This window comes from Shimia sp., from assembly GCF_049116215.1.
Taxonomy (GTDB): Bacteria; Pseudomonadota; Alphaproteobacteria; order Rhodobacterales; family Rhodobacteraceae; genus Shimia.
Genome location: NZ_JAGDZB010000003.1, coordinates 1 through 57,036, shown reverse-complemented (window position 1 = coordinate 57,036; position 57,036 = coordinate 1). Strand labels below are relative to the sequence as shown.

The window sequence follows — 57,036 nt, the reverse complement described above, 5'->3', positions numbered from 1 at the left end:
CGAAACGCTCACCAACTTCGCCGCCACCGGCGCGACCTTGGCGATCCACCTGTCGATTGGCAATTTAGACCAAGTCATTGCCGACCTCACGCCAGCCTATGGCCTAACCTGCCCTGTTGCCGTGGTCTACCGCGCCAGCTGGCCGGACCAACAGGTGATCCGCACGAGCCTCGCCAGCTTGAAAGACGATGTGACCGAAAACATCACTCGCACTGCTTTGATCCTTGTGGGTCCCGCTCTGGCAGGAGAAGGCTTTGACGAAAGCTGCCTCTACGCCAGCGAATATGACCGCCGCTACCGCCCACAGACCGCCGACAGCCCGTGGTCGAGCTGGCAGCATGGCGACGACTAAAGAGAGATGACTGACATGACCATGCCTCCCGGAATTCTGATCTCCGCCCCGTCCTCTGGCACCGGCAAAACCACGGTTATGCTCGGTTTGCTGCGGGCGTTAGCCGAAGACGGGCTGCAAGTGCAGCCGTTTAAATCTGGCCCAGATTACATCGACCCAGCGTTCCACCACGCCGCCGCGCGCCGCCCGGCTTTCAACCTCGACACATGGGCCATGCCACCAGCGCTGGCTGGGGGCATCTCCGAGCAAGCCCAAGGTGCCGACATAGTTGTCGCCGAAGGCAGCATGGGCCTGTTTGACGGCGTCGCCACGCGTGGTGAAAACGGCTTTGGCAGCTCGGCGGAAACCGCACTGATGATGGGCTGGCCTGTGGTCTTGGTGATTGACGTGGGCGGCCAAGCGCAATCTGCGGCCGCCACGGCCCTTGGGTTCAAGACCTACAATCCGGACCTGCCCTTTGCCGGTGTGATCCTCAACCGCTGCGCCTCTCCGCGCCATGAACGTCTCGCACGGCTTGGCATGGACAAGGCTGGTGTGAACGTGCTTGGCGTGCTGCCGCGTCGCGGGGACCTGACCCTGCCAGAGCGCCACCTCGGGCTAATCCAGGCTGTGGAGCATCCCGATCTGGAAGAGGCCATCACAGGCTACGCAACCTTCCTGCGCGAACATGTCGATCTTGAAGCGATCAAATCCGCCGCCCGTGCCGGTGGCGCCAAAACCGGCACGCTGCCCAAGCCGCCTGCACAGCGCATTGCCTTGGCGCGTGACGCTGCTTTCAGCTTCACCTACCCGCATCTTTTGACCGGCTGGCGCAACGCAGGTGCTGAAATCCTGCCATTCTCCCCGCTTGCGGATGAAGCCCCTGATCCAAGCGCCGATCTGGTCTGGTTGCCCGGTGGCTACCCGGAGCTGCACGCAGGCAAACTCGCCGCCAATCAGACCTACTTGGCGGGCCTGCGCAATCACGCAGAAATCAAACCAGTGCACGGCGAATGCGGCGGCTACATGGCCCTGGGCACCGCACTGATCGATAAAGACGGCACCCGCCACAAGATGGCAGGCCTGCTGGGCCTTGTGACCTCTTACGAAAAACGCAAGTTCCACCTCGGTTACCGCCAAGCCACCCTCAACGCTCCGATGCTAGGCTTTGACACCGGCGCGCGCCTGCGGGGGCATGAGTTTCACTACACCACCATTCTGGAAGAACCGGATGAACCGCTCGCACAAGTGGGCGACGCGGACGGCAACCCGGTGCCGGAAACCGGCTCCATCAAAGGCCATGTCACCGGCACCTTCTTCCACCTGATTGCAGAGGCCACAAAATGAGTGGATTTGTCAGCTTCGTCAGCTCCGGCCCCGGAGACCCAGAGCTTTTGACGCTCAAGGCAGTTGACCGCCTCGGCAAAGCCGAAGCCGTGTTATTTGACGACCTGTCCTCCGGCCCCATTCTGGAGCACGCCAACAAGGACGCTGATCTGGTGGGAGTGGGCAAACGCGCCGGACGCCCGTCGCCAAAGCAGGACCACGTCAGCCAGCTATTGGTGGACTATGCGAGGACTGGCGCCCATGTGGTCCGTTTGAAGTCGGGCGACAGCGGCATTTTTGGCCGTCTGGAGGAAGAAATCACCGCCCTCAAAGAGAACGGCATCGACTTTGAAATCATCCCAGGTGTGACCTCGGCAAGCGCGGCCGCCGCCGCAGCCGGCATTCCGCTCACCCGCCGCCTTGTGGCGCGGCGTGTACAGTTTGTAACCGGCCATGACGTCGCGGGCGCCCTGCCCGGCGACCTGCACCTGCAATCGCTAACCGACCCCGGTGCGACCACAGTTTTGTTCATGCCAAAACGGACCTTCCCGGAACTGGCCGAAAAGCTTTTCGCATCGGGCCTGCGCCGCGACTGCCCTGCTCTCTTGGCTGAAAACGTGTCCCACCCGGATCAAACCCTGACTCGCACCACCATGGAAGCCTTGGCGGAACAGCTCCGCAAGGAGATCACCAAAGCCCCCGGCATCATCCTCTTTGGCGAACTGGCGGAAAGCGCATGATCCAACTGTCTTTGGTCGGCATTGGCTCCGGCAACCCCGATCACCTGACGTTGCAAGCGATCAAGACGCTGGAAGGCGCCGACGTGATCCTGTTGCCGCGCAAAGGGGACGAGAAAACGGAGCTGGCTGACCTGCGTCGGATGATTGCCAGCGAGCTGCTCAGCACATCACCAAAGATTGTTGAGTTTGACTACCCCGTGCGCGACGCCAACACGCCGAAATACCTCGACGGCGTGAACACATGGCACGACGCCCTGGCGGCGATATGGCAAGACCTCATCGCTGCCCATGTACCGCAAGATGGCAAGGTCGCCCTAATGGTCTGGGGTGACCCGTCGCTTTACGACAGCACGCTCCGCATCGCAGACCGCCTGATCGCACGCGGTACCGACCTGAACGTTCAAGTCATCCCCGGCATCACATCTCTGCAAATGCTGACGGCGGCACACGCCATCCCGCTTAACACATTGGGCGGCGCGGTTCAGATCACGACAGGCCGTAAACTACGCGAAGACGGCTGGCCCGTCGATACACTCACATTGGCGGTGATGCTGGACGGCGAATGCTCGTTCCAAAGCCTCGACCCAAGTGGCATCCACATCTGGTGGGGCGGCTATGTCGGCATGGATCAACAGATCCTGATCGAAGGTCCAGTTGCCGAGGCTTCCGCCCAAATCGTAAAGGCCCGCGCGGATGCACGGGCCTCTAACGGGTGGATTATGGATATCTACCTGCTGCGCAAATCGACTTAGATTGTCGCCTCAAACAGCGCGGTCAAGTTGGCTTCGGTCAACTCTACCGGGTTGCCACCGCAAGACGGGTCGATCAACGCGCCTTGCACCAGCTCAGGGATCGCACCCGCGGTCACGCCCAGCTCAGAGAGCTTGCGCGGAATGCCCATGCTGTCGTTGAAACCCTGCACAAAGGCGCAGAAACCGTCAAACCCGCCTTCGATGCCGAGATAGCCCGCCGCACGGTCAAACCGCTCGGCAATCACCGGCGCGTTCAGCTCCAGAACAGCTGGCATGCAAACCGCGTTAGTGGTGCCGTGGTGGGTGTTGAACATCGCGCCAACCGGGTGGCTCATTGCGTGGATCGCTCCCAAGCCCTTTTGGAAAGCGGTCGCCCCCATCATCGCGGCGCTCATCATCTCCGCGCGGGCTTCGATGTCCCGTCCGTCAGCATAAGCACGCGGCAGGTTCTCCACCACCAGTTTCATACCTTCCAGCGCGATGCCCTGGCTCATCGGGTGGTAGTGCGGGCTCGAGTAAGCCTCCACACAATGCGCAAAAGCGTCCAGACCGGTGCCTGCGGTGATGAACTGTGGCATGCCTACAGTCAGCTCCGGGTCACAAATCACCACGGAAGGCAACACCTTCGGGTGGAAGATGATCTTCTTCTCGTGGGTGACGCTGTTGGTGATCACGCTGGCGCGGCCCACTTCAGAGCCGGTGCCTGCGGTTGTTGGCACAGCCACAATCGGCACAATCGCGTCAGCATCCGCGCGGGTCCACCAATCGCCGATGTCTTCAAAATCCCAAATCGGTCGTGTTTGGCCAGCCATAAAGGCCACCATTTTACCCAGATCCAGACCAGAGCCACCGCCAAAAGCAATCACGCCATCATGGCCGCCTGCGTTATACGCATCCACGCCAGCGGTCAGGTTGATCTCGTTGGGGTTTGGGTCGACCTCTGCAAACAGACCGCGGCCTAGCCCTGCGGCTTCTATCAGGTCCAGCGTAGCCACCGTGATGGGTAGATTGGCCAAGCCCTTGTCCGTCACCAGCAGTGGTTTTTTCATGCCAGCCTGGGCACAGGCTTCTGCCAATTCCCCAATGCGGCCAGCCCCAAATCGGATCGCGGTCGGATACGACCAGTTTCCAGTGAGTGTCATTGTTCTTCCTCAAAAAGTGGATGCCGGGACATTCTGTCTCCGGCATCCGGCTTACCCATTCTCAAACACAATTGTTGAGAACAGATCCCATGATTACACAGTCACCTTTTTCAGGTGATAGCTCTTTGGTCGCGTAAGGTTTTGATACCCAATCACAGACAACCCACCACCGCGCCCGGTGTTTTTGCACCCGGTCCAGCACAGGCTGGGGTCCAGGTAGTCGGCCCGGTTCATAAACACCGTGCCTGTCTCAATCTCATTGCCCACGCGCTCTGCACGCGCCAAATCTTTGGTCCACAGCGACGCGGTCAGACCAAACTCGCTGTCATTCATCAGCGCAATCGCCTCTTCATCAGAGGACACCTTCATGATGCCGACAACCGGACCAAAGCTCTCATCCTGCATCACCCGCATGTCGTGGGTCACATCGGTCAGGATTTGTGGCGTCAGATAGGCCCCGCCGTCATCCTCAGCAAAGGTCTCAATCTGCGCGGTTGCACCGGCTTCCAGCGCCTCAGAAATCTGCGCCCGCACCTCACTGGCAAAACGCACATTCGCCATTGGGCCAATGGTGGTGGCTTCGTCCATCGGATTGCCGAGCTTGTAGCCCTTCACAATCTCCACTGCCTTGGCGACAAACTCCTCATAGAGGCTCTCGTGCACATAGATACGCTCGATGCCACAGCAGCACTGGCCGGAGTTGAACATCGCGCCGTCGATCAGTGTGTCGACCGCCGCATCCACATCTGCGTCTTCCATGACATAGCCTGGGTCTTTGCCGCCCAGCTCAGTGCCCACACCGGTAAAGGTGCCCGCCGCTGCGCGTTCCATCGCCTGACCACCACCAACGGAGCCAGTGAAGTTCACAAAATCAAACGCGTTGCCGGCAATCAACTCGTTGGTCACATCATGGCTCAGGAACACGTTCTGGAACACGTCTTCCGGCACACCAGCGGAGTGGAACGCCTGCGCCATGCGCTCGCCCACGACCAGTGTTTGGGTCGCGTGTTTCAGCACCACGGTGTTGCCCGCGATAAGTGCTGGCGCAACTGTGTTGATGGCGGTCATGTAGGGATAATTCCAAGGCGCGACAACAAACACCACACCATGTGGCAGACGTTTGATATAGCGTTTGAAGGTCAAATCTTCGCCCACCTGAATGTCCGCAAGGCTCTCTTCGGCTATTTTTGCCATATGGCTGGCACGCTCGTTAAAGCCACCGAACTCACCGCCATAACGCACCGGACGGCCCATCATTTTGGCGATCTCAGGCACGATTTCATCGTTCATCGCACCCACAGCCGCCACACCGGCCATCACCAGTTCAACCCGCTCCGGCAACGGCCGCGCCGCCCAGGCTTTCTGCGCGTCCTTTGCGCGTTTCACCGCAGCGAAAGCCTCATCCGTGCTCAGCACAGGGCGTTCTGCAAAGACCGATCCGTCGATCGGAGAAATACACGTCAACATGCCGCTCATGGCAACACTCCATCCAGAGGGGGCACCTGCCCCGCTTTTCTTAGTTCACTAGTCTGCCGGTGGTGCGAGAGGAGCCCCCTCACGCCGGTCTTAGGCCCGCTCAAATCCGCGGGCAATTTCCCAATCGGTCACAACCGCCTCAAAGGCTTCCTGCTCCCATTCTGCCATACGCACATAGTGATCAATCACATCGTCGCCCATGGCGTCGCGCAGCATCTTGGATCCACGTAGGGCTTCCGTGGCGCCTTTCAACGTGGTCGGAATCTCTTCGTTGCTGTTCTCATAAGCGTCGCCGGTCAGTGGCGCACCTGGATCACATTTTTCCTCAATGCCCTTGATGCCCGCCGCCAACATCGCCGCAATTGCCAGATAGGGGTTCATATCTGCGCCCGGCACACGACACTCCACGCGCACCGCTTTGCTGCCATCACCACACAGACGGAACGCCGCGGTGCGGTTGTCCACCGACCACACCTTGGCGGTGGGCGCAAAGCTGCCTTTCTGAAAACGTTTGTAGCTGTTCACATAAGGCGCAAGGAAAACGGTAATGTCGTCGGCATATTTCAGCAAGCCGCCCAAATAGTGCCGCGCCAGTTCAGACATGCCCAGTTCGGCATCCGGGTCGTAAAACGCTGGCACACCGTCTTTGGTCCAGAGCGACTGGTGCACGTGGCTGGCAGAGCCGACTTTGTCATGGTGCCACTTGGGTAGGAAGGACACCGCGTGTCCCTGCTGCCAGCCAATTTCCTTGGCGGCGTGTTTGGACACTGTGTGGTTTTCCGCCGCGTCCATCGCGCTGCCGTAGCGGATGTTGAGCTCTTCCTGGCCGGTCTCGGCTTCCCCTTTGGAGCCTTCCACCGGAATGCCCGATGCATAAAGCGTATTGCGCAGGGTGCGCATCACACCTTCTTCTTTGGTGGTCTGCAGAATGTGGTAATCTTCGTTGTAGGCGCTGATCGGTGTCAGGTCCCGGTATCCATTTTTGCCAAGCTCTTCAAAGCTCTGCTCAAAAATAAAGAATTCAAGTTCGGTTGCCGATACAGCCTCAAAGCCCATCTCCGCCAAACGCGCGATTTGCTTTTTCAACATGCCGCGCGGGGAGTGCGCAATGTCGTGGTGACCGTGATGATCCATCACATCACAAATCACAAGTGCCGTGCCTTCCAGCCAGGCCGCTTTGCGCAGCGTGGTGAGGTCCGGCTTCATCAGATAGTCGCCATAACCTGCAGACCAGCTGGTAGAGGCGTAGCCCTCAACCGTGTGCATCTCCAGGTCAGTCGCCAGAAGATAGTTACAGCAGTGGGTCTCTTCCCAGGCGCTGTCGACAAAATGCTGCGCCACAAAGCGCTTGCCCATCAAGCGGCCCTGCATGTCCACAATACAGGCCAGAACGGTGTCGATCTCGCCGCTGGCGCTCAGCGCGCCCAACTCTTCTAGGGTCAAATTGCCAGACATCTGCTGCACTTTCTCTTGGTGTCACCGAAGCCCCAGCAATCAAACCGGGGCTTCGAATTTCGCTTTTTGGAGATCTAAGCCTTAGCGGTACGGACGGCCAGCCGCCTGCATGTCCGCGTTGTACTTTTTGAAGATCTCAACAACTTTGGCTTTGGTTGGGCTCTCTGCCGCAATCTCATCCCAGAATTTCACAGCCGCAGTTTCCACAGTCGCCCATTCATCATCAGGGATTGTGGTCAGCTGCATTTTGTCTCCGTTGACGCGCAGGTTGGCTTCGCCACCCCAATACCACCACTGACGGTAGTAGTGCGACTGGTCACAGCAGACGCGGAACAGGGTCTGCAGATCTTCTGGCAGCTCGTTCCAACGGCCCTGGTTGGCGAAGAAGCTGCCTGCCCATGCGCCAGAGATGTTGTTGGTCAGGAAGTAGTTGGTCACGTCGGCCCAACCCACGGTGTAGTCCTCGGTGATACCGGACCATGCGATGCCGTCGAGTTCGCCGGTCTGTACCGCAACTTCGATGTCTTCCCATGGCAGGGTCACTGGCACCACGCCAAACTGGCTCAGGAAGCGGCCCGCGGTTGGGAAGGTAAAGACGCGCTTGCCTTTGAGGTCGGCGAGCGAGTTGATTGGGTCTTTGGTCGCAAAGTGGCAAGGATCCCATGCACCGGCGCTGATGTGCTTCACACCAACTTTGGAGTACTCTTCGTCCCAGATCTCGTTCAGGCCGTACTGGTTGAACAGCACAGGAACGTCGAGGCTGTAGCGCGACCCAAATGGGAAGTAGCCGCCAAACACTGTGACTTCGGTTGGGGACGCCATGGAGTCATCATCAGACTGTACCGCGTCAATGGTGCCTTTCTGCATAGCACGGAACAGCTCACCGGTTGGGACCAGCTGATCGGCGTAGAACAGTTCAATCTGCATGCGGTCGCCCGCAATTTTGTTGAACATTTCAATCGCGGGATCAATCACATGCGCGGCCAGCGATGGACCGGCATAGGTCTGCATGCGCCACTTGATGGTGCTGGAAGCCAGCGCCGGGGTCGCCAGTGGTGCGGCCATTGCCCCAACACCAGCGGTCTGAAGAAACTTACGTCTAGTTGTCATCTCTTACTCTCCTTGTTGCGTTTCGGCCCCGTTCGCGGCGCTCTTTAGTGTTTTTATTTTCCGTAAACATAGTTTGGCAGCCACAGTGCGATCTGCGGGAAGATCATGACCAACGTCAGGGCCAAGACCATCACAGCCACAAAGGGCACGATGCTGCGGTATATGTCGCGTAGGGTGACTTCTTTGGGCGCCATGGCCCGCATAAGAAACAGGTTATAGCCAAAGGGCGGCGTCATATAGGCGATCTGCGTGGTGATGGTGTAGAGCACGCCATACCAGATCAGATCAAAGCCAAGCGCTTGTACCAGTGGCACGTAAAGAGGTGCCACGATTACCAACATCGCCGTGTCATCCAGGAAGGTGCCCATGATGATGAAGCTCAGCTGCATCAGGATCAGGATCATCCAAGGCTCAAGGCCCAGTTGCTCAGTGAACAGGTTGTCGATGGCTTTCACCGCGCCCAGCCCGTCAAACACCGCGCCAAAACCCAGTGCCGCGAGAATGATCCACATGAACATGCAGGAAATCCCCAACGTGCTGCGTACCGAGTTCTCGAACACTTCCCGGGTCATACGGCCTTTCAGCACGGCGGCCACAAAGGCTGTGATGGCCCCAATTGCCGAGCTTTCCACCAGAGAAGTCCAGCCATTCACAAACGGGATCATCATGGTTGCGAAGATCACCAGTGGCAGCAGGCCTGCCCGCAGAAGTTTCATCTTTTCCGCGCGGCTGATGTTGCGCTCTTCCGCTGGCAAAACCGGACCAAGCTCTGGCTGGATGCGACAACGGATCACCACATAGAGGATAAACATCGCTGCCATCATCAGGCCCGGGAAAACACCAGCCAACCACAGCTGACCCACCGGTTGGCGTGCAATCATCGCATAGAGCACCAGAACCACAGAGGGCGGCACCAGAATACCCAAGCTTGATCCGGCCTGAATAACCCCGGTGACCATGCGTTTGTCATATCCGCGTTTGAGCAGCTCCGGCAGCGCGATGGTGGCACCAATCGCCATCCCGGCGACACTCAAACCATTCATCGCGGAAACAAGAACCATCAACAGAATGGTCCCGATCGCAAGCCCACCTCGGACCGGCCCCATCCAGACATGGAACATCTTGTAGAGGTCATCAGCGATCTTAGACTCGCTGAGCACGTAGCCCATGAAAATGAACATCGGCAGCGTCAGCAAAGGATACCATTTCATCAGCTTCATTGCCGCGGAGAAGCCAATATCCGAGCCACCAGTGCCCCACAGCAGCACCGCCGCCAGAACCCCAACAAAGCCAATTGCGCCAAAGACACGCTGCCCGGTCATGAGCATCAGCATCATGGTCGAGAACATCAGAATGGCGATCATTTCGTAAGACATTAGTAGTCCACTCCGCGGATGCGCGCGATATCTTTGAGAAGCTCAGAAATCGCCTGCAAGAGCATAAGAATAAAGCCAAAAACCATGATGAGTTTGATCGGCCAAAGAACGGGGCGCCAGGCCGTAGGGCTGCGCTCGATATATCCAATGATCTCGCTCGCGGCCTCTTTGCCGCCGGTGATGTAGGCCATCACAAGATCTTTGTAGAAGGTGTAGGGTTCCACGCCAAAATACCCCAGCGAATACGCGCTCGAGCCCACGGCTCCATGGATCAGGATCACCAGATAGAACCCAAGAAAAAATACGGTCATCGCGTCAACAATGGCGCGCTGGCGCAAGGTCCACTCGCCGTAGAACAGATCCATGCGCACGTTGGAGCCCATTTGCACCGAATACGGCCCGCCAAGCACGTAATACGCCACCATGGCAAACTGCGCCATTTCCAACGTCCACATCGACGGCTCCAAGAACGTTTTGGAGAAAGACGACCACAGCAGGATGCCCATCATGACAAAGATGCCATACATGACAAACCGGCCAACTTTGCGGTTAAACCAGTCCACCCCGTGTATGTAATAGCGAATGAGCTTTGGCATCACACAATCTCCCCGGCTTCGCGCAGCTCTGCCATGCCCTGCGCAATCGCAGCCGCCAGTGCCTCGGTGACACCAGCCGCCGTGGCGTCATCCGCCAGCAGGTCGTTGCGCACTTCCAGCATGACATTGGGTAGCTTGTTGGGCAGCGCATAAGCCTTCAAAGAATGGGTCACCCCATGCTCCGGCCCATATGGATCATTGCGTAGCGTGTTGAATGGACCATCGGACATGGCATCCAACATTTTGTCCGCCAGCCGCGTATCCCGATCATGCAGTATGCCAATTTCCACCGCGCGCTGTTTGCCGTGATACACTGGTGTAAAGGAATGGACGGTCACAATCGCCTTTGGATGCACCACCTCAACCACCTGCTCCACCGCCTCTTTGAACGGCTGGTAGATCTGAGTCACACGCGCGTGACGATCCTCTTCCGACAAATCCACATTGCCTGGAATATCGAAAATTTCGCTTTTTGCCGGCACGGCATCCGGTGCTTCAGGAGGGCGATTACAATCATACAGCAGCCGCGACACGCCGCCGGCAACCAGCGAACAATCAAACCGCTTTGCCAATTCACGGGTCAGCGTCAACGCGCCAGGATCCCAAGCCACATGGCTTTGGCGCACGTCTTCGCTCAGGCCGAGATCACCAAACGTATCTGGAAAATGGCGAGAGGCATGTTCACACACGAACAGAATGTCACAGGGCGCAATATCGCCCTCGATCATCACTGCCTCTGAATCATCTAGAGTCATGTTGTTCCCGTCGTGCCATTTCACATTTGTGAACAAACTTCTTCAGAGTCACCCGTCCTGTCAATAATTATTCTGAAAATTTTTCTTCTCAGATGATTACTTTGAAACTATGCTTACATTTGTAGCAGTTAGTAAGTGAGCCCTCCGTGAAAGACACCGCACAGGAAACCATAAACAAAATTTATGACAGTTTGACCCGGGCTGAGCGTCAGCTCGCTGGGGTGATTTTGGAGAATTATCCCATGTCTGGCATGGGCTCGATCACCCGACTCGCGGAGAAAGCGTCGGTTTCGACGCCAACCGTGGCCCGCATGGTGCAAAAGCTGGGATATACAGGCTTCCCTGAGTTTCAGGAGGCACTCCGTCAAGAGGTGGAGGCTCGGTTCTCCAATCCAATTGCCAAGCATGAAAGCTGGGCCCAAAGCGCGCCGGAAGCGCATATTCTCAACCGCTTTACCGATGCGGTGATGAGCAATATCCGCCAAACCCTGGCCAACATCGACCCCGCACAATTTGACGCCCTAACCGGCCTTTTGGCGGATGAAAACCGTGCGCTTTACATCACTGGCGGACGTATCACCCACGCTTTGAGCGAATACTTGCACCTGCATATGCAAGTCATCCGCGCCCGCGTGCGTCACATCCGCTCCACGTCCAATGCCTGGCCGCACGACCTGCTGGATATCTCCGAAGGCGACGTGGTTCTGATCTACGATATTCGGCGCTACGAGAACTCCACGTTACGCCTGGCTGAAATCGCCAAGGCACGCGGCGCCAAGATCGCCTTGATCACCGATCAATGGCAAAGCCCGATCAGCCAATACGCGGATGTCTCCCTCAAATGCCGGATTGAAGCGCCCTCTGCCTGGGACTCTACCGTGTCGATGATGCTCTTGTCAGAAACTCTGATCGCCGCGGTTCAGGAAGCCCGCTGGGACCAGACCGAAGATCGTATGCACGCGCTGGAAGACATGTTTGACCAGACCAAAATCTTCCGGAAATTTGTCTAACCACACCTTGCGGGAAGCCAAAATCACCTCCTCTCCCCTAGATTGAACCGAGCCAAATCGTGCCGAATTCCTGCCGCATTCCCAATGCGATGGCCGGCCGCGCCCTTAAAAACCTAGGTTAACAAATTCCTAATTTTTCCCCCTCGGTCACCATTCGCGCCCCTTTCTGACCGTAATTGCCCAACATACTAACCTCTAAAGGACCGATCAGAAGTGTCGGCTTTAGTGAGTGACAGAGTTGGGTAGGTACAAAGCACAGACACAGCGCCAGAAAGGGCTGGGACTATGAAGATATTGGCCATTGATGACGACGAACACATCTGCGAACTGCTGTCCGAAGCAGTGGCAGCCAAAACCAATCATAGCATTGTCACAGCTACCTCTGGCCCAGAGGCCATTCGCGCCATCGCCAAAGCCAAAGTCCCCTTCGACTGCTTCCTGCTGGACGTACAAATGCCAATCATGGATGGCATCACACTGGCCAAGAAAATCCGCAAGACCCGGCCATACACACGCACGCCAATCCTGATGCTGACGGCGATGTCGCAGAAGAAATATATCGACGCCGCCTTTGAAGCGGGTGCCACAGACTACGTCACCAAGCCTTTTGACTTTTTGGAACTGTTCACCCGAATTTCCATCGCCGAGCGTCAGGTTGCCGAACAACTGCAACTCACCGCCAGCGTGTCGGAAATGGCCGCGCTCAAAAAAGATCTGATTTTCAACACCGCTCACAGCTTGAGCGAGCCCATTGAGATCACCGGTGTAACCCAACTGGTTGGCTGCATGGCGTTTGAAAAGCACGTTCTGGACATGCCCCGCAGACAGCGGATGCGCACCCAGGCGTTCGCGGCCAAAGTCACCACAGCCGGAAGCGCTTACGCGTCATTGTCCGCCGTGGCTTTCCGGCAACTTCTAACAGACATTGGCAGCGAACTTCTCTCCGTCTTGGCCAACAACGACGCGCAGGTCACCTACAAAGGCAACGGCCTGTTTGTTGGCACACTGCCCCGCAGCGCCGGCTACTCCAGCGCCCGTTTAGAGGCGGAGTTAAACAGCCGTTTGGCCTATGTCCCATCCACACAAATCGACGGCTTGCAAAACGACATGTGCTTTGGCGAGGCAATCAAACTGCGCACGCTCACCCGCGGTGGCGCGCTGGATGCGCTCCAGAAGGCCGCTGAAAGCATCGAAAGCCGGGCGCCAAACGCCTCCGCAGCAGACCTGCGCAAAACTGTGCGCCTGCATCCCGCCAGCGGGTTTCAAACTGAGATGGAGCGACGGGCTTACGAAACCCTGCTGCACGACGCTTTAAGCGATGACGGCCAGCACCCCAAAGTCGCGGCGGCTTTTGGCTAACCGCGACTGGTTTTCTTAGTGGTGGGTGTGTGACAAATCCATGCGCGCCACCTGAACAGGCGCCCCATCGACCAGCATCACCGGTCCGGCTGGCTCTGCCACCAGTCCAAGACGCCGGATCCACCGCGGCCAAATCGCGGGCACGAGACCCAGAACCTGTTTGGCCCGCATCTCTCGGGCTGTCTCGATCAGCTTTTCCATCAGCTGCGTTTGCACCTCCGTGCGTTCCTCAGCTGGCACATCCCGCGCCACAAAAACACGGCTCGCATCCAGGATATAAGGATCAATTGGTGCTTCGTCATACAGCAGGTTGGTTGGAATAGACTCCAGCATGCCTTTCTGGGCATCTCGAATCATGTAGGAGTACATGCCGCAGCGCGCTGTGGTTGGCGTCAACCGCACCCCCGCCAGCACACGCTCACCCTCATGTACCGCGATCCAGCTCGATGCCGGTGTGTCGTATTGGTCGTATTCCATACCCGCCACTTCGGGCAGGTCCCAGTTGTTCTGGATGATGAAAGACTGCTTTCGCGCTCTCAATAGGTTGACCATCAATTCGCCATGCTTGTGCATGTTCTCGAATGACAGAGTAGTCGTCAGCATTTCCCCAATTTCTCCGGATACTCATTGCCCCAGGTACCAAATGAACTCACTCACACTGCGGCGCGGCCCTTCTGGCACGCACCAAATACAAACCCAAACACTCATAACCTACCAAAACACAAAGGAACTTCCGGCCACCCGTTCGCCAGGCCAGCCCCTTTGTACCGTACACATCAACCGGAAAACCCTTACTCGGATCTCAAGCTTCGCCTTCAGACACAACCTAACCGCGTAGCGCGTCTGTGACCCGACTTACCCTTCACGTCAATTGAGACACAATTTTTAGCCAACTTCTACAGAAAAAGTTCAACTTTAAAACTTTGTAGATTGTTTCTGCTCCCAGAACACAGTTTTCGCAAATTTAGATGAATGTTATGCAAAAAATTCACCCTTTATCAACCAATTAAGGAGAAACCTTTATTAACGGCGGAACCTGTTAACCAATGGCTTCGTAAAATTTCCCCGCCGCAAACACCAAAATGCCACCTTATGACGACAGGCTTTCACGGAACTGTCACGCGTCACGGGTAAAGGACCACAGGGATAGAGATGCAGCCATACTTCCTAAATTTTCACGTTAAAGGTGAAATCGCCCACACGTTGCTTTTGTCCGAGCCAGAGCCGCGTTTGTTGGTTGATATCTCTGCGACCGCTGCAACCGAAGCTGAGGCTCCCGGGTTTCGCTATCCGAAACGCGTGTGTTTCACTGTGACCGATCAGGCACTCATTGACCGTTTTCGCGACACCGTCGCCCCTGGCGATGTGATCGAGGCCACAGGCACGTTTGATCAATCCGGATACGTGCCACACAATCGCGGGCACATCGACACCACATTTGAACTGCTGGATTTTGTCCGCACTGAGACCGTTGGCAAGCTCGAGCACGACGGACGTGTCTTCCAGCCCGATACAAATGCCCGCCCGAGCTAGGAAAATCCCTTTCCTGCCGGACCCGGACCATTTTTGAGCCACATTCTGCTGCTTTTTTTGATGGCAACTTCGCCAGGCTGCCACTTGGCGGCCAAACCGATCACTACCGGATGTCGCAGAATGCACATTGAAGACTCGAACCACTCACGGTTAGACACGCCGATACTGCGCCGTATCGCGCGCCGTCTCCGTGTGATGTTTCCCCGCCGCCAACCACCGGTGGAACACTCCCGCCGTCTCAAACAACAGATGCATGACTTCGCCAGCGGAGGTGCAGCTTTGTTTTGGCAACGCCAGGGCATCTACGCTGGTGCCGGTTTCCTATGCGGTTTTTACTATTCCTGGCCGCTCGCAGCCCTCTGCTACCTGCTGATCCAGGTTGGCGACATTTTTGACGGCATTGTCTGTCACAAAGTGATCCATCGCACCGATCATTCGCTGCGGCACAGCCATCGGCTGTTGAAGCTGTTGTTTATCTCAAACGCCATTTCAGCTATTTCGATTGCCACGTTCACGCTTTTGCTCGCGCGACTGGAAGGTCCGGGCGAACACTTCACGTCGCTCTTTTTCTTATTTGCGGCAGGTTTATTTGCGGCCGTAAACAATCATCAACTCAAACAAGTTCTGGCGCTCCGCCTGATCACTTATGGCGCGTTGTTTATCTTTATCCCCGCCTCTGACATCCTGACGGAAGGCGCGCATTTCACATCCAAACTCTGGCTGCACTTCGCCACCTCGCTGTTTGTACTCTATTTTGTCCTAGAGTGTTCCACGATCTTCCTGCGCATGTATCAGCGCACTTTGGATCAGATGGACGAGCTGCGGTCAGAACGGGACAAAGCGCGCGAAAGCTACGAAATCAAATCTCAGTTTGTCTCTGTTGTGAGCCACGAATTGCGCACACCGCTGACCTCGATTACCGGTTCACTGACGCTCTTGCGGGAAACCAACCTTTCCAAGGATCCAGAGAAGGCTGACCGGATGCTCGACATCGCGCATAAGAACAGCAAGCGCCTGAGCAAACTGATCAACGACCTGCTCGACATTCAGAAGATGGAAGCCCGCAAGATGGTGTATCATTTTGCGCCCGTGGATCTTGGAGAACTGCTCAACGACGCGGCACAATCCATCACGCCCTACGCCGACCAATATGAAATTGTTGTGCGCACCGCCCCGCCCCAATTCCCGCTGACCATCCGCGCGGATCATGAGCGCATGATGCAAGTGTTGGACAACTTATTGTCCAACGCAGTGAAATTCTCCCATGAGGGCGGTTATGTCGAACTCAGCGCCCGTTTGGTTGACGGCTGTGCCGTGCTGGAAGTCCGCGACTATGGCGTTGGTATCCCTGAAGGTGAGCGCCCGCAAATTTTCGGCAAGTTCACTCAGGTCGACAACTCCGATTGCCGCAACTTTGAAGGCTCGGGCTTGGGTCTGTCCATCGCGCGTCAGATCGTCGAAGACCACGGGGCCTCCATCGACTTTGACAGCACACTGGGCGAAGGCACCCGGTTTTACGCCGTCTTTCCCCTGTGCGACACCGAAGACAACATCAGCATCGAACTGCCACAAATGTGAGCCCCAGAAGGAGCACCACCATGTTTCCAGACGATCATCAGGATAAATTTGAACGCCTGCGCCGCCATTTCATGTCCGGCCTGCCACAGCGGGAGGCAGAAATTGAAGAACACACCGCAACGCTTCTGGAGCATGGTGCCGACCAGCCTGCGCTAGACGGTCTTCACTTGGCTGCACACAAACTGGCTGGCATCTGCGCCACCTACGGCTTACACCGCTTGGGCCAGTTGGCAGAAAAAGCAGAGGCCTTGCTGGAACGCAGCCAGCAGAACACGCCGTGTGATGCGGAGATGGAAACCATCCTTGTGGCCACCGACTTGCTCACCGAGGAGCTTGGCTGTGTGATCGAAACCGCATAGGCACGCTCACGCGGAATTGAACACAATCGCTCGCAATTGATCCGGCAAGGCAACCGGGTCAAACGGTTTTTGGATTGCCCCCACTGCGCGCTCGGTGATGTCGGAATGGTGTTTGGACGTCACGTCTTTGGAGGTCATGAAGATCACCGGCACATCGGCCAGTTCATCCTGCCGACGCAACTTGGTCAGCGTCTCCAACCCACTCAATCCCGGCATCATCACGTCAAGTAAAAGCAGGTCCGGCGCAAACTTCGCGGCCTTTTTGATCGCCTCGGTGCCATTGGAACATTGCAGAACCTCGAAGCCACCAAACTCGGCCAAGGCCAGATAGGTGATCTCGCGAATGTCCGCATCATCTTCCACATGCAGAATTTTTCGGATTTCCGTCATTTCCGTTGCCCTTCAATCCCTTACGTCGGGACCGTATCGGCACAAATGGCGAAAGGGAAGACCGCGCGCATTGTTCCCGCATCAACCGATCAGCCTGTGACGTCGCGTGTCAAATGCACCTGCCTCTCTTGAGCCCAGCGCCACAAGGCCTACACTTACGGCAAACAAGCTCAGGAGCTCTTATGTCAGACCACCCTCTTTTGTCAGAACGCATCGACAACGCGCTGGTGCTGACCCTCAACGATCCCGCGCGGCTCAACCCAATCCGCGTGGCCACCCGTGAAGCGATTTCCAAAGCACTGGAGCAGGCCGAAGAGGACACCTCTATTCGCGCCATCATTCTCACCGGCGCAGGCGGCAACTTCTCTTCCGGCGGTGACATTGCCGCGATGGACGCCCCGGCCCGGCTCAAGCGCATCAACTTTGAACACGTCAAACACATGGTGAACCAGATCACAGGCGGCTCCGTCCCGGTGATTGCTGCCGTCGAAGGTTGGGCTGCAGGGGCTGGCCTCGCAGTCGCGATGATGTGTGACACGGTGATTGCAGGCAACTCCGCCCGCTTCATGGCCGCCTTCCCCAAGATCGGCCTGATGCCCGATTATGGCCTGCTGGCCTCCTTGCCCGCCCGCGTGGGTCAAGCTCGCGCCCGCCAGATCATGCTCTATGCCAAACCTGTCAGTGCAGTGCGGGCTGAAAGCATCGGCATGGTGGACGAATTGGTTGAAGATGGAAAAGCGCTCGAAACCGCGCTGGAGCTTGCCAAACACGTCGAAACCCTGGGACCAGAGGCCTTACGCGCCATCAAGGCGTTTGACAGTGGCCGCATGGATCGTGCGATCGACTATGAGCGCGACCTGCAACCTCTGCTACTGGGCAGCGACAACGCCAAAGAAGGCCGCGCCGCATTCTTTGAGAAACGCCCGCCGAACTTCAAACCCAGCTAAGCAAAAGGCCCGCCAACTCGGCGGGCCTTTTGCATTCAGGCAAAATCAATGTGGTGATAGAGCGGCAATTCGCGAATACGCTGCCCCGTCGCCGCAAAGATCGCATTGGCCAAGGCGGGCGCTGCTGGCGGCACCGGCGGCTCGCCAATCCCGCGCACTTGGTCGCCGTTTTCCAAGCCACGCACCATGATCTCCGGACACTGTTTTAGGCGCATGCCCTCAGCGTCCCAATAGTTGGCTTGCTCCGCCATGCCATCGGAATAGGTGATCTCGCTGTTCATCGCGTGGCCCAGCGCAAAGATCACGCCACCCTGCACAAGGTTTTCAAAGTTCACCGGGTCAATCACTGTACCCACGTCGGCCGCGACCCAAACCTTGTCGATGGTGATGCCGTCTTCGGTGTTGGTGACCTCAATCACCTCTGCCGTTGGCACGCCAAAGCTCTCCACAAAGGCGACACCGCGCCCTTTGTTTGGCCCCAACGGGCTGCTCCAGTTGGACATCTCGCCAACCGTTTCAAGCACCTTGCGACTGACATCATGCTGCATCAGACGAATACGTTCTTCCAACGGATCAGCCCCCGCCTCATGGATCAGCTCGTCCAGCAGGCTGTCAAAGAAGAACCCACCGGCAGAGGCCCCCACAGACCGCCAGCTCGACACCGGCGCCAATTCCGGCACACGGTAAGCCCGCATACGGAAGTTCTCCAATCCATAAGGGTTGTTCCAGGCCCCCGCCGCAATCTGCATGTCCGGTCCGGGCACATTCAGGCCTGCACGGCCCATTTGTGAGCCAACCACCGACGGCATCGCCACCTGCAAATCCATCGCGGACACTTTGCCATCTTTCACCGCACCGCTGCCGCGCGCCATGCCAATATGGCGTGGGAAGTCATGCGCAAAGTCTTCTTCCCGACTGTATGTCAGCTTCACCGGAGTGCCGCGCATCTGGTTGGCAATTTCCGCCGCCAGTTCCACGTGTTTGAATTCCAACCGATGGCCAAAGCTGCCACCCATAAAGTGGTTTACCAGCTCGATCTGCTCTGATGTGTGGCCGGTGACCTTTGCCACCTGATCCTGCAACATGCGCGGGATCTGATGCCCGGTCCAAACCGTGACCTTGTCATCCTCAACTAGCACCGTTGCGTTCAGCGGCTCCAGCGGCGCATGCGCCACATAGGGCACACGGTACGCGGCCTCCACTGCCTTGCCCCCAGCCAGGGCGGCGGTCACATCCCCTTCGTTGCGCCACTCTTTATCGAGTTGCTCTTCAGTAAAAGACGCTTCGATCGCGGCCCAATGGCCATCTTGTTCTGCCGGATAGGGTGCGGCGCCCCAGTCAAAGTCGATCGCCTGCACCGCCTGAATCGCGCGCCAGGTGTTGTCAGCCACCACCGCAACACCGCCGGTGACCTCAACAACCTTTTGCACCCCACGCATGCTTTCGGCGGCGCTGGCGTCATAACCGTTCAGCGCCCCGCCTTGACGTGGATTACACATCACCGCCGCATGCACCATGCCGTCGATGTCCACGTCGATGCCATAGTCCAAGGTGCCGGTGGATTTCGCCACCATGTCCAGCCGCTGCATCGGCTTGCCAATCAAACGCCACTCCGACGGTTTGCGCAGCGTGATCTCGGTGACAGGATCAACCTTTGCCGCTTCTCCAGCCAGCGCTGTATAAGCCAGCTCCGTACCATCCGGCAGCTGCACAGCCCCATTTGCAGTCTTCAACTGCGCCACCGGCACGCCGCTCACATTGGACGCTGCCAGTTTCAACGTTTCCCGCGCCACAGCGCCAGCTTCACGCAGCTTTTCATAGCTGTCCGGCATCGCGGTCGAGCCGCCAGTGATCTGCATGCCCAGCAGCTTGATCATGCCGCCCATAAAGCTGCGGGTGGCTTCCGCCGTAAAGCTCTCATCGGTCGCCATAAACGGCGCGCCATCGCCAGCCAATGCGCGGTTCCAATATGCCTTGTCCGGCTTACCAAAATCGATCTCAAACTGACCAAACTCCACGTCCAACTCTTCCGCAATCAAGGCTGCCTGCGCATGCGCCACGCCTTGGCCTTTGTCACCATGCGGCGTAATCAGAGTGATCTTCTCGCCATCAATCACCACCCACGGGTTAAACGTGGACGCCCCATCGGCAAGTCCTTCTTTGAGAGGGTTCTCATAGGGCGTGCGCACTTTGTAGACCCCAAACGCGACGCCACCCGCAACGGCAACGGCCCCAAACAGGAACGTGCGACGCGCAATTTTTCCAACCTTGCCCATGACTTACGCCTCCTGCATCTTGGCCGCGGCCGTCTTCACCGCCGCACGAATACGTGGGTACGTCCCGCATCGACACAGGTTGCCGCTCATCGCTTCGTCAATCTCTGCGTCCGACGGCATCTTGATCTCCGACAACAGCGACGCCGCCTGCATGATCTGCCCCGACTGGCAGTACCCACACTGCGCCACCTGATGCTCCACCCAAGCCTCTTGCACCGCGTGCAATGCCTCCGGCTGCCCCAGGCCCTCAATGGTTGTCACCGGTCCATCCACATCGGCCACAGGTGTTTGACACGACCGAACCGCCACCCCGTCAATATGCACCGTGCAGGCACCGCAGGCCGCAACCCCGCAGCCGTATTTCACCCCTTTGATGCCCAATTCATCCCGAAGCACCCACAGCAGCGGCATGTCCTCTTCGACATCCACCTCATGGGATTTTCCATCCACGATCAGTTGCATAAGCTGCCTCCCGTTCTTTGGCGCCATTTGCGTTGTTGAAGATAGAATAGCCCCCGTTGCGAATGATCCACTCGCAGATCGTGCCATTTCACCTGCACAATGCGACAAAAAAAATGTTTCACTGCTGTTTAGACCGGTATGAAACCCGCCTTTGATCCACAAAACGCACACGCCGATTCGAAATCAAACCCACTTTTGCTGCACTTGCACACCCAACTACAGCCAATGGGTACACCCACCACAACCGTTAGCGTTACCGGCAGCGGAACCGATAGCGACACCGCATAGGTTTAACGCTAACATACCGTTTTTTCTCGGGATTTTACCTTTCTAAAACACCTCTCTCGCTCTATAGCCAAGACCATATTTCCACCGTTCAGAGCAGGACAGGAGCTCTTCATGACTGTTACCGTCGGCATTAACGGATTTGGCCGCATTGGCCGTTCGACCCTCATGCACATCGCCGAAGAAGCACGCGAAGACGTCCGCGTTGTGAAAATCAACGCCACCGGCCCGCTGGACACCGCAGCGCACCTGATCCGCTATGACTCTGTACATGGCCGCTTCCGCAACGAAGTGATCGCCGGCAACGGCACCATGGATGTGGGCCAAGGCCCAATGCGCATGTACTCCACCTACGACATGGACGAGCTGGATTGGGACGGCGTGGACGTTGTTCTGGAATGTACAGGCAATTTCAATGACGGTGAAAAAGCCCAAAAGCACCTGGAGCGCGGCGCCAAGAAAGTGCTGATCTCCGCTCCGGCAAAGAACGTGCAGAAGACCATCGTGTTTGGCGTGAACGACACGCAGCTCGAAGCCAACGACAACATGATCTCCAACGGCTCCTGCACCACCAACTGCCTCGCGCCGGTGGCCAAGGTCCTGAACAACGCCTTCGGCATCGAAGAAGGCATCATGACCACGATCCACGCCTACACTGGCGATCAGCCAACCCTGGACCGCCGTCACAAAGACCTGTACCGCGCCCGCGCAGCTGCGATGTCGATGATCCCAACCTCCACCGGTGCCGCCAAAGCGCTGGGTGAGGTTTTGCCGGAACTCAAAGGCAAGCTCGATGGCTCCGCAATCCGCGTCCCAACCCCAAATGTCTCCGCTGTGGACCTGACCTTCACCGCCTCAAAGGATGTGACGTTGGAAGACGTGAACGCTGTGATGGCCGAAGCGGCTGCGGGCGAGATGAAAGGCGTGCTGGGCTACAACGACCTGCCGCTGGTTTCTGTGGACTTCAACCACACCACCGAAAGCGCCACCTTTGCCGCGGACCAGACCAAAGTTCTGGGCAAGCGTCTGGTCCGTGTGCTGGCATGGTATGACAACGAGTGGGGCTTCTCCGCACGTATGGCGGATGTTGCCGCCCTGATGGGCCGCGTCTAAGCCCTTATCAATACAACAACTTGCGCCCTCGGATGGGGTCGGGCATATCTGGTCCGACCACGACACATCCGGGGGCGCAGTGCGTCATGACCAATCAAATTGCCATTTTTCTGTTTCTGTTCCTTGTGGCGTTGATCGGGATCGACGTGGTGTTCAACGACAGCGCGACCTTCTTACTGTTTGCCAAGAAGTTTTTCGAGTTGATCGAATGGCTGGCATTCTGGCGGTGAGGTCAGACGGGGGGCTTTACCCCCGTCCTGACGGACTCCCCCAGGATATTTTCGGCAAGAAGAAAACCGGGTTAGCTCTTAAGGCGGTAGCCGGTTTTGAACATGACGTAAGCCACGGACATCAGCGCCAGCGTCACCGCGCCAACCACCGCCAAGCCGACCACTGGCGCCCCATCTGACACGCCAATCATGCCGTAGCGGGTGCCATCAATCAGATAAAAGATTGGATTTACACGAGTGAAGCTCTGCAAGCTCTCAGGCAAAGCCTCCACCGAATAAAACGTGCCCGACAGGAACGCCAACGGCGTGACGATGAAGTTGGTGATCGCCGCCATCTGGTCAAATTTATTGGCAAAAATGCCAGCAATGATCCCCACCGCGCCCATCATCGCACCGCCGAGCAACACAAAGGTCAGCGCCCAAAGTGGGTGCGCCACCCCCTGCCCCAAAACCAATGCCAAGGCGATGGTGATGGCCACTGCCACACATAGCCCACGCGTGACCGCCCCTGCCAAATACCCCAGCACCAGCTCCATGGGAGACAGTGGCGGCATCAACGTATCGACAATATTGCCCTGCACTTTGGTGATCACAAGCGACGACGATGTATTGGCAAAAGCGTTCTGGATCACCGTCATCATCATAATGCCCGGGATCAGAAACGTGAGGAACGGCACGCCCATCACCGCGCCACGGCTGGGTCCAATGGCAATCGAAAAGATCAGCAAAAACAAACCGGCTGTGACCAGAGGCGCCAACAAGGTCTGGGTCCACACCGCCAGAAATCGCAGGATCTCGCGTTTGGCCAATGTGCCAAGCCCCAGCCAATTCGCCCGACCAAAGCGCCGCACGCCCATTTCTGTTGCCTGATCCTGTGCCATCACTGCCGTTTTCCCCAAGTCGCTGTGGTATTCCCTCCCCAGTCTGACAATTGCCACGCACCGGAGTGATTCTTCGCCTTGTAACTCGGGCTGGGGTGATTAGAATAGGTGCCTGACCAAGAAATGCAGAGGCGGCCTTTGTTGAGGCCGCTTTTTAGCTGAGGAAGTGACGGATGTCCTGGACCGACGAGCGCGTAGAGCTGTTGAAAAAAATGTGGGGCGAAGGCCAATCGGCCAGCCAGATTGCCAAGGAACTGGGCGGGGTGACCCGCAATGCGGTGATTGGCAAGGTGCACCGTCTGGGCCTGTCCAATCGGGCCACCGGTGGCGCCAAGGCAGACGCCAAGCCAAAAGCAGACGCAAAGCCGAAGGCCGCAGCAAAACCCAAAGCACCGCCCAAGGCCAAGGCCGCGCCCAAAGCTGAGCCCAAGCCAGAACCCAAAACCGAGCCTGCCGTCGCGCCACGCCCGGCGCAATCGCTGCGCAAGCAGATCATTCCAGCCGGTCAGCCGCTGCCGCCACAACCGTCTGCCAATGAGATCAGCCCGGAAGCTCTGGCCAAGGTCAACGAAGTCGAAAAGACTGCCAAGAAACTGTCCCTGATGGAACTGACCGAGCGCACGTGTAAGTGGCCGGTTGGGGACCCTGCGACTGACGAATTTTGGTTCTGCGGCCTGCCTGTGCAAGCGGGCAAACCCTATTGCGAAGCGCATGTGGGCGTGGCGTTCCAGCCGATGAGTGCCCGTCGCGACCGCAAGCGGTAAGCAAAAAAAACGCGTATAACACTTTGAAAGCCTCGCCCTGTGCGGGGCTTTTTGCTTGAATGGCGAGCAGAGCTTTGTACCTACTGCTGCATAGAGAAACAGGGGCGCAACACAATGTCGGCAACGCTTTATGGCGATATCACCTGGCGCGAAGTCCTCGCGATCCTGCTGATTTCACTGACCCATGTGGGCACCACCCCGTTTATCAAGCGCTTTCCACGGACATCACGATGGCTGTTGGACTTCAGCTCCGGCATAGGTCTGGCCTATGCGTTCCTCTATCTACTGCCAAAAATTGCGGTCATGACCCAATTGGTTGGTGCGCAGTATCCGAACTACGGCGTTCTCTTCAAACATCAGCTCTACGTTTATCTGATGGTCGGCTTCCTGCTCTACTACCTTGTCGATTTTAGGCAGGACTACAACCGCCCTGCGCGTACGGCGCTCACGCTCAACGCACTGTCGTTTGCCACCTATAATATGCTGATCGGCATCACGATCACCCACTTTCAAACAAATATCACTGCGGCCTACGGCGTCGCAGTTTTTGTCTTCTCCGTGCACCTCTTTGGCGTAAACAGCTTTTTACATCGCGAGTACCCGGGCGCCTTCTCCTGCTGGATGGCGCCGCTATTTATGGTGGCAATGTATGTCGGCTGCATCCTCGGAAACCACATCGAAAAGGGCCACCACTACCAGTCCATCGCCACCGCTGTGGTGGGCGGTATCATCATTATTCTTTCCATTCGTTTGAAACTGCCCCCACGCGAACGCGTGAACGTCCGCGCTTTTCTGATTGGCGTTGCCTGCGCTGTTGCAGCTGTTGCGGGGTACGCCATCATCTAGGCGGACTGTGCCACTTCAGAGACAGCCGGCTGCGGCGCAAACTGCGCTTGCAACTCCGAGGCCCGCGCAAAAAACGCTTCCCGCACCTCCGCCGCATAAGGGTTGGCCACCTCAATCGCGTGCAACACCGTGGGCGGATCATCCTGCACCATGCCCACCGCCTCGCGCAGCAGGTCAAAACTCGCCGTGGTCATGCGCTCCGGCAGTGGTCCCAAGTCGGTTAGCACTTTGCCAATCAGATGAGTCAGCCCCTGCACCATTGCCAGCTCCCGATCATGTTCTTCTGCGGTAGTAACAATCACCTCCAGCCCACGTGCCTTCAGGAAAGCCGCGACCTTGCGCCATCGGTCCCCGCGCTCCGGGCACAGAGCAATTTTGCGCCCCGCCACACCGTCTTTGGCGCTTTGTGGCCCAAACAGTGGATGCGTGCCCAGGATCTCCACGTGCGGAGGCAACAATTCACGCATGTCGCGCATTGGCGCGACCTTCACCGATCCCACATCCAACACCAGCGTGCCCGGTCGCAAATGCGGCGCCAAGACCCGGCACACATGTGCCATCCTCGCCACCGGCACGGCCAATATCACGATGTCACACTGCGCGACCTCAGCGAGCCCCTCCATCGGCACCCGCCGCCCGTCTGGCAGGCTGGCGCGCGTGTAACTGGGATCGCAAATGCGGATTGGGCACCCGGCCCAAAGCTCCTGTGCAATCAAGCGGCCAAAGCCGCCAAAGCCCACCAAACCAATGGTTCTCTGTTCTTGTGTGCGTTTTGTCTGTCCCATTGCGGACCTCGTATGTGAGGCCACGTTTGCCGGGACTATGTGTCTTGGAAGGTTCTTGTGTCTTCATCCCCGTCAAACGCAGCGGATGAAGATGCCAAAGACCCCGCCACTATGTGGTCAGGGTATAATACGTGCCAAAAAAGATGCTGTTCTTGGTCATGGGGCAAGTGATGGCACGGGCTGCGCTATGCCGTCAACCCGCTTCCTCCACCAGCGGCTCCACTACGTCCAACCAACGCACATAGAGCGCGCACAGCAACGAGGCCACCACCACAGCCACCATCATTGCCATCATCAGAACCGCACCATTTTGTGGCGTTAACACCGCCCCGGTCAAACTGGTCAGGCCGGCTCCCATTGCGACACTCATCGCCCCAGACAAACCAGACGCGCTGCCGGCAAGCCTAGGCCGCACCGACATGGCGCCGCTGTTTGTCGACGGCAGCGTTAGCCCGTTGCCCATACCTACAAAGATCACTGCCCCCACATAGGTCACAGGATGCACAAAACCCGTCAGAACAATCACAAAGCCAACACCTAGCCCTACAAGCCCAACAACACGCCCGCCAATCATCAACTGCCAAAGCGGCAGGCGTTTTGCCAAACGGCCGGATAAATACGACCCAAAGGAAAACCCAACCGCAATGGCGCCAACTGTCATGCCAACAGTGGTTGGACGCAGCCCAAATACCGACACCCCAATCAACACAATCCCGGTGATGTAGATGTAAAACGCCCCCACCGAGAGGCTGCTGCACAGGGCGTAGCCCCAAAACCGACGCGACTTCAGCAACTCAGGATAGGTGGCAAACTGTTCCCCCATGGTGGCGGCCCGGTTGATGTTGGTCTCCCCCAGGTCCCGCCAGGTCAGCCACAGCAAACCGGCACCAATCAACGCATAAACCGCGAAGTTCGACCGCCAGCCAAACGCTTCGTGCAGAAACCCACCAATGGTCGGGCCCGTCATGGGGGCAATGGCCATCACCATCGAGATATACCCCAACATGCTGGCGGCTTCCTTTGGCCCATGCATGTCGCGCACAACGGCTCGGCTCAACGCAATGCCAACCACACCCGCTGCCTGCAGCATCCGCCCGGAGAGAAAGCCCGCAATGTCCTGCGCCCAAAAGCACCAAATGGAACCGATTGTGAAAACGACCATCCCAGCCAACATCACAGGCCGTCGGCCATAGCGGTCCGACAAGGGCCCGATAATGACTTGCAGCACGACTGTCACGGCCAAAAACGCGCCCATCGACAGGTTGGCCACCGCATAGTCCACACCAAATTCATCGGCGATGGCCGCCAGTGACGGTAAAAACATATTCAGGGACAAAACCGACATCGCGGTCAGCAAAATCAGTGTGTTCAGATGTGGTGCAGCGCGCTGCTCAGCGTCGCTCAATTGCCGCCCAGCAGGTTCTGCAGTCCACGCAGCGCCTCTTTCTCAAGCTTGTCCTTGATCGCATCTTCAGTTGATTGACCCTCTTGTTTTTCCAGCCCCAGTTCTTTTTCAAGCTTCTGCTTGGCCTCATCTTCCACCGCTTTGATTTCCGTATCAAAGCTGCGCTTGATCGCAGCTTCCAGATCCGGAACCACACTTGGGTTGCTCCAACTTCCGGTGATCTTGACCGGCACAATCAAACTCGGCCCATCCGGCCCGCGCAACTGTGGCGAAAACACATAATCAATGGTGCGCAGACCCAGGCCAACAGTGCCTTTGCCGGTTGCGGCTAACCGCGACAGGCTCATCAAAAGATCATTGTTGGTCAGCACACCATCGGCAATGTCCCAACTCGCCACCATACTGTTGAACACCGTTGTGCCACCGGTCACGTCGCCGCGCAGCAGCTTGTCCAGATCAATACCTTCAATGGTGCCGCGCCCTATCTCGACGCTGCCATCGCCGCTCATATTGTTCATCAACGCATCCAGAGACTCGCCCGAACTCAGAAACCGGCTCTCAAAATCCGCCTTGCCGGTGAATTTATCCAAATCCGCTGTTGCCGCCAAAAACGGATGCAGCGCAATCTGCGCCACTTTCAAATCCCCGCGCATAGAGAACCCGCTGCGATTGTTGGCGACAAAGGTTCCCGTCACAGCCCCTTCATAAGCCGCCATTTCCTGGAGTGTCGCCACCGCACGCGCGCGGTCAATCTCCACGGTCGCGCGGGTCTTGCCAAAGGTGATGCCATTTAAATCCATCGCCTCAGCCGCAAAACTTATGGTGCCATCCACCAGACCCAGCGCGCTGGCATCAATCGGCGCTTTCGACCAGCCCACTGGAGCTGTACTGTCACTTGCGGCACTTTCGCCACCATCCTTGGCCGCAAACCGCAACGTCTGTGTCGCCACCTGCGCCGCCACTTTGGGCCGCACGCTGTTGAGGTTTACATCCGCCTGAACGGACAGCGCATTGCCCAGCGCCGCCACCTGCCCGCCGCGCACAGACACCACGCCGTCGCGCGTCAAGGTCACGTCCCCCTGCACAGCCAATGGACCCTCCAGGCCACCGGTACCCAGCGCCGCCAAAAACGCAGTCGCATCAGATGCCGATACATCCAGCTTGCCGCTCGCCTCCGGCGCGATCCCGGCACGTCCGACAAAACGCGCTGTGCCGCCTCCGGCCTTCATGGCCAGTTCGACCGCTGAAACGCTGCCGCTGATCATGTCCAGCGGCGCAGCAATCGTTGCATCCACTTTTATTGGCGCCCCAAACGGGCTGGCCTCAATCTGGATATCAGCCGCCTTGTCGCGTCCGGGCCACGCCATCTCCAACGACACGCCAGACAGCTCCTGCCGCGCCCCGCCATGCTCGATGTAACGTACCTGCGCATCGGTAATCACCAAGCGTTCCAGTGCAAAACTCTCAAAACCCGTGGCCGCGTCAGGTGCAGAAGGCGGCGCTGCCTGACCACTGGACGGCGCGCTTGTAGTCTGCCCACCAACCACAGCCGCGCCCCCACTCAAATCCCAGTTCACCCGGCCATCTGCGGTTTTCTCCAGCAATACATCCGGCGCCACCAGCTCGACATTCTTCACCCGAATGTCCCCGCCAATTGCCGCCATCACGTCAACGCCAATCACCGCCTTCTCCGCCGTGAACATCGGCCCGCGTTCCGACCACGCCGCATTGCCAAAGCTGACCTTCTCCGTGGTCACCCCCAGCACCGGATACCAGCTGATGCCGACTTTGCCTTCAAACGTCAGATCCCGCCCGGTCATCGCCTTGACCTGATCCGCCGCCAGCTTGGCAATTTTCTCCCCCGGCAACGCCACAATCAGCACCACCGCACCAATTGCCAAAATCAAAACCGCTGCCACCAATCCCCGGATTATCTTCATCGGAGACCTCCTTTTACTGCTCAACCGGAGCCTAAGCGCCCAAGAACACACGCGCAATGCATCAAACCGCCCTATCCCTTTGCCAAATCATCCGCGCTGGCCTATATGCGCCCCATGTCCAGCAATCCGCCAGAACTCCGCCCCGACCTCGCCCGCACCACCCTCACAGGCGATGCGCGCCCCGGCCAGCCAACCATCGGCATGGTCTCCCTTGGCTGCCCCAAAGCCTTGGTCGACAGCGAGCGCATCCTCACCCGTCTGCGGGCCGAAGGCTATGGCATCTCGCCGGACTACTCCGGTGCGGATGCTGTGATTGTGAACACCTGTGGCTTTCTGGATTCCGCCAAGGCCGAAAGCCTTCAGGCCATTGGCGAGGCCATTCAGGAAAACGGCAAAGTGATTGTGACCGGCTGCCTTGGCGCGGAGCCCGAGTACATCACCGGCGCGCATCCCAAAGTGCTCGCCGTGACCGGCCCCCATCAATACGAGCAAGTGCTGGATGCGGTGCACGGCGCCGTGCCGCCCAGCCCTGATCCCTTCATTGATCTGCTGCCCGCCAAGAACGTGTCGCTCACCCCACGCCACTACAGTTACTTAAAGATTTCAGAAGGTTGCAACCACAAGTGTAAGTTCTGCATCATCCCGGACATGCGCGGCAAGCTGGCTTCCCGTCCGGTACATGCGATCCTACTCGAAGCGGAAAAACTGGTCGAGAGCGGTGTGCGCGAACTTTTGGTGATCTCACAAGACACCTCCGCCTATGGGCTGGACCGCAAATACAGCACCCACCCGTGGAAAGACCGCGAGGTGCGCAGCCACATCACCGATCTGGCACGGGAACTTGGCCAATTCGACGCCTGGGTGCGCCTGCACTACGTCTACCCCTATCCACATGTGCGTGATCTGATCCCGCTGATGGCGGACGGGCTGATCCTGCCTTACCTGGACATCCCGTTCCAACACAGCCACCCGGACACGCTCAAACGCATGGCCCGCCCGGCGCACACCTCCAAAACCCTGACCGAGATCGCCGCCTGGCGTGACATCTGCCCGGACATCACTCTGCGCTCCACTTTCATCGTCGGCTACCCCGGCGAAACCGAAGCCGAGTTCCAGCACCTGCTGGACTGGATGGACGAAGCCCAGCTCGACCGGGTTGGCTGCTTCCAGTACGAAAACGTCGACGGCGCCCGCTCCAACGATCTGCCAGACCACGTCCCCGCCGAAGTCAAACAAGAGCGCTGGGAGCGGTTTATGGAAAAGGCGCAGGCCATTTCCGAGGCCAAACTCGCCGCCAAAGTGGGTCAGACCATGGACGTCATTGTCGACGACATTGATGAGGACGGCATCGCCACCTGCCGCACCAAAGCCGACGCGCCAGAGATTGACGGCAATTTGTTTATTGACGAAGGCACGGATGGGCTGAGCGTGGGCGACATCGTGTCAGTTGAGGTGGATGAGGCTGGGGAGTATGACCTGTGGGGATGTCTCAGCCCTAGGTGAAGTTCACTCCTTTTGGCGAGGCCAAAAATGGAACTCAATACGGGGTGTCGATTTGAAGGACCCAAGATGGGCACAACAGAGCGATTGGCTAGTTGGCGCTGTAATTGGCGCGGGAGCTGTGCTGTTGGTTGTCGTTTCGCTCGATTTTTCTGTCCGCAATGACGTAACAGACAACTGGGCAATTTTACTTGCCGCCACCGCAACAATAATTGCAGGCGTGGGCGGCGGAGTTCTCGCGTGGAAAAGTGCACAGCGACAAGTCGAAAATCAAAACCGACTGGCGGAACAAGATAACCAAAGGTCGCTTCTTGCTGCTCGCGCGGCTTTACCACCGGTACTGGCAAGCCTAAACTCAAAAGCAAAAATTGGTTTCGCGAATGCAGCTGATTTTGAGACGCAGAAGTCATGGGAAATAGAGCTTAAAAAAGAGAGTGTCGAGAATTCTTCCATTAGCAGAAGCGAAATAGCGGTCTTGCAGGACTGCATTAAATTTGCTGATCCAATCTCCGCCCGCTGGCTTTCACTAATTGTGGCGCATTTTCAGATCCGGTCATCTCGTTTAGAACGCAACTTGGCCCAGATCGGGCTAATAAGAATGGAATGGCAGGTTGCCGACGACGCTATGAATTGGCGGGTACTAAGCGCCATGATTGACCACATGTTCGAGTTTTCCAGGACGGGGAAAATTCCGGATGAGGTTCTATCTGAGAATGCGGTATCCCTCCCAGTGGACATCCCTCCAAGTAAACTCACCGTCCGCGATTGGGACAAGGCGTTTTCTCGAAAAATGAAACGTGTTGCACTGACCGGTGGGTGGGCTAGCAAAAATTTCCAAAGCTCTCTTTTAAACGAGCCCTCTAACGGCGCCTGACCCTGGGTGGGTACGAAAGCGCCCTCCCGTTTTGCTGGAAGCAAACCTCCGGTTTGACGGTGAGGGTCGGGCGCTGGCTGAACCACAGGTTCAGCTCAAAAGAGACACAAACGCCCCCATCTGCTACGCTCCCCAAAATAGGGAGACCCACCATGCCTGCGTATCTGATCTACGACGTCGATATCCACGATCCAGAACCCTACGGCCAATTCATGGCGCAAGTAAAACCGCTGGTCGAGAAAATGGGCGGGACATACCTCGCGCGCGGCGGCACCCATGAGGTGCTCGAAGGCGACTGGTCGCCCAGCCGCATCGTGTTGTTTGAATTTCCCGATATGGACAGCGCCCGCGCCCTGTTTAACTCACCGGATTACGCTCCGCTAAAGGCTCTGCGGCAAAGCTGCTCCACCGGCAATGCAGTAATTGTCGAAGGCCTCTAGCGGCCCTCGCATAGGGCGTTTACCCCTGCTGCATCTCTTTGAATAGCTCCACATTCATGCAGTAGTCCGGCGCGTTGGCGGCGCTGTCGTTCAATTCCTGAAACTTCTGACAGGCCCCCAGCTCCTTGCATTTGGTGCATTGCATCACCGCGCTGCGGTACTCTTTTGCCTTCTCCGGGTTGGCCATGATCACCTCGTCCCAATCCACGCCAACGCGTTTGGACATGCCTGTGACCAAATCGGTGTGCTGGCTCATTTTCTCAAACATCGCTGGCTCCTTTTCCTATTGTGACGTGCGGGATCAGCCCGCCGCCAATCTCTCAAACAGCTCCGTATGACAGCAAAACTCCGGTGCGTTTTTCTTCGTCCCGGCCTGCTGCCCCAGAAACCTCTGACACGCCTCGGTGTGCGGACACATACGGCAACGCGTGACCATGGCGGCGTAGTCTTCCGCGCTCAGGCTCTGATCCATCATCGCCTCACTCAGCGACACCCCCAGCACCCGCGCCATGCTGCGCGTCAGCCAGAAATGTGTCACCGGATCGCCCAATGGCTGTACGTTTCCCATCACCCCTGCGCCTCCAACGCATCTTTAAGCCGCTTAAATCGGTCTATGTTTACAGGGAGCGCGGTCGCGCCCCACAACGCCTATGGCTCACCTTGTAGTCGCTTCAACAGTGCGGTGTTCCGGCAATAATGCGGCGTAGACACAACCGCCCCGCCCTCCTGAAGCCGCTGCGCACAATCCTCCGGCTGACTGCAATTGGTGCAACGCAGTACCGCCTCTGAAATTTCATCAAACTTAAGCGCGCCGCGAATGGCCGCTTCCTGCAGGTCCATACCTAAACGGCTCGCCGTGTCATCCAACAGCGCCGCATGGTGGCGCAACTGGGCCGTCCGATCTGAAACAAGGGTCATAAGCGCATCTCCAATGGCTGATCCATGCAGTCTACCAGCAGAGGCCGCCCGCCCCCTTGACCTGCATCAATCACCTTTTTGAGAAAAATTTGACCGCGCTTAATGCAGCGCTTCTAGATATGCCCGCACACAATCCTGCACCCGACGAAACCGATCTCCGCCAAGCTTTGTGCCACCATACCAACGAGTTACGACCACAATGTGATCCTTGAGCTCTTCCCGCTCCAGCATCCGCAAGATCACCAATCCCGCGCCGCTCTCCCCGTCATCCCCTTTCAACGGAGTGCCGTCCGCCATCAAAGCGGCCCAGGTGTTGTGGGTTGCCTTGGCAAATTTCTTGTTGCGTTTGAGCTCTTTAAGAAAGGCATCCGCCTCTTTGCGGTTGGCCACCTTGCCGCCGGACACCGCATATTTGCTGCCCCGATCGGTGACCACATTGGTCAGTTGCAGCACGCGCCTAAAGCCCCGCCGCGGTTTGCTTCACAATCGCCACGCGCGAGGCGTTGGGCGGGTGTGTGCCCAGAAACTGATTGCCCGGATCCGGCGTGCGCTCAAAGAAATTCACCCCAATCAACGGATCATAGCCAGACTTCTTGGTCAGGATCGTACCAAGCTGGTCAGCTTCCAACTCGTGGTTCTTGGAAAAACTGCGCGCGCCAAAGCCGGCCCCCAAATCCATCGCCGCTTCCACGGCTTGCGCGTTGCCACCTGCCGCCGCCACCAAAATGGCGCCCAACGCGGCGCCCGCGGCCGCATTGCCCTGACTGCGCGCAATATGCCCTTTTATGTGGTGCGCTGCCTCATGCCCCATGACAAAGGCCAGCTCATGGTTGTTGCGTGTCTCCGCCACCAAAGGCGCAGTGAAAATAATCAACGGCCGACCGGTCTTGTCCAGCGTCTGATAGGCGTTGGCCACCTTGGTCTCTTTGGGGTCGACATAGATTTTGTAATCACAGTTGGTGCCCGCAGGTGTCCGCGCCTTACATTCTCGCTCAACAACAGATTCCATACGCGCCTTCACCGGCGCCAACCGGGAGGTCGCCTGTCCTGTAGAAATCTTGGGCGCAGGCTTTTGCTGGACCGCAGGCTGCGGCGTAGGGCTGGTGGTGGTCGACACACATCCGCTCAAAAGGGCGGCCATCGCAAGGCCCACAAAGCTGGCTTTCACTGGCAGTTTCTGGCGCATGACATCCCTCCCACAGGTGCCCAACCTTAGGACACAGACGTAAATTTATCACCTAAACCCCCAGAGACCAGAGGGAAATGCTTGCACCCCCTCCCCTTTGCGCTACGCTAGGGGCATGTTCAGCATCGAGCACGAATTTGACGCCACAGTAGTCACTCTGGTTGACGAAGGCACCGCCCCCTTGGGCGAAGATGTGATCATTCACATGTTTGAAGACTGCGTCACCATCGAACAATATGACGCCCGCACCGATACGGTTCAGAAAATCACCCTGTCCAACACGATGGTGCAGGATCTGACGGCCGCTTTGGATCTGCCGGAAGGGGTCTATATGCTCAAACGCGCGGCTGACTAAGGAATTTGGCATTGTGGGCCAGCGCAAGTGGGGCTCTGCCCCTTCACAGTACGCTGTGACTCCCCGGGATATTTTGGGTCAAATGAAAACGCTCGAATGCTGAAAGTTCTGGCCCCTCGTCACCCACAGCGATTTACATTTCACAACCGCGCCGCTTAGGGTAGCCCTCGCACAACGTGGAGGGGGAGATTGACCACATGGCCACCGGGTTCTTTTTTGACGAAAAATGCTTCTGGCACGCAGGTGGCAACTACGCGCTGACGCTGCCGGTTGGCGATCTCGTTCAACCTCTGGCCGCTGGTGGCCTGCCGGAAAGCCCGGAAACCAAACGCCGTCTCAAGAACCTCATGGACGTAACCGGCCTCACGGCGGAACTCGACGTGCGGAGCGCCGCTCCCGCTACGAATGACATGTTATCGCGCGTGCATCCGGCTGACTTCCTGGCCAAGTTCAAAGAGGTTTCAGATGCCGGAGGTGGTGAAATTGGCCTGCGCACGCCATTTGGCAAGGGCGGATATGAAATTGCGGCACTGTCTGCGGGCATTGCCACCGAAGCTCTGCGCGCAGTCACTTCAGGTGACGTGCAAAACGCCTACGCGCTCTCTCGCCCTCCGGGCCATCACTGCCTGCCTGACTGGCCCAATGGGTTTTGCCTGTTGGCCAACATCGCCGTGGCCATCGAAGAGGTGCAGGCCCAAGGGTTGGCCAAACGTGTCGCTGTTTTGGATTGGGATGTGCACCACGGAAACGGCACCGAGGCAATCTACTATGATCGCGACGACGTGCTCACCCTCTCTCTCCATCAAGAACACAATTACCCGCTGGACACCGGTGATGTCACCGATCGCGGCAAAGATGCCGGGCTCGGCGCCAATATCAATATCCCGCTCCCGCCCGGCGCGGGACACAACACCTACCTGCACGCGATGGACCAAATTGTCCTGCCTGCCTTACACGACTTCAAACCGGATGTGATTATCGTTGCCTGTGGCTTTGACGCAGGCGCTTTTGATCCGCTGTCCCGCATGTTGGCCACAGCGGACACCTTCCGCCAGATGACCAAACAAGTGATGGGGGCCGCAAACCGCCTTTGTGACGGAAAGCTGCTGCTTGTACACGAAGGCGGCTACTCAGAAGCCTACGTGCCATTCTGCGGCCATGCCGTGATCGAAGAGCTTGCAGGGTCTGCCATCACCGCCGAAGATCCCATGGCCGCCTCACTCAAAATTCGCCAGCCCAACGCGCGCGTCGAAGCCTTCTTTGCCACGCTGGTGGATGAGATGGCTGAAATTTTCGCCAGCCCGCCCGGTTGAAACCCAACCGCGCCACGCCAACATACCCAATCAACTCTTGAGGGAAGTACACATGCCTCAACCAAACCAAGCCGCGCTGGATTTCTTGCTGAGCCGCCGCTCACGTCCCGCCAAAACCCTGATTGGCCCCGCGCCCACCCGCGCGGAACTCGAACCGTTGCTGGAAGCAGCCTTGCGCAGCCCCGATCACGGCAAACTTGAACCCTGGCGCCTGATCGTGCTGGAAGATGCTGCACTCACCAAGCTTGCCAAACTGGCACAAGAGCGTGGCGACGCGCTGAACATGGAGCCAGAAAAAGTCACCAAAGCCCACGATCAATTTGACCGCGCCGATCTGGTTGTCGCCGTGATCGAAGCCCCGGTGATCAGTGAGAAGGTGCCAGAGATCGAACAGACCTACTCCGCCGCCTGTGTGTGCCTGCAACTCCTGAACGCTGCGTTGGCCGCGGGTTGGGGCGCCAACTGGCTCTCCGGCTGGGCCAGCCACGATCGCGGTTTTGTCGAAAAAGGCCTCGACCTCACACCTCGTGAACGCGTGGCAGGCTTCATTCACATCGGCACCGAAAAAATCGCGCCGCCCGAGCGCCCCCGCCCCAACATGGAGAGCAAAGTCACATGGCTGTCAGCCTAGCAATCACGTCTTTTGGCAAGACCCTGTCTCAAATTGGGGACCCGCGCTTTCGCCGGGTCCTCTTCAAAGGCATTGGTCTGACCTTTGTCTTGCTGGTCGCGGTCTACACCGCCTTCCTGATGTTCCTAAACTGGATTGGCGCGGGCCAAACCGTTCAGGAACTCTTGGGCAATGTCTCTTGGGTGGGCGATTTGTTCACGTTTGCCTCCCTCTTCCTGATGATCTTTCTGTCGATCTTCTTGATGGTGCCCGTGGCTTCCGCCATCACCTCGCTGTTTTTGGACGAAGTGGCGGACGCGGTGGAAGACAAACACTACCCGGAATTGCCCGATGTCCCCGGAGTGACCTTTGCCGAAGGTCTCAAAGACAGCGTGAACTTTCTCGGCGTGCTGATCGCAGCCAACCTATTGGCCTTGATCCTCTACGCCCTCTTCTCACCGCTTGCTCTGTTCATCTTCTGGGGCTTGAACGGCTTTTTGCTGGGGCGGGAGTATTTTCAGATGGTTGCCATGCGCCGTGTGGGCCGGGCCGAAGCCAAGAAGCTGCGCAAGAAACACATGGGCACCATCTGGTTCGCCGGCACACTGATGGCGATGCCGCTGGTCGTGCCGCTGCTGAACCTGGTGATCCCGATCTTAGGCGCGGCGACTTTTACCCATCTGTACCATCAGCTGGAGCCGTCACCTCAGCGGGCCCCATCACGTTAAACCAGTCAAAATCACGCACCGTGATCACTCCGGTTGTGATGATCCAATACAAAATCACCCACATCACCGCGGCGACGCCCGTGGTGATCCAGGCTTTGGTTTTCAGATAATGATGCTCGGGGCTGCTGGCATGTGTACCGGGCACAACCTCACCAACGTCGCCCTGCGTTTTGAGGCGAATCGGGATCACCATCAAAAAGGTCATGAACCAAAGCACGGCGTATAAAACGAGGGCTGAAGTGATGGTCATTGCGCGCTCCTGATAAAAAAGGCGGACACATTTGGCCCGCCAATTCTGGTCTGTTTTGGGGTTGGCCTCTTAGACCTGTTCAAGCTCTACAAGGCAACCGTTGAAATCTTTCGGATGCAGGAACAGCACGGGCTTGCCATGCGCGCCAATCTTTGGCTCACCGCTGCCCAAAACGCGCGCACCGGTGGATTTCAAATGATCCCGTGCCGCCAGAATATCGTCGACCTCATAACACACATGGTGAATGCCGCCGGAGGGGTTCTTTTCAAGGAAGCCATTGATCGGGCTGTCTTCTCCCAGCGGATAGAGCAGCTCGATTTTGGTGTTGGGCAGCTCGATAAACACCACCGTCACGCCGTGATCCGGCTCATCCTGTGGCGCACCAACCTTGGCGCCCAGCGCATCGCGATACTGTGCACTTGCGGCTTCAAGATCTGGCACAGCAATGGCCACGTGGTTCAATCGTCCGATCATTTTTGTCTCCTCCAAAGGGGCATGGATCCCGCTCACCGCTCTTATGTGCGCTGATCTGCGCCGGCGCAAGCGACAGGGCGTCGCGGATCACTTTAACCTTTCGTTAGGCATGTGTTCTTAGCCTGTTTGCACGTTTCGGTACTTGTAGTTTTCGCTTCGTTGAGGATTTCAAACATGGACGACAAATCGCCTTTCTCACCGCTGACCACCCCATCAGCTGCGCGCCCACTTCTGGGCATGACTGTACTGGTGGTGGAAGACAGCCGGTTCTCCTCTGACGCGCTGCGTCTGATGTGTGTGCGCTCCGGTGCCCGCATCCGCCGCGCAGACTGCCTGACCTCTGCCCGACGACATCTGCAAGTGTACATGCCAACCGTGGCGATTGTGGACATGGGACTGCCGGATGGCTCCGGTGCCGAGCTGATCGAAGAACTTAACAAAGCCACCCCGCGGATCGAACTGATCCTTGGCACATCTGGGGATGATTTCGCTCAAGAGGCCGCCCTGGCGGCGGGGGCTGACGGGTTTATCCCTAAACCCTACGGCACGCTCACGGATTTCCAACAAGCCATTCTGCGCCGCCTGCCTGACGCGTATCGCCCCACAGTGGCCCGCGTGGCCGACAACGAAGCCATCAAGCCGGACCCTGTGGCCTTCCGCGATGACCTGCTGCACGCGGCAGACACGCTAAAAGAAGGCGATGAAGAGCTGATCGACTATGTCGCGCAGTTTCTGGGCGGCCTTGCCCGCAGTGCGGGGGACAAAGGTCTGCTCAACGCGGCGAAAGCGGTGGAAAGCGCCCGCAAAGAAGGCACCGGCGTGCGCGCCAACGTGGCGGAACTCAATGGCGTGGTGGAAAGCCGTCTCACCGAAGCGGCTGTGATCTAGCACCTATACTGCCGGAACGAAGACGTAAGACACGGGACAGTCAGGCGGGGCCATTGGCCTCGCCTTTTCTATTTTGGTTTACCCTTGTTCAGGATCGCTCGCGGCGCGCACCAATTGGGTCAAATCACTCAACCGCTCGCGCTGCTGACCTGTCTCGTCAAAATTGCTTGGGGACAGCCATGCTCCAAAGGCCGCTTTAAGTGCGGGCCACTCGCGATCAATTGCCGCAAACCAGGCGGTGTCACGATTGCGTCCTTTGTAGACCAATGCCTGACGGAAGACGCCCTCATAACTCAGCCCCAACCGCTGCGCAGCACGGCGGGACGGCGCATTCAGCGCGTCACATTTCCACTCGTAGCGGCGATAACCATTGTCAAAGGCCCATTGCATCATCAGAAACATCGCTTCCGTCGCCGCCGGTGTGCCCTGCATCATTGGCGCAAAGTTGATGTTGCCAACCTCGATGGAACCACGCTCTGGATAGATCCGCAGATACGATGCCACACCCGTGAAGGTGCGCTCCGCCTTGCTATAGATCGCGTAGAAAAAATGGGCTTGGTTCTCGACCGTTTCCCGCACCCAGCGATGGTACTGTGCCGCCGAATGAAAGGGCCCATACGGCATGTAGTCCCACACCCAGTCATCTGCCTGATAGGCACGATACAGAAGCGCCGCATGGGCCTCTGCGTTTAACGGCTCAAGCCGCACATAGTGGCCGTCTAAAACCTCTCCCGATGGACGTGGTGGCACGGTCCAATCAGGCACGGCAAAGCCCACAGGGCGGGATGTGTTCATGCGTGGTCTTCCTTCAGTTGGCCAAGTAGTGGCACAGCCCGCCCCGCGCGCCAAGCCTTTCTGACTTAAGCCAACAATCCCGGCGCATCACCCAGATGCATCCCCGGAAACACCGCCCCTTCCAGCGCCGCTCGATCCAGACCAAAACTTTCCCGAATGGCCCAGGCCGCATAGCGGCGCACATCATCTGTGGGCATCAGATCGCGCCCCTGAAAGAGGTCGGCTTCTTCCAGTCCAGCCAGGTGTCCATGCAAAGTTCGACCGCGGATTGCGCCGCCTGCCAGGACCATCATGCCACCGGTGCCGTGATCCGTGCCTTTGGTGCCATTTTCCGCCACCGTACGGCCAAATTCCGTCATCGCCAATACGGTTGTCCGGGCCCAGACTTCTTCACCAACACCGGCTTTTAGGGCCAGCAAACTATCGCTCAAATGTTTGAGTGGCGCTTTCAAAGTCCGCGCCTGTGCCGCATGTGTGTCCCATCCGCCAATTGAGAAACACGCCACCCGCGCAGCGTCCCGCAATTGCTGCGCCGCAAATTCCGCGACCCGCACATGCGCGCCGGCGCGACCGCGTCCTTTCGGGCTCATCTGTGCATCCATCATACTGTCCAACTCGCTCATCACATCGTTGTCAGCCATCTCCAAAACACCACCGCCGCCGTCGCCCGCGAGTGTCATGGCTTTCTGCATCGCTGCTGCCATGGCCGGATCCCGTTCCATGGTCATCTCCAACAACCGCGCGCCTTGACTGGACAACACAAAGCCCACGTCAGGCGACCATGTTTCCACCGCCGCCGCGCCCTGGCTGAGCAACATCGGATCTGCCCCCACCGCGTAAGCCGTGGTCATCTGACTGCCCGGCATGTTCTGCAACATCCGGTTTAGCCAGCCGTCTCGGGTTGCACCTGTTGGCAACTGCGCTGTCCCTGCCTCCAGCAAATCTTGCCCATCAAAATGGCTGCGTTTGTTGCGGTATGGTGTCGACACCCCCTGGACAAAAGCCAACTCTCCGGCTTGCCACATTGGCCACAATGGCCTGGCTGCGACATGCAGCATCATACCCTCAGAAATTTCCATGCCCGACGGCGCGCGTGCGGACAGGGTGGGACGCAACGCGCGCAAGGCCGCATTGTCCGTCTGCAGCAGATCCAGCCCATCCAAGCCGCCGCGCAGAATAATCACCACCAGCCGGTTCTCGCCCCCCGTGGCAGCAAAACTCACCGGTGTCATCAACGGGCTTGCGGCGAGTGAACACCCCACCGCCAAACCACGACCAAGAAAGCCCCGTCGATCCATCACTGTTTTTCCCATGACGCTCTCCTCACACCCGTTGGAACGCAGGCGACATCAGCACCAACGCGATCCCCTCACGCCGGTTTTCCGCTGCGTCCGCCGCAAACCGCACCGACGCGGGCGCTTGTCCGCCCAGCGTTGTTTCCACAAACACACGCGGGTCCGGCAAGTCCTGCAACACAGCCGTGGGCACGCCCAGCGCCCATTGCAGCCGCGCCGCCAAGCCCTGCGCCGTCAGCCAGTGCGCATCCCCTTCTTCAAAGCCATCCGGCCCAAACGGTCGCCGCCAAGGTTGGCCCATCGTGCGCAACGGCGTGCCAAGCAAGCGCTCCAACTGATGGCTCTTCACCTCCCGAAGCTGTATTTTGGGGACCGCCAAGGCCCGAAGCGCCGAACTGACAAACAGCTCCGGTTGTTTGAAATTGCCGACACCTGGCCCCACCGGCGCCCAAGCCGCAGGATGGCGCAGCATCGTCTCCACCACTTCAGCCAAGTCGCCATCGGTTTCCAAATACCGAGCGCCCATCGACACCAGCAAATCCTCGTCCGGCGTGTCGGACACAAAATGCACAGCCAGTTTGCGCGTTATGTGACGCGCCGTATCCGGATGCCGTGCAAGATCCCGCAACACCGCATGCACATCCGCCATCTGTGCCCGCCGCGTGCCGTATTCCTTGCCAAGAACCGTCTCCGCCCCAGGCTCTGCCCGCTTGGCCAGAAACGCGGTTCCTTTCTTCTGAATTGTGGTCACGCCGGTCAGCAGCTCGGCAAGTTGGCGCACATCTTTTTGCGTATACCGGCCACCCACCCCCAACGTGTGCAGCTCCAAAATCTCACGCGCCAGGTTTTCATTAAGGCCAAGGTTTTTCTCCGACCGCTTCTTCGCAATGGCGCTGTTGGGCCCCACGGAATTATTCTGATCCAGAAAATGCAGCATTTGTGGATGTAAGACAGCAGCGATCAGCATGTCCTCAAACCGTCCGTTCACAAAGGGCCGAATGGCATTGGCCACATACCCTGGCTCGGTATAGCGATAAATCACGTTTTTCCCGGGGGCGGAAAAATGGTCATTCCAAAACGCGACCAGCCGCTCGCGCAAGCCATCACGGCTCCAAACCCGCCGCGCCAATGTGGCACCAATCCACTTGGCGCCCTCTTGCTTGGAGGCGCGTCTGGCCGTTTTGAACGCCTGTTGCAGCGCTTGCTGCGCATCACTGCCCTTCTCCGCTTTGGAAATCTTGCGACGTGCGTCCAACAACGCCAGCATTTTTTCCCGCATCTCCGCATCACTGGGCAACGGGAACCAGGGCATCTCCGGCTCGTCTGCACGCAAAAGTGCCATCATCTCCGCGATGTCCGCCGGTCCCGCCACCTTAGGGGACAACCCGTAGCCAAATCGGGTCTGTGCAATATCTGGATCAAACACCACGGTCACAGCGCTCCTCGTTCACCTTCACTTCACCCTAACAGATAGGAATGCCGCTTCTACGCCGTTTAGGAATTCCGGTCATATCTCACAAGAATCCGCCGATGCGACGCCAGACAAACAAAAAACCGCCCACGACGGGGTCGCAGGCGGCTCAAATCTCAAATGCTTAAACGCAGGATCACTCCTGCGGGATCACCCGCAGACCAAGCTCCATCAGCTGATCACTGGACGGATCATTTGGCGCATTCATCATCAGGTCTTCGGCACGCTGGTTCATCGGGAACATCATCACTTCGCGGATGTTCTGTTGATCGGCCAGCAGCATCACAATGCGGTCCACACCAGCGGCACACCCACCGTGGGGTGGCGCACCGTAAGAGAACGCTTTGTAAAGCGCGCCAAAGCGCTCTTTCACTTCGTTCTCATCATAGCCAGCAATTTCAAACGCCTTCAGCATCACCTCTGGCATGTGGTTCCGGATCGCCCCAGACACCAGCTCATAGCCGTTACAGGCCAGATCATACTGATAGCCTTTCACAGCCAACGGATCGCCATTCAGCGCGTCCAGACCGCCCTGCGGCATGGAGAACGGGTTGTGTTCAAAATCGATCTTGCCGCTTTCTTCGTCCGCTTCATAGATTGGGAAGTCCACGATCCAAGCAAAGGCAAAGCGGTCTTTGTCGATCAGTCCCAGCTCTTCCCCAATCACGTTACGCGCACGGCCAGCAACTGCTTCAAACGCCTTAGGTTTGCCGCCCAGGAAGAAGGCCGCATCGCCCACGCCCAGACCCAGCTGCTGACGGATGGCTTCAGTGCGCTCTGGACCGATGTTCTTCGCGAGCGGACCGGCCGCCTCTTCGCCCAGAACGATCTCACCGGCTTTGATCTTCGCGTTCACCTCTTTCACGGAGATGCCCTGCTCCTGCGCAATGGTGTCCGCAGACTGCTTGCGCCAGAAGATATAGCCCATGCCCGGCAGACCTTCGCCTTGGGCAAATTTGTTCATGCGGTCACAGAACTTGCGCGACCCACCGGTTGGCGCCGGAATGGCCCGCACTTCGGTGCCTTCCTGCTCCAGAAGCTTGGCAAAAATCGCAAAGCCGGAGCCGGCAAAATGCTCGGACACAACCTGCATCTCGATCGGGTTGCGCAGGTCTGGCTTGTCGGAGCCATACTTGAGTGCCGCTTCCGCATAAGGGATCTGCGGCCATTCGTTTGGCGCATCCACCTTGCGACCCCCGCCGAACTCTTCAAACACACCCGCGATCACTGGCGAGATGGTGTCAAAGACGTCCTGCTGCTCCACAAAGGACATTTCCATGTCGAGCTGGTAGAAGTCGGTGGGCGAGCGATCGGCACGCGGGTCTTCGTCACGGAAGCACGGTGCAATCTGGAAATACTTGTCAAAGCCCGCGACCATCATCAGCTGTTTGAACTGCTGTGGCGCCTGCGGCAGCGCATAGAATTTGCCAGGGTGAATACGGGACGGCACGAGGAAGTCGCGCGCGCCCTCCGGCGAGGACGCGGTGATGATCGGCGTCTGATACTCGCGGAAACCTTTGTCCCACATGCGCTTGCGCATGGAGGCCACAACGTCAGAGCGCATGGTCATGTTCTGCTGCATCTGCTCACGACGCAGGTCGAGGAAGCGATACTTCAGACGGGTCTCCTCCGGGTATTCCTGATCACCAAACACCAGAAGTGGCAGCTCGTCTGCCGCGCCCAAAACCTCTAGATCACGCACAAACACCTCAACCTCACCGGTTGGGATTTTGTCGTTCACCAGCTCAGGATCACGTGCTTTGACGTTGCCGTCAATGCGGATACACCACTCGCTGCGCACCTTCTCCAACTCGGAGAACACCGGGCTGTCCGGATCGCAGAGCACCTGAGTGATGCCATAGTGGTCACGCAGGTCGACAAACAGAATGCCGCCGTGGTCACGGATGCGGTGCACCCAGCCGGACAGGCGGACGGTTTCGCCCACGTTGGTTTTGGTCAAGTCGGCGCAGGTATGGCTGCGATAGGCGTGCATGTGCGGGCCCTCTTTCAGGGTGAATTACTACAGTCGGCCCGATACACCTTTTTGGGCCGACAAAGTCAAGAGAACGGCGCAGGTTTGCGCGGAAAAAGCGGGCCTCTCTGCCCGACCGCAGGAAGGGCTGCGCCTGCCTGCCCCCCGGCAGGCGCACTTGCAACGCAGCAGCGGGGCTATCTGTACCTTCAAAATCACTGTCGTTCCGTGCATAAACGGGGTCGAAAGCGCCTACCCAGGCAGGCGCAGCCCTCCAACTTCAAGCGTGGGACAAAACCGCTGCTATCTCCCCACGCAGCGCGTTTGAAAGCACAATACTCTTTGCGGACCGCAGGTCATCCACAGTCAAAACCGCCTCCCGCACCGTGCCCGCATCCAACAAACTCTGGCGATACACGCCCGGCAAACACCCAGACGACAGTGCAGGCGTCAGTCGCTCCCCATCCGGCATGGTCAGCATCACATTGGTTATTGTGCCCTCACACAGCTCGTCCCGCTCATTCAGAAACAGCCACTCATGCACGCCGCCCGGCAAGTCCGCCCGCCAGCGGTCATACACCTCTCGTCGCGTCGTCTTATGCCGCAACCACGCGTCATCTGAGTGCAACCGATCCGAGGCGATCCGCACCGTCCACTGCGCCATCGCGCCTGGCAGCGCTGCCGACGTGACTTCCACATCGCCCGCCACGCCCAGTGTCAACCGACAGCGCAGCGGCACATCCCCGCCCAGCGCCTCCACCGCTTCAGCCACCCGCACAGGATCAAAGACAAAACCCAACGCCTGGGCAGACTTCGCCAACCGCTGCAAATGCAAATCCAGCCGCGCAATCCCCTGCCCCGGTCGATAACCAAACGTCTCAATCAGGCGGGTTCCGGCTGGAACTGTGCAAACCGTGCTTTCCACAGCGCTTCCTCATATTCATCCGGCGCGGTGCTGTCCCAGACAACGCCACCGCCCACATTCAATGTCATCTGTCCGGCCTGTGCCATCAAAGTCCGGATCGCCACACTGAACTCAGACCGCCCATCTGGCGCCGCCCAACCAATCGAGCCACAGTAAATCTCCCGCGGCCAAGGTTCCAGATCGCGCAAGATCTCCATCGCCCGTAGCTTTGGTGCGCCGGTGATCGACCCGCAAGGAAACAGCGCCTTCAGAATGTCCGCCAAACGCACATCATCCTGCAACTCCGCTGCCACCGTAGACGTCATCTGATGCACGGTGGCATAGCTCTCAATCTCAAACAACTTTGGCACATGCACCGATCCGGGCTTGCTCACCCGGCTGATGTCGTTGCGCAGCAGATCGACGATCATAAGGTTCTCGGCCCGGTTCTTCTCATCCGTTGCCAACCACTGCCGCCGACGCGCGTCTTCGCTCGCGTCATCGCTACGTGGCTGCGTGCCTTTCATGGGCCGCGTCTCGATCCGCCCTTTGTCATCGGTGCGGAAAAACAGTTCCGGCGACCGGGACAGAATGTCCGGCAAACCCGCCTGACGCACAAAGGTTCCGTGCCCCACAGCTTGCCGTGACGCCAACGCGCCATAAAGCGCCACCGGATCGCCCTCAAACTTCGCTTCCATCGGGAACGTCAGGTTGGCCTGATAGATGTCGCCAGCGCCAATAAAGCCATGCACCCGATCAAACGCCGCCCGATAGGTCGCCGCACTCCATCGTGGCTCAAACGGCTGCAGCTCAAACCCACCATCACCAGGCAACCGCCCTGCCAGTTCCGGCGCACGAAACACACCAAAGTTGATCAACGGCACCCGCCGTGTCTTGGGCAACAACCGCCGCAGCTTTGGCTCCAGCAGATAGCCCAGCTCATAGCTGACATAACCCGCCAGCCAGAACCCGGCCTCCTGCGCCTGATTGAGCACCTCAAAAGCCATATCAACTTCATTGGGATCGGTGATCGAGATCACATATTCAGGATTCTGAAACAGCGTCGCACCGCCATCTGGCCCATCATCAAATCGAATCTGCACGTCCGCCCCCGGTCGCTGGTAAATCCTTGCCAGCCATATACGTTGCATTTTATCAAAAAACAGTGGTCAATTGCGGCGCTTTACGACAAATTTCCGATCCCCCTTGCGCCCGCCCTTCTGATCCGTATAACGCACGACAATTTGCGTATTTGGCGACTCCTGCCCGCCAAGACATCGCTGCCACCAGCCCGAGGTCCACCATGCCCAAAAGAACCGACATCTCCTCGATCATGATCATCGGGGCCGGCCCCATTGTGATTGGCCAAGCCTGTGAATTTGATTACTCCGGCGCGCAAGCCTGTAAAGCGCTACGAGAAGAGGGATATCGCGTCATCCTGGTGAACTCCAATCCAGCGACGATCATGACCGACCCCAACATGGCGGACGCCACCTACATCGAGCCAATCACGCCCGAAATGGTTGCCAAGATCATCGAGAAAGAGCGCCCCGATGCGCTTCTGCCCACCATGGGTGGCCAAACCGGCCTGAACACCGCTCTGGCGGTCGAAGAAATGGGCGTGCTGGAAAAATTTGGCGTGGAGATGATCGGCGCGGACCGCAACGCCATCGAAATGGCTGAAGACCGCAAACTCTTCCGCGAAGCCATGGACCGTCTGGGCATCGAAAACCCACGTGCTTCGATTGTGACCGCACCGAAGAACGACGACGGCACGGCAGATCTCGACGAAGGCATCCGCCTCGCGCTGGAAGAACTGGATGACATTGGCCTGCCAGCCATCATCCGTCCCGCGTTTACCATGGGCGGTACCGGTGGCGGTGTGGCGTATAACCGTGAAGACTACATCCACTACTGCCGCACCGGCATGGACGCCTCGCCGGTGAACCAGATCCTGGTGGATGAAAGCCTGCTGGGTTGGAAAGAATACGAGATGGAAGTGGTGCGCGACAAAGCGGACAACGCCATCATTGTCTGCTCGATCGAAAACGTCGATCCGATGGGCGTGCACACCGGTGACTCCATCACCGTGGCCCCAGCCCTCACGCTGACCGACAAAGAATATCAGATCATGCGCAACGACTCGATCGCCGTGCTGCGCGAAATCGGCGTGGAAACCGGCGGTTCCAACGTGCAATGGGCGGTGAACCCGGCGGACGGTCGCATGGTTGTGATCGAAATGAACCCACGAGTGAGCCGCTCCTCTGCGCTTGCGTCCAAAGCCACCGGTTTCCCAATTGCCAAAATCGCTGCCAAACTGGCGGTGGGCTTCACACTGGATGAGCTCGACAACGACATCACCAAAGTCACCCCGGCCTCGTTTGAGCCATCGATTGACTACGTTGTCACCAAGATACCGAAATTTGCCTTTGAGAAATTCCCGGGCTCCAAGCCAAACCTGACCACGGCGATGAAATCCGTCGGCGAAACCATGGCCATTGGCCGCACCATCCACGAATCCATGCAAAAGGCACTGGCCTCGATGGAAAGCGGCCTGACCGGTTTTGACGAGGTCGAAATCAACGGCGCAGATGACACAGCTGATGGCAAGGCAGCGGTGATCAAAGCGATCAGCTTGGCCACGCCGGACCGCATGCGCACCATCGCGCAAGCCATGCGTCATGGTCTGACCAACGATGAAATCCACAACGTCACCATGTTTGACCCGTGGTTCCTTGACCGTATTCGCGAGATCATTGACGCCGAAGCAGAGGTGATCGCCAACGGTCTGCCAACCGATGAAAAGGCCATGCGCCAGCTCAAGATGCTGGGCTTCTCTGACGCCCGTCTCTCCAAGCTGGCTGGCCTGACAGAAAGTGACGTGCGCAAAGCCCGTATCACTCTGGGCGTCACCGCCGTGTTCAAACGCATCGACACCTGTGCCGCCGAATTTGAGGCGCAGACCCCTTACATGTACTCCACCTACGAAACCCCAATGATGGGGGACGTGGAATGTGAGGCCCGCCCGTCTGATCGCAAGAAAGTTGTGATCCTGGGTGGCGGTCCAAACCGCATTGGCCAAGGCATCGAGTTTGACTACTGCTGCTGTCATGCCTGCTACGCGCTGACCGAGCAGGGCTATGAAACCATCATGATCAACTGCAACCCAGAGACCGTGTCCACCGACTACGACACCTCTGATCGTCTGTATTTTGAGCCGCTGACCTTTGAGCACGTGATGGAAATCCTGCGCGTGGAGCAGGAAAATGGCACCCTGCACGGTGTAATTGTTCAATTTGGCGGCCAAACCCCGCTGAAACTGGCCAACGCGCTGGAAGCTGAAGGCGTGCCAATCCTAGGCACCACACCAGACGCCATCGACCTCGCCGAAGACCGTGAGCGCTTCCAGGCGCTGGTCAACAAGCTGGAGCTCAAGCAGCCGAAAAACGGCATCGCGTCGACTGATGCGCAAGCGCTGGCCATTGCCGAAGACATCGGCTTCCCGCTGGTGATCCGCCCGTCTTACGTTTTGGGTGGCCGCGCGATGGAAATCGTGCGCGACATGGCGCAGCTGGAGCGCTACATCGCCGAAGCTGTGGTCGTGTCTGGTGACAGCCCGGTGCTGCTCGACAGCTACCTGTCCGGTGCGGTTGAGCTGGACGTGGACGCGCTCTGCGACGGCAAAGACGTACACATCTCCGGCATCATGCAGCACATCGAAGAAGCTGGGGTGCACTCCGGTGACTCCGCCTGTTCCTTGCCGCCTTACTCGCTGGACGAAGCCACCATTGAGGAAATCAAACGTCAGACCCACGCGCTGGCGATTGCGCTCAACGTGGTTGGCCTGATGAACATCCAGTTCGCGGTAAAAGATGGCGTCATCTACCTGATCGAAGTCAACCCACGCGCCTCCCGTACCGTGCCGTTTGTGGCCAAATCCACCGACAGCGCAATTGCCTCCATCGCGGCACGCATCATGGCGGGCGAGAAACTGGCAGACTTCCCAAAACGCGCCCCTTACGTGGAACTCGACGCCACCAAGGATCAGCCAATTGCGGATCAAATGACCCTGGCGGATCCCAACATGCCATGGTTCTCCGTAAAAGAAGCTGTGCTGCCATTTGCCCGCTTCCCGGGTGTGGACACCATCCTGGGGCCAGAAATGCGCTCCACCGGTGAAGTCATGGGTTGGGACCGCTCTTTTGCCCGCGCCTTCCTGAAGGCACAGATGGGTGCTGGCATGGTGTTGCCTACTGAGGGCAAAGCCTTCATCTCTGTAAAAGACGACGACAAAACCGAGATGATGATCGACGCCGCCAACATCCTGATTGGCATGGGCTTCACAGTGGTCGCCACCTCCGGCACCGCCGCTTGGCTGTCTGAAAACGGCGTGGCCTGTGAAAAGGTCAACAAAGTCTATGAAGGCCGGCCAAACATTGTGGATATGCTCAAAAACGGCGACATCTCTCTGGTGATGAACACCACCGAAGGGGCGCAGGCCGTAAACGACAGCCGCGAAATCCGCTCCGTCGCGCTGTATGATCGCATCCCTTACTTCACAACAGCGGCCGCATCCCACGCCGCCGCCCGCGCCATGAAAGCGCGTGAAGAAGGTGATTTGGAAGTCCGCAGCCTGCAGGGCTAAGCTTTCGTGCCAGAACAGAAAAAGGCGTCCTTTGCGGGCGCCTTTTTTGTGTGAACAGCTAGGGCAGTGCCTGCCTGGGTGGGCGCAAATGCGCCTGCCGAGGGGCAGGCAGGCGCAGCCCGAGCCGCTTCGCGCCCCGGGCAAGAAGCGCGTTATCCCTCTCGGTTTGTCACCTCAAAATACGCAAAATCCGCCGCCTGCGCCCGCCCGGTCATGTCCTGCGCGCACATGCCGACAAAACAGCCAGTGAAATTGGAATGCTCCCCGCGCACGCCTTCGTCTGACAACCGTGACGCATCCAACACCGGCCCAATCGCCTGCCAATCGCCCCCCTCCAGCGCATAAAAAAACTGCAACTCTGCGCGATTGATCTCCAACCTCATCCGCACCGCGCCCGCATCCGGCACTGCAACCATCTCGCTCCGCGGATAGGTCAACCGGCCCTCCGGCCAATCTAGACAAGACAGGATTGTCAGCGCCCGCCCGCCTGTCGCCGGATCCATCGTCAAAGCCAAATAGTGAAACTGGGTCCGATTGTAATAGGCCGTCAGCCCCGCCATCTGCTGATAGCTGTCCGGCGCAAACTGAACCTCAGTCTCCGCGGTGCACTCCCACTCAGTTTGACGCGCCGCCACCAAGGCCTGCTCAAACCAAGACCCAATCGACTCCCGCCCGTAAAGCCGTAACGCGTCGCCGGTCAGCTCAAATAAGCGCGCAGGCTCCGGGCTGCGCAGCCATTGCAATTGCGGTGGCAAAGCCTGCATGCCCGCAAACTCAAACCGCCCGGGCAGCGCAGGCCAAGGGTGCTCTGGCAATTCCGGCGCAGGCTGTTCCAAATTCGGAACCGTGCCCCCCGCGTCCAGATAGAGCCAGTCATCCGCGCCCCAGACACATTTCGCAATCCCGGTCTCCCGCCCCATCTGCGAGCGCCGCATGCCCGGCAAAGGCCGCGTGGTCAGGAACGTATGATAGACCGAGCCGTCCTCCAACTCGACATATTGCCCATGCCCCGTGCGTTGCAACGGGCTGGCGTCATTGTCACGCACATGCACCAAGTGCTTCTTTGGATGCAGCTCATACGGCCCAAGCAATTCCTTGGATCGTGCATAGGTCACCGCATGCTCATACCCTGTGCCGCCTTCCGCGGTGATCAAAAAATAGTACCCATTGCGCTGCATCAGATGCGGCGCCTCGGTCAGCCCAAGGTCGCTGCCTACAAAGATATTGGTGATCTCCCCCACCAATCGCTCTTCCTCAACACTGTATTCCTGCAGCAGGATGCCACCAAAAAACGACGCCCCGCGCGTGTTCGCATTGCCCATCGTTGCCAAATGGTTCCAAACCACGTTGACCAGATACTTGCGCCCATCCGCATCATGAAACAACGACGGATCAAACCCGCTGGAATTCAGATAGATCGGATCAGACCACGGCCCTTCAATGTTTTCCGCCGTAACAAGATAATTGTGCGCATCTTTGAAGTTCCCATCCAGGCGCTTCACATCCGTGTAAATCAGCCAGAACTTCCCATCCGCATAGCTCAGCGCCGGTGCCCAGATGCCGCAACTGTCCGGATTGCCGCGCATGTCCAATTGGCTCGCCCGATTGAGCGGCTGTGGCAGGGTGCGCCAGTTCACCAAGTCCTTGGAATGACTGATCTGCACCCCCGGGTACCACTCAAACGTCGAGGTCGCGATGTAGAAATCCTCCCCCACGCGACAGATCGACGGATCTGGATTAAACCCGCGCAAAATTGGATTCCAAATGGTCTTTGCGGTCATCATCATGCCTCCCCAACATCTCTGATCCGCCCACCTAAACAGGCTTCCTCACCCACGCCAATAATTATTTTGACACTCAAACTAAATAAAGCAACCAGCCACGTCCGCGATCCCCCACTTGACCCCCCTTCCGCGCGCGCCTAAACCCGCGCCTTCGTTTTATTGGCGGAGACCACACCATGCACACCCACACCCTTGGCATCGACTTTGGCACCTCCAACTCCGCCGCTGGTGTGGCTGTGAACGGCGCGCCCCATCTGATGACCTTCGCTCACGGCGAAACCACCCTGCCGACCACCTTCTTCTTTGACTTCGACAGCCGCAAAACCCTGCTCGGCACCCCGGCCAACCAGGCACTTTTGGACGGGCTCGAAGGCCGCTTCATGCGCGCCCTCAAGCGCGTGCTCGGCACCACGCTGATGCACGAAAAGCGCCAAGTCCTGAACGAGCGCGTCACCTTTGTCGACATCATCGCCCGCTTCCTGCGCCACATCAAAACAACTGCTGAGGCGCAAACCGGCCTGACCTTTGACCACGCCCTCTCCGGCCGCCCGGTGGTTTTCCACGGCGCAGACGACCCCCGCGAGGCGCAAGCCGAAGCCGACCTGCGCGCATGCTATCTGGCTGCGGGTTTCGCCGACGTCACCTTCATGGCCGAACCCGAGGCCGCTGCCATCGCCAACGGCGCGCTGGAGCAGCCCGGCCAACTCGGCCTGATCGTTGACATCGGCGGCGGCACCTCCGACTTCACGCTCTTCCGCACCACAGACGCGGGCATCGACACGCTCGCCAACCACGGCGTGCGCATCGGCGGCACCGACTTTGACCGCGCCATCAGCATCGACCGCGTCATGCCTCTGTTGGGGCGCGGCACCGAACTGCGCAACCAGTTTGGCAGCGGCACCCACACCGCCCCGGCGGCGATCTTCAACGACCTCGCCACCTGGGAGAAAATCCCCTTCCTGTATACAGCGCAAACTCGCCGCGCCGTGGACGGCATGCTGCGCCAGGCTCAGGCGCCCGACCAAATCGCCCGCCTCGCCGAGGTCCTGCGCGATGAGCTTGGCCACGACATCGCCTTTGCGGTGGAAGCCGGCAAAGTCTCCGCCAGCAAAGCCACGGCCAATCCCAAAATCGACCTCTCCGTGCTGGACGCCAGCCTGACCCCAGCCCTGCCTCCCGCATTGCTGCCCGACATCCTCGCCGGCCACGCCGCCAAGCTCGATCAAGCCATGATGGACATTTTGACGAACACAGACACCGCCGCGCAGGACGTCACCCAAGTGATCTACGTCGGCGGCTCCAGCCTGCTCTCTGTGGTGCAAGACACCGCCAAAGCACGCTTTCCACAAGCCGCGCACAAAGTCTCTGAGGTCTTCACTGCCGTCGCGGATGGATTGGCGATTGCGGCGGAACGGCGGTAACCCTTTCCATTTGCCAAATCACAGATTTGGCAGCGCCCGAACCGCCCCCACGGGGCGGGCGCTTCGCTTCCTGCCCCTCGGTTCGTGCGCAGGGGAGCGTTACAACGTGAAAGGCCGCTTTGCGCAGGAAGCGGACGTTGCAAAGTCAGGCGAATGGCCCCTAGCTAACTTGTATAGGCGGTTTGGCGAATGGCGGTTACACGGCGCAAGTAGACCGTAGCGTGAAGCTTTGGTATTGCTGGACATTGAAGATGGTCAAATTCGCAGACAACAATAACGCAAGCTCACAGATTTCGGACAATTCAATAAAGGAAACCCAAACTTGATTTTTCGAACCGCATTGTTCGCAACCTTAGTTGCATCCACGTCAGTCATGGCCCAGGAAGGCCCCATCATCCATGACGGAGAATACAATTTTCTACGCGCTCAGAACGGCGAGCAATGGGATGCCCAAGACATCGAGATCGACAAGAAACTGGCGGAAGTTCGAGAAAGAAACGATGGCAAGCCCCCTAATATTCTCTACGTTCTCATCGATGATGTGAGTTTTGGTCTGATGGGCAATCCTGCCATGAACTTTGTCACCGGGTTTGACACACCAAACATCAATGATTTCGCCGCAGAAGGCCTTTCTTTGATGCGGATGTATACTGAGCCTTCCTGCACACCTACCCGCACTGCATTCCTGACCGGAGGGCACCCAATTCGCGCAGGTGTCAAGGAAGTGAAAGTTGCCCTTGTCGGTGAAGGCTTGTCCAAAGACGAAGTTACCATCGCCGAAATTCTCAATCAATCCGGCTATAACACAGCACATGTTGGGAAGTGGCACCAGGGTGATATTGAGGAGTCATTCGCTCACAATCAGGGGTTTGATGTCGCGTATTTTCCAGTCCATCAGCAAGTGCAATTGAGCCTGATGACACCAGAGGCTGCGAATGCAGGCAACCTCAATGGCTGGCATCCGTCCACTCAATCCGGAAAATATGGAATGGATGAACGGTTCAAACCCTACGGACTTGTGACAGGTCTCGAAGCCAAGGCCGGAGAGGATGCTCGGGAAGTCGGCATCGAAGCTGGTGAGGAATGGACACAGGCGCACTATGAGCGCATGAACGAAACCTACCAAGCTCAGGTCTTGGAGCAACTTGACCGTTTGGCAGGAGAAGACGAACCATTCTTTCTGCAATACTGGCCGCTTTACCCAATCAATTTCACTTACGGCGAACAACAGCGGTCCCGCAACGGTGGTTTTATGGCCGACAAAATGGAGCAACTTGACGATTGGATCGGTGATTTGATGGCCAAAGTTGATGAACTTGGAATTGCGGATAACACGCTTGTGGTAATCATGGCGGACAACGGTATCTTTAAGCAGTATTCCCCCACTTCAGGCATGATCGAATTGATTTACCGCGGAGGCAAAGCGGAACACCTCGAGGGTGGGGTTCGAGTCGATGCGTTTGTACGCTGGCCTGCTGCAATTGAAGGAGGCGAGTACGCAGGGGACATCGTTCACGTTTCGGATCTATTCACAACCTTCGCCCGTATCGCAGGCGGAACTGAATTTATCCCGCGTGACCGGATCATCGACGGTGTGGACCAGACAGCGTTGTTTCTTGAGGGGGATGGCAACTCGCGGAGAGATTATGTCTATATCTACGAAGGACCAGTTTTGCGCTCGATTGTGAAACAGGAATTCAAGATGCACATGCCCGCACCTGGCGTTCCAGGGGCCGCTGCGCCGGTGTTCAATATACTTCGAGATCCGCGCGAGATGTATTCTGACATCGGCCAATCGCTTTGGTCCGGAGCGTCCTTCCAGGATATGGCCAAACGGCATCAGAAAATGATTGCAAAATACCCACATAGAGAGATTGGTACTGATGAACCCTATGGAGGCATTGAAAATTTGCGACCAGAAAGCGAATTGGCCCGCAAGACTTTTGCAAGCTGGCAATAACTTAAACGCCGCTTCACGGACAAGATTTGTTTGATTCCTGGAGCTGCCTCTCTGATTGGTGTTTGCCCAATTGTGTGGGTTTTCAACTTGCTTTCTTAAGCAACACTGGGGGTGGTTGATGTTTAGGAGCCCAGTTTCACGCCAACTGCGCATCCTTGGGTCGGGACATTACTGCGAGATTTTAGTTCCGAGAATAACATGCATAACCACTTGATCTTCATATCCCGTGGTTGCGGAAGGAAATTCCACTAAAGCAGACTTCGTGGTTGTCCCCGCTTAAAGCTGCACGCCACCGATCTTACAGCGCAACCATGTCCGCTTTGGGCTGCAAGCAGCCATTGTTCTGCTTGGAGCAACCAAAACTTCAACCTTTCAGGAGCCTCCCTCTTAATTCTCCCCTACTCCACCGCCCGCTGTTGCGCGCTTCCCCAATGCAACAAAAATAGGCTCCTCCGCAAAACAGTCGCGATACCGACGTTATACCGACGTGAAAATCAGACCTTTTCCTGCGTGTATTGGCGCAGCTCTTTGCGGGCCACTTGGCGGCGGTGCACTGCGTCCGGACCATCGGCAAGGCGCAACGTCCGCACATGTGTCCAGGCCTGCGCCAGGGGAGTGTCCTGTGAAATACCGGTGCCGCCAAACATCTGCACCGCCTCGTCGATCACTTTCAGGGCCACATTGGGCGCCACCACTTTGATCTGGCTGATCCACGGTGCCGCCGCCCGCGCATCACCCTGATCCATGATCCAGGCCGTCTTCAGGCACAGCAGCCGCGCCTGCTCAATCTCCATGCGGCACTCGGCAATAATGTCGTAGTTCGCCCCCAGATGCGCCAGCTTCTTGCCAAAGGCCTCCCGGCTCAGCGCGCGTTTGCACATCCGCTCCAGCGCCGCCTCGGCCTGCCCAATCGCGCGCATACAATGGTGGATGCGCCCCGGCCCAAGCCGCCCCTGCGCAATCTCAAAACCACGCCCCTCGCCCAGCAAAATACTGTCCGCAGGCACCCGCACGTTGGTGAACTTCAGATGCATATGCCCATGCGGCGCATCGTCCTGCCCATAGACCATCATCGGGCGCAAAATCTCGATACCCTCGGCATCTGCGGGCACCACAATCATCGACTGGCGTTTGTGCACCGGCAGATCATCGCCGCCGGTTTTCACCATCACGATGTAGACTTTGCAGCGTGGGTCTCCAGCGCCAGAAGCCCAATATTTCTCGCCATTTAGCACATAGTCGTCGCCGTCCCGCACACAGGACATGGAGACATTGGTGGCATCGGAACTGGCCACATCCGGCTCCGTCATCAGATAGGCAGACCGGATCTCGCCATTGAGCAATGGCTTCAGCCACGTTTCTTTCATGGCGTCGCTGCCGTAGCGTTCAAACACCTCCATATTGCCGGTGTCCGGGGCGGAACAGTTGAACACTTCTGCGCCCAAAGGCGTCTTGCCCATCTGCTCCGCAAAGAAGGCATATTCCACGGTGGAGAGACCAAAACCTTTGTCGGAATCAGTCAGCCAGAAGTTCCACAAGCCCCGCTCTTTGGCCTTGGCTTTCAGCCCCTCAAGGATCTCCGCCTGACGTTCCGTGTAGGCCCAACGGTCGCCTTTACCGATCTCCGCGTGGTATTCATCCTCCAGAGGCATCACCTCCTCGCGGATCATCTCTTTGACCTTTGCCAACAGCTTTTCGTTTTCAGGTCGCATTCCCAGAAACATCGCCCAACTCCTCTCTATCTCGTTGCCCCACCATGTCGCGCGGGCGGTCCTCTTGTCCACGAGGGGGATAGAAAATGACGCAGGGTCTTAAAAATCAGGGGTTAGAGAAGTCCTAAAAACTTCCGAAAATTTTTCTGCATTTTTGGGCAAATTTTTTCTACCAAAAATGCATTTCGGGTCTTGCGCCTGCCCGCGCTGCTAAGTAAACCCTGCCTCACAGTTGGGGTGTAGCCAAGTGGTAAGGCACCTGTTTTTGGTACAGCGCATCGTAGGTTCGAATCCTACCACCCCAGCCAACTTCATCGAA

General features: G+C 57.9%; 55 protein-coding genes and 1 tRNA gene (1 of these 56 only partly in view). 26 read left to right on the top strand and 30 right to left on the bottom strand.

Annotation, left to right across the window (positions count from 1 at the left end):
- The 4 genes in view from cobM to cobF are tightly spaced (at most 6 nt apart) and all read left to right on the top strand, a layout consistent with a single transcriptional unit that may run on beyond the window.
- On the top strand, positions 1-352 hold the 3' end of the coding sequence (cobM, locus tag JXR15_RS08840; RefSeq protein WP_422052871.1) for a precorrin-4 C(11)-methyltransferase. The gene continues 443 nt to the left of window position 1, outside the view; only the last 352 of its 795 coding nucleotides appear in the window; its start codon lies off the left edge, out of view; it ends in the stop codon at positions 350-352.
- A gap of 6 nt (positions 353-358) precedes the next feature.
- Complete coding sequence (locus tag JXR15_RS08835; protein ID WP_422052870.1) at positions 359-1,678, top strand: cobyrinate a,c-diamide synthase; 1,320 nt, start codon at positions 359-361, stop codon at positions 1,676-1,678.
- Positions 1,675-2,397, top strand: a complete 723-nt coding sequence (gene cobA / locus JXR15_RS08830; protein ID WP_422052869.1) for a uroporphyrinogen-III C-methyltransferase — start codon at positions 1,675-1,677, stop codon at positions 2,395-2,397. The genes JXR15_RS08835 and cobA overlap by 4 nt, the downstream gene beginning before the upstream one ends.
- Positions 2,394-3,149, top strand: coding sequence for a precorrin-6A synthase (deacetylating) (gene cobF / locus JXR15_RS08825; protein ID WP_422052868.1), 756 nt, complete (start codon positions 2,394-2,396; stop codon positions 3,147-3,149). Before cobA ends, cobF begins: the two co-directional genes overlap by 4 nt.
- On the opposite strand, the gene JXR15_RS08820 is transcribed toward cobF, so the two are convergent.
- From JXR15_RS08820 to JXR15_RS08790, 7 genes are all read right to left on the bottom strand, one after another.
- Positions 3,146-4,291 (bottom strand): iron-containing alcohol dehydrogenase, encoded by a 1,146-nt coding sequence (locus JXR15_RS08820; protein WP_422052867.1) that lies wholly within the window; start codon positions 4,289-4,291, stop codon positions 3,146-3,148. The two genes, cobF and JXR15_RS08820, sit on opposite strands and share 4 nt — an antisense overlap.
- 93 nt (positions 4,292-4,384) lie before the next feature.
- Positions 4,385-5,767 carry an aldehyde dehydrogenase family protein gene (locus tag JXR15_RS08815; protein ID WP_422052866.1) on the bottom strand — a complete coding sequence of 461 codons (1,383 nt, stop codon included), beginning with the start codon at positions 5,765-5,767 and terminating at the stop codon, positions 4,385-4,387.
- Between the two features lie 90 nt (positions 5,768-5,857).
- Complete coding sequence (locus JXR15_RS08810; RefSeq protein WP_422052865.1) at positions 5,858-7,222, bottom strand: glutamine synthetase family protein; 1,365 nt, start codon at positions 7,220-7,222, stop codon at positions 5,858-5,860.
- Positions 7,223-7,303: 81 nt separating this feature from the next.
- Complete coding sequence (locus JXR15_RS08805; protein ID WP_299419219.1) at positions 7,304-8,332, bottom strand: TRAP transporter substrate-binding protein; 1,029 nt, start codon at positions 8,330-8,332, stop codon at positions 7,304-7,306.
- A 53-nt stretch (positions 8,333-8,385) separates the two neighbouring features.
- The gene (locus JXR15_RS08800; protein WP_164646653.1) at positions 8,386-9,708 is read right to left on the bottom strand and encodes a TRAP transporter large permease subunit; all 1,323 of its coding nucleotides are present in this window, start codon (positions 9,706-9,708) and stop codon (positions 8,386-8,388) included.
- Positions 9,708-10,304 (bottom strand): TRAP transporter small permease subunit, encoded by a 597-nt coding sequence (locus tag JXR15_RS08795; RefSeq protein WP_422052864.1) that lies wholly within the window; start codon positions 10,302-10,304, stop codon positions 9,708-9,710. The genes JXR15_RS08800 and JXR15_RS08795 overlap by 1 nt, the downstream gene beginning before the upstream one ends.
- Positions 10,304-11,059: an N-formylglutamate amidohydrolase gene (locus JXR15_RS08790; protein WP_422052863.1), complete on the bottom strand. Its 756-nt coding sequence runs from the start codon at positions 11,057-11,059 to the stop codon at positions 10,304-10,306. The genes JXR15_RS08795 and JXR15_RS08790 overlap by 1 nt, the downstream gene beginning before the upstream one ends.
- Positions 11,060-11,205: 146 nt before the next feature.
- Here JXR15_RS08790 and JXR15_RS08785 point away from each other — a divergent pair, with 146 nt between their 5' ends.
- Complete coding sequence (locus tag JXR15_RS08785; RefSeq protein WP_422052862.1) at positions 11,206-12,069, top strand: MurR/RpiR family transcriptional regulator; 864 nt, start codon at positions 11,206-11,208, stop codon at positions 12,067-12,069.
- Positions 12,070-12,354: 285 nt separating this feature from the next.
- Positions 12,355-13,428: a response regulator transcription factor gene (locus tag JXR15_RS08780; RefSeq protein WP_422052861.1), complete on the top strand. Its 1,074-nt coding sequence runs from the start codon at positions 12,355-12,357 to the stop codon at positions 13,426-13,428.
- A 15-nt stretch (positions 13,429-13,443) separates the two neighbouring features.
- On the opposite strand, the gene JXR15_RS08775 is transcribed toward JXR15_RS08780, so the two are convergent.
- A complete protein-coding gene (locus JXR15_RS08775; RefSeq protein WP_422052860.1) occupies positions 13,444-14,031 on the bottom strand; it encodes an acyl-homoserine-lactone synthase in 588 nt (195 codons plus the stop codon).
- Between the two features lie 549 nt (positions 14,032-14,580).
- Here JXR15_RS08775 and JXR15_RS08770 point away from each other — a divergent pair.
- The 3 genes from JXR15_RS08770 (at position 14,581) to JXR15_RS08760 (ending at position 16,898) form a co-directional block, all read left to right on the top strand.
- The gene (locus JXR15_RS08770) at positions 14,581-14,961 is read left to right on the top strand and encodes a hypothetical protein (RefSeq protein WP_422052859.1); all 381 of its coding nucleotides are present in this window, start codon (positions 14,581-14,583) and stop codon (positions 14,959-14,961) included.
- A 120-nt stretch (positions 14,962-15,081) separates the two neighbouring features.
- A complete protein-coding gene (locus JXR15_RS08765) occupies positions 15,082-16,539 on the top strand; it encodes a sensor histidine kinase (RefSeq protein WP_422052858.1) in 1,458 nt (485 codons plus the stop codon).
- Between the two features lie 20 nt (positions 16,540-16,559).
- On the top strand, positions 16,560-16,898 hold the full coding sequence (locus tag JXR15_RS08760; protein ID WP_422052857.1) for an Hpt domain-containing protein: 339 nt from the start codon (positions 16,560-16,562) through the stop codon (positions 16,896-16,898).
- Between the two features lie 6 nt (positions 16,899-16,904).
- Here the strand turns inward: JXR15_RS08760 and JXR15_RS08755 are convergent, their stop codons facing one another.
- Complete coding sequence (locus JXR15_RS08755; protein WP_422052856.1) at positions 16,905-17,288, bottom strand: response regulator; 384 nt, start codon at positions 17,286-17,288, stop codon at positions 16,905-16,907.
- Positions 17,289-17,470: 182 nt separating this feature from the next.
- On the opposite strand from JXR15_RS08755, the gene JXR15_RS08750 reads away from it, so the two are divergent.
- The gene (locus JXR15_RS08750; protein ID WP_422052855.1) at positions 17,471-18,235 is read left to right on the top strand and encodes an enoyl-CoA hydratase/isomerase family protein; all 765 of its coding nucleotides are present in this window, start codon (positions 17,471-17,473) and stop codon (positions 18,233-18,235) included.
- A 35-nt stretch (positions 18,236-18,270) separates the two neighbouring features.
- Here JXR15_RS08750 and JXR15_RS08745 read toward each other — a convergent pair whose 3' ends face one another.
- Complete coding sequence (locus JXR15_RS08745; protein WP_422052854.1) at positions 18,271-20,511, bottom strand: xanthine dehydrogenase family protein molybdopterin-binding subunit; 2,241 nt, start codon at positions 20,509-20,511, stop codon at positions 18,271-18,273.
- Positions 20,512-20,514: 3 nt separating this feature from the next.
- The gene (locus JXR15_RS08740; protein WP_299419193.1) at positions 20,515-20,973 is read right to left on the bottom strand and encodes a (2Fe-2S)-binding protein; all 459 of its coding nucleotides are present in this window, start codon (positions 20,971-20,973) and stop codon (positions 20,515-20,517) included.
- A 399-nt stretch (positions 20,974-21,372) separates the two neighbouring features.
- On the opposite strand from JXR15_RS08740, the gene gap reads away from it, so the two are divergent.
- The gene (gene gap, locus JXR15_RS08735) at positions 21,373-22,371 is read left to right on the top strand and encodes a type I glyceraldehyde-3-phosphate dehydrogenase (protein WP_422052853.1); all 999 of its coding nucleotides are present in this window, start codon (positions 21,373-21,375) and stop codon (positions 22,369-22,371) included.
- Between the two features lie 86 nt (positions 22,372-22,457).
- A complete protein-coding gene (locus JXR15_RS08730; protein ID WP_422052852.1) occupies positions 22,458-22,601 on the top strand; it encodes a hypothetical protein in 144 nt (47 codons plus the stop codon).
- 71 nt (positions 22,602-22,672) lie between these two features.
- Here the strand turns inward: JXR15_RS08730 and JXR15_RS08725 are convergent, their stop codons facing one another.
- Positions 22,673-23,482, bottom strand: coding sequence for an ABC transporter permease (locus JXR15_RS08725; protein WP_422052851.1), 810 nt, complete (start codon positions 23,480-23,482; stop codon positions 22,673-22,675).
- Positions 23,483-23,655: 173 nt separating this feature from the next.
- On the opposite strand from JXR15_RS08725, the gene JXR15_RS08720 reads away from it, so the two are divergent.
- Together JXR15_RS08720 and JXR15_RS08715 are read left to right on the top strand one after the other, a co-directional pair.
- Positions 23,656-24,246, top strand: a complete 591-nt coding sequence (locus JXR15_RS08720; protein WP_422052850.1) for a GcrA family cell cycle regulator — start codon at positions 23,656-23,658, stop codon at positions 24,244-24,246.
- A gap of 114 nt (positions 24,247-24,360) precedes the next feature.
- Entirely contained in the window at positions 24,361-25,092 is a 732-nt protein-coding gene (locus JXR15_RS08715) for a hypothetical protein (protein WP_422052849.1), read from the top strand.
- Here JXR15_RS08715 and JXR15_RS08710 read toward each other — a convergent pair.
- From JXR15_RS08710 to JXR15_RS08700, 3 genes are all read right to left on the bottom strand, one after another.
- On the bottom strand, positions 25,089-25,877 hold the full coding sequence (locus JXR15_RS08710; protein WP_422052848.1) for a prephenate dehydrogenase/arogenate dehydrogenase family protein: 789 nt from the start codon (positions 25,875-25,877) through the stop codon (positions 25,089-25,091). The two genes, JXR15_RS08715 and JXR15_RS08710, sit on opposite strands and share 4 nt — an antisense overlap.
- A 193-nt stretch (positions 25,878-26,070) precedes the next feature.
- A complete protein-coding gene (locus JXR15_RS08705; protein WP_422052847.1) occupies positions 26,071-27,282 on the bottom strand; it encodes a multidrug effflux MFS transporter in 1,212 nt (403 codons plus the stop codon).
- Complete coding sequence (locus tag JXR15_RS08700) at positions 27,279-29,222, bottom strand: AsmA family protein (protein WP_422052846.1); 1,944 nt, start codon at positions 29,220-29,222, stop codon at positions 27,279-27,281. Before JXR15_RS08700 ends, JXR15_RS08705 begins: the two co-directional genes overlap by 4 nt.
- Positions 29,223-29,336: 114 nt before the next feature.
- Between JXR15_RS08700 and rimO the strand changes: the two genes are divergently transcribed.
- From rimO to JXR15_RS08685, 3 genes are all read left to right on the top strand, one after another.
- Entirely contained in the window at positions 29,337-30,725 is a 1,389-nt protein-coding gene (gene rimO / locus JXR15_RS08695) for a 30S ribosomal protein S12 methylthiotransferase RimO (RefSeq protein WP_422052845.1), read from the top strand.
- Positions 30,726-30,849: 124 nt separating this feature from the next.
- Positions 30,850-31,596, top strand: a complete 747-nt coding sequence (locus tag JXR15_RS08690) for a hypothetical protein (RefSeq protein ID WP_422052844.1) — start codon at positions 30,850-30,852, stop codon at positions 31,594-31,596.
- 152 nt (positions 31,597-31,748) lie between these two features.
- Positions 31,749-32,036 carry a DUF1330 domain-containing protein gene (locus JXR15_RS08685; RefSeq protein WP_422052843.1) on the top strand — a complete coding sequence of 96 codons (288 nt, stop codon included), beginning with the start codon at positions 31,749-31,751 and terminating at the stop codon, positions 32,034-32,036.
- A gap of 19 nt (positions 32,037-32,055) precedes the next feature.
- Here the strand turns inward: JXR15_RS08685 and JXR15_RS08680 are convergent, their stop codons facing one another.
- The 5 genes from JXR15_RS08680 to JXR15_RS08660 form a co-directional block, all read right to left on the bottom strand.
- A complete protein-coding gene (locus tag JXR15_RS08680; RefSeq protein ID WP_422052842.1) occupies positions 32,056-32,304 on the bottom strand; it encodes a DUF6455 family protein in 249 nt (82 codons plus the stop codon).
- A gap of 33 nt (positions 32,305-32,337) precedes the next feature.
- The gene (locus JXR15_RS08675; RefSeq protein WP_422052841.1) at positions 32,338-32,604 is read right to left on the bottom strand and encodes a DUF6455 family protein; all 267 of its coding nucleotides are present in this window, start codon (positions 32,602-32,604) and stop codon (positions 32,338-32,340) included.
- An 80-nt stretch (positions 32,605-32,684) separates the two neighbouring features.
- Positions 32,685-32,954, bottom strand: coding sequence for a DUF6455 family protein (locus tag JXR15_RS08670; protein WP_422052840.1), 270 nt, complete (start codon positions 32,952-32,954; stop codon positions 32,685-32,687).
- Positions 32,955-33,053: 99 nt separating this feature from the next.
- Positions 33,054-33,407 (bottom strand): YigZ family protein, encoded by a 354-nt coding sequence (locus JXR15_RS08665; RefSeq protein WP_422052839.1) that lies wholly within the window; start codon positions 33,405-33,407, stop codon positions 33,054-33,056.
- A gap of 4 nt (positions 33,408-33,411) precedes the next feature.
- Positions 33,412-34,140 (bottom strand): M48 family metallopeptidase, encoded by a 729-nt coding sequence (locus JXR15_RS08660; protein ID WP_422052838.1) that lies wholly within the window; start codon positions 34,138-34,140, stop codon positions 33,412-33,414.
- A gap of 115 nt (positions 34,141-34,255) precedes the next feature.
- Between JXR15_RS08660 and JXR15_RS08655 the strand changes: the two genes are divergently transcribed.
- The 4 genes from JXR15_RS08655 (at position 34,256) to JXR15_RS08640 (ending at position 37,146) form a co-directional block, all read left to right on the top strand.
- The gene (locus tag JXR15_RS08655; protein WP_422052837.1) at positions 34,256-34,495 is read left to right on the top strand and encodes a hypothetical protein; all 240 of its coding nucleotides are present in this window, start codon (positions 34,256-34,258) and stop codon (positions 34,493-34,495) included.
- A gap of 197 nt (positions 34,496-34,692) precedes the next feature.
- Positions 34,693-35,808: a class II histone deacetylase gene (locus tag JXR15_RS08650; RefSeq protein WP_422052836.1), complete on the top strand. Its 1,116-nt coding sequence runs from the start codon at positions 34,693-34,695 to the stop codon at positions 35,806-35,808.
- A 52-nt stretch (positions 35,809-35,860) separates the two neighbouring features.
- Positions 35,861-36,439 (top strand): nitroreductase family protein, encoded by a 579-nt coding sequence (locus JXR15_RS08645; RefSeq protein WP_422052835.1) that lies wholly within the window; start codon positions 35,861-35,863, stop codon positions 36,437-36,439.
- Positions 36,424-37,146: an EI24 domain-containing protein gene (locus JXR15_RS08640; protein ID WP_422052834.1), complete on the top strand. Its 723-nt coding sequence runs from the start codon at positions 36,424-36,426 to the stop codon at positions 37,144-37,146. The genes JXR15_RS08645 and JXR15_RS08640 overlap by 16 nt, the downstream gene beginning before the upstream one ends.
- Here the strand turns inward: JXR15_RS08640 and JXR15_RS08635 are convergent.
- The gene (locus tag JXR15_RS08635) at positions 37,091-37,396 is read right to left on the bottom strand and encodes a DUF1467 family protein (protein WP_422052833.1); all 306 of its coding nucleotides are present in this window, start codon (positions 37,394-37,396) and stop codon (positions 37,091-37,093) included. The genes JXR15_RS08640 and JXR15_RS08635 overlap by 56 nt on opposite strands.
- A 69-nt stretch (positions 37,397-37,465) precedes the next feature.
- Positions 37,466-37,870: a methylmalonyl-CoA epimerase gene (gene mce, locus JXR15_RS08630; RefSeq protein ID WP_299419148.1), complete on the bottom strand. Its 405-nt coding sequence runs from the start codon at positions 37,868-37,870 to the stop codon at positions 37,466-37,468.
- Between the two features lie 174 nt (positions 37,871-38,044).
- Between mce and JXR15_RS08625 the strand changes: the two genes are divergently transcribed.
- Positions 38,045-38,758: a response regulator gene (locus JXR15_RS08625; RefSeq protein ID WP_422052832.1), complete on the top strand. Its 714-nt coding sequence runs from the start codon at positions 38,045-38,047 to the stop codon at positions 38,756-38,758.
- 78 nt (positions 38,759-38,836) lie between these two features.
- Here JXR15_RS08625 and JXR15_RS08620 read toward each other — a convergent pair whose 3' ends face one another.
- From JXR15_RS08620 to JXR15_RS08595, 6 genes are all read right to left on the bottom strand, one after another.
- On the bottom strand, positions 38,837-39,553 hold the full coding sequence (locus tag JXR15_RS08620) for a GNAT family N-acetyltransferase (protein WP_422052831.1): 717 nt from the start codon (positions 39,551-39,553) through the stop codon (positions 38,837-38,839).
- Between the two features lie 65 nt (positions 39,554-39,618).
- Positions 39,619-40,866 carry a DUF1501 domain-containing protein gene (locus tag JXR15_RS08615; protein ID WP_422052830.1) on the bottom strand — a complete coding sequence of 416 codons (1,248 nt, stop codon included), beginning with the start codon at positions 40,864-40,866 and terminating at the stop codon, positions 39,619-39,621.
- Positions 40,867-40,876: 10 nt separating this feature from the next.
- The gene (locus JXR15_RS08610) at positions 40,877-42,283 is read right to left on the bottom strand and encodes a DUF1800 domain-containing protein (RefSeq protein ID WP_422052829.1); all 1,407 of its coding nucleotides are present in this window, start codon (positions 42,281-42,283) and stop codon (positions 40,877-40,879) included.
- Between the two features lie 172 nt (positions 42,284-42,455).
- Positions 42,456-44,312, bottom strand: a complete 1,857-nt coding sequence (gene aspS, locus JXR15_RS08605) for an aspartate--tRNA ligase (RefSeq protein ID WP_422052828.1) — start codon at positions 44,310-44,312, stop codon at positions 42,456-42,458.
- Between the two features lie 259 nt (positions 44,313-44,571).
- Positions 44,572-45,216 carry an aminotransferase class IV family protein gene (locus JXR15_RS08600; protein ID WP_422052827.1) on the bottom strand — a complete coding sequence of 215 codons (645 nt, stop codon included), beginning with the start codon at positions 45,214-45,216 and terminating at the stop codon, positions 44,572-44,574.
- Positions 45,174-46,298: an aminodeoxychorismate synthase component I gene (locus JXR15_RS08595; RefSeq protein WP_422052826.1), complete on the bottom strand. Its 1,125-nt coding sequence runs from the start codon at positions 46,296-46,298 to the stop codon at positions 45,174-45,176. Before JXR15_RS08595 ends, JXR15_RS08600 begins: the two co-directional genes overlap by 43 nt.
- Before the next feature lie 200 nt (positions 46,299-46,498).
- Between JXR15_RS08595 and carB the strand changes: the two genes are divergently transcribed.
- Complete coding sequence (gene carB / locus JXR15_RS08590) at positions 46,499-49,840, top strand: carbamoyl-phosphate synthase large subunit (RefSeq protein WP_422052825.1); 3,342 nt, start codon at positions 46,499-46,501, stop codon at positions 49,838-49,840.
- A gap of 152 nt (positions 49,841-49,992) precedes the next feature.
- Here carB and JXR15_RS08585 read toward each other — a convergent pair whose 3' ends face one another.
- On the bottom strand, positions 49,993-51,621 hold the full coding sequence (locus tag JXR15_RS08585) for a glycoside hydrolase family 43 protein (protein WP_422052824.1): 1,629 nt from the start codon (positions 51,619-51,621) through the stop codon (positions 49,993-49,995).
- A 179-nt stretch (positions 51,622-51,800) separates the two neighbouring features.
- Between JXR15_RS08585 and JXR15_RS08580 the strand changes: the two genes are divergently transcribed.
- Entirely contained in the window at positions 51,801-53,045 is a 1,245-nt protein-coding gene (locus JXR15_RS08580; protein ID WP_422052823.1) for an Hsp70 family protein, read from the top strand.
- 322 nt (positions 53,046-53,367) lie between these two features.
- Complete coding sequence (locus tag JXR15_RS08575) at positions 53,368-55,005, top strand: sulfatase-like hydrolase/transferase (RefSeq protein ID WP_422052822.1); 1,638 nt, start codon at positions 53,368-53,370, stop codon at positions 55,003-55,005.
- A gap of 494 nt (positions 55,006-55,499) precedes the next feature.
- Here JXR15_RS08575 and JXR15_RS08570 read toward each other — a convergent pair whose 3' ends face one another.
- Entirely contained in the window at positions 55,500-56,729 is a 1,230-nt protein-coding gene (locus JXR15_RS08570; protein ID WP_422052821.1) for an acyl-CoA dehydrogenase family protein, read from the bottom strand.
- Between the two features lie 221 nt (positions 56,730-56,950).
- On the opposite strand from JXR15_RS08570, the gene JXR15_RS08565 reads away from it, so the two are divergent.
- A tRNA-Gln gene (locus JXR15_RS08565) sits at positions 56,951-57,025 on the top strand.
- Positions 57,026-57,036 lie beyond the last annotated feature (11 nt).

Excerpts from the sequence above, each read along its gene's own strand:
- JXR15_RS08625 (WP_422052832.1), top strand. The coding sequence starts at position 38,045 with ATGGACGACAAATCGCCTTTCTCACCGCTGACCACCCCATCAGCTGCG.
- JXR15_RS08700 (WP_422052846.1), bottom strand. The coding sequence starts at position 29,222 with ATGAAGATAATCCGGGGATTGGTGGCAGCGGTTTTGATTTTGGCAATT.
- mce (WP_299419148.1), bottom strand. The coding sequence starts at position 37,870 with ATGATCGGACGATTGAACCACGTGGCCATTGCTGTGCCAGATCTTGAA.
- JXR15_RS08820 (WP_422052867.1), bottom strand. The coding sequence starts at position 4,291 with ATGACACTCACTGGAAACTGGTCGTATCCGACCGCGATCCGATTTGGG.
- carB (WP_422052825.1), top strand. The coding sequence starts at position 46,499 with ATGCCCAAAAGAACCGACATCTCCTCGATCATGATCATCGGGGCCGGC.
- JXR15_RS08715 (WP_422052849.1), top strand. The coding sequence starts at position 24,361 with ATGTCGGCAACGCTTTATGGCGATATCACCTGGCGCGAAGTCCTCGCG.
- JXR15_RS08835 (WP_422052870.1), top strand. The coding sequence starts at position 359 with ATGACTGACATGACCATGCCTCCCGGAATTCTGATCTCCGCCCCGTCC.
- JXR15_RS08765 (WP_422052858.1), top strand. The coding sequence starts at position 15,082 with ATGCACATTGAAGACTCGAACCACTCACGGTTAGACACGCCGATACTG.
- cobA (WP_422052869.1), top strand. The coding sequence starts at position 1,675 with ATGAGTGGATTTGTCAGCTTCGTCAGCTCCGGCCCCGGAGACCCAGAG.
- JXR15_RS08815 (WP_422052866.1), bottom strand. The coding sequence starts at position 5,767 with ATGAGCGGCATGTTGACGTGTATTTCTCCGATCGACGGATCGGTCTTT.
- JXR15_RS08675 (WP_422052841.1), bottom strand. The coding sequence starts at position 32,604 with ATGGGAAACGTACAGCCATTGGGCGATCCGGTGACACATTTCTGGCTG.
- JXR15_RS08650 (WP_422052836.1), top strand. The coding sequence starts at position 34,693 with ATGGCCACCGGGTTCTTTTTTGACGAAAAATGCTTCTGGCACGCAGGT.
- JXR15_RS08635 (WP_422052833.1), bottom strand. The coding sequence starts at position 37,396 with ATGACCATCACTTCAGCCCTCGTTTTATACGCCGTGCTTTGGTTCATG.
- JXR15_RS08655 (WP_422052837.1), top strand. The coding sequence starts at position 34,256 with ATGTTCAGCATCGAGCACGAATTTGACGCCACAGTAGTCACTCTGGTT.
- aspS (WP_422052828.1), bottom strand. The coding sequence starts at position 44,312 with ATGCACGCCTATCGCAGCCATACCTGCGCCGACTTGACCAAAACCAAC.
- JXR15_RS08685 (WP_422052843.1), top strand. The coding sequence starts at position 31,749 with ATGCCTGCGTATCTGATCTACGACGTCGATATCCACGATCCAGAACCC.
- JXR15_RS08775 (WP_422052860.1), bottom strand. The coding sequence starts at position 14,031 with ATGCTGACGACTACTCTGTCATTCGAGAACATGCACAAGCATGGCGAA.
- JXR15_RS08740 (WP_299419193.1), bottom strand. The coding sequence starts at position 20,973 with ATGCAACTGATCGTGGATGGAAAATCCCATGAGGTGGATGTCGAAGAG.
- JXR15_RS08750 (WP_422052855.1), top strand. The coding sequence starts at position 17,471 with ATGTCAGACCACCCTCTTTTGTCAGAACGCATCGACAACGCGCTGGTG.
- JXR15_RS08770 (WP_422052859.1), top strand. The coding sequence starts at position 14,581 with ATGCAGCCATACTTCCTAAATTTTCACGTTAAAGGTGAAATCGCCCAC.
- JXR15_RS08580 (WP_422052823.1), top strand. The coding sequence starts at position 51,801 with ATGCACACCCACACCCTTGGCATCGACTTTGGCACCTCCAACTCCGCC.
- JXR15_RS08805 (WP_299419219.1), bottom strand. The coding sequence starts at position 8,332 with ATGACAACTAGACGTAAGTTTCTTCAGACCGCTGGTGTTGGGGCAATG.
- JXR15_RS08620 (WP_422052831.1), bottom strand. The coding sequence starts at position 39,553 with ATGAACACATCCCGCCCTGTGGGCTTTGCCGTGCCTGATTGGACCGTG.
- JXR15_RS08680 (WP_422052842.1), bottom strand. The coding sequence starts at position 32,304 with ATGTTTGAGAAAATGAGCCAGCACACCGATTTGGTCACAGGCATGTCC.
- JXR15_RS08570 (WP_422052821.1), bottom strand. The coding sequence starts at position 56,729 with ATGTTTCTGGGAATGCGACCTGAAAACGAAAAGCTGTTGGCAAAGGTC.
- JXR15_RS08710 (WP_422052848.1), bottom strand. The coding sequence starts at position 25,877 with ATGGGACAGACAAAACGCACACAAGAACAGAGAACCATTGGTTTGGTG.
- JXR15_RS08615 (WP_422052830.1), bottom strand. The coding sequence starts at position 40,866 with ATGGGAAAAACAGTGATGGATCGACGGGGCTTTCTTGGTCGTGGTTTG.
- JXR15_RS08660 (WP_422052838.1), bottom strand. The coding sequence starts at position 34,140 with ATGCGCCAGAAACTGCCAGTGAAAGCCAGCTTTGTGGGCCTTGCGATG.
- JXR15_RS08800 (WP_164646653.1), bottom strand. The coding sequence starts at position 9,708 with ATGTCTTACGAAATGATCGCCATTCTGATGTTCTCGACCATGATGCTG.
- JXR15_RS08810 (WP_422052865.1), bottom strand. The coding sequence starts at position 7,222 with ATGTCTGGCAATTTGACCCTAGAAGAGTTGGGCGCGCTGAGCGCCAGC.
- gap (WP_422052853.1), top strand. The coding sequence starts at position 21,373 with ATGACTGTTACCGTCGGCATTAACGGATTTGGCCGCATTGGCCGTTCG.
- cobF (WP_422052868.1), top strand. The coding sequence starts at position 2,394 with ATGATCCAACTGTCTTTGGTCGGCATTGGCTCCGGCAACCCCGATCAC.
- JXR15_RS08730 (WP_422052852.1), top strand. The coding sequence starts at position 22,458 with ATGACCAATCAAATTGCCATTTTTCTGTTTCTGTTCCTTGTGGCGTTG.
- JXR15_RS08760 (WP_422052857.1), top strand. The coding sequence starts at position 16,560 with ATGTTTCCAGACGATCATCAGGATAAATTTGAACGCCTGCGCCGCCAT.
- JXR15_RS08725 (WP_422052851.1), bottom strand. The coding sequence starts at position 23,482 with ATGGCACAGGATCAGGCAACAGAAATGGGCGTGCGGCGCTTTGGTCGG.
- JXR15_RS08755 (WP_422052856.1), bottom strand. The coding sequence starts at position 17,288 with ATGACGGAAATCCGAAAAATTCTGCATGTGGAAGATGATGCGGACATT.
- JXR15_RS08670 (WP_422052840.1), bottom strand. The coding sequence starts at position 32,954 with ATGACCCTTGTTTCAGATCGGACGGCCCAGTTGCGCCACCATGCGGCG.
- JXR15_RS08780 (WP_422052861.1), top strand. The coding sequence starts at position 12,355 with ATGAAGATATTGGCCATTGATGACGACGAACACATCTGCGAACTGCTG.
- JXR15_RS08640 (WP_422052834.1), top strand. The coding sequence starts at position 36,424 with ATGGCTGTCAGCCTAGCAATCACGTCTTTTGGCAAGACCCTGTCTCAA.
- JXR15_RS08720 (WP_422052850.1), top strand. The coding sequence starts at position 23,656 with ATGTCCTGGACCGACGAGCGCGTAGAGCTGTTGAAAAAAATGTGGGGC.
- JXR15_RS08795 (WP_422052864.1), bottom strand. The coding sequence starts at position 10,304 with ATGCCAAAGCTCATTCGCTATTACATACACGGGGTGGACTGGTTTAAC.
- JXR15_RS08790 (WP_422052863.1), bottom strand. The coding sequence starts at position 11,059 with ATGACTCTAGATGATTCAGAGGCAGTGATGATCGAGGGCGATATTGCG.
- rimO (WP_422052845.1), top strand. The coding sequence starts at position 29,337 with ATGTCCAGCAATCCGCCAGAACTCCGCCCCGACCTCGCCCGCACCACC.
- JXR15_RS08645 (WP_422052835.1), top strand. The coding sequence starts at position 35,861 with ATGCCTCAACCAAACCAAGCCGCGCTGGATTTCTTGCTGAGCCGCCGC.
- JXR15_RS08745 (WP_422052854.1), bottom strand. The coding sequence starts at position 20,511 with ATGGGCAAGGTTGGAAAAATTGCGCGTCGCACGTTCCTGTTTGGGGCC.
- JXR15_RS08585 (WP_422052824.1), bottom strand. The coding sequence starts at position 51,621 with ATGACCGCAAAGACCATTTGGAATCCAATTTTGCGCGGGTTTAATCCA.